The sequence below is a fragment of the Cupriavidus gilardii genome (genome assembly GCF_013314895.1).
Taxonomy (GTDB): Bacteria; Pseudomonadota; Gammaproteobacteria; order Burkholderiales; family Burkholderiaceae; genus Cupriavidus; species Cupriavidus gilardii_C.
This window is the reverse complement of the sequence record NZ_JABTYE010000003.1, coordinates 284,900-335,264: the sequence shown is the minus strand read 5'-3', so window position 1 is coordinate 335,264 and position 50,365 is coordinate 284,900. Positions and strand designations below refer to the sequence as shown.

At 64.9% G+C, this 50,365-nt stretch carries 44 protein-coding genes, 1 tRNA gene and 1 pseudogene (1 of these 46 only partly in view); 23 read left to right on the top strand and 23 right to left on the bottom strand.

The annotated features are described in order from the left end of the window. Positions 1-21: 21 nt before the first annotated feature. The 8 genes from HTY53_RS04860 to fliL form a co-directional block, all read right to left on the bottom strand. On the bottom strand, positions 22-1,353 hold the full coding sequence (locus HTY53_RS04860; RefSeq protein WP_368040908.1) for a metallophosphoesterase: 1,332 nt from the start codon (positions 1,351-1,353) through the stop codon (positions 22-24). A gap of 360 nt (positions 1,354-1,713) precedes the next feature. Beyond that, complete coding sequence (gene fliR, locus HTY53_RS04855) at positions 1,714-2,499, bottom strand: flagellar biosynthetic protein FliR (RefSeq protein ID WP_174105302.1); 786 nt, start codon at positions 2,497-2,499, stop codon at positions 1,714-1,716. A gap of 72 nt (positions 2,500-2,571) precedes the next feature. After that, complete coding sequence (gene fliQ, locus HTY53_RS04850) at positions 2,572-2,841, bottom strand: flagellar biosynthesis protein FliQ (protein ID WP_174105301.1); 270 nt, start codon at positions 2,839-2,841, stop codon at positions 2,572-2,574. 60 nt (positions 2,842-2,901) lie between these two features. Beyond that, a complete protein-coding gene (gene fliP, locus HTY53_RS04845; RefSeq protein WP_174105300.1) occupies positions 2,902-3,690 on the bottom strand; it encodes a flagellar type III secretion system pore protein FliP in 789 nt (262 codons plus the stop codon). Beyond that, positions 3,687-4,238, bottom strand: coding sequence for a flagellar biosynthetic protein FliO (gene fliO / locus HTY53_RS04840; RefSeq protein ID WP_174105299.1), 552 nt, complete (start codon positions 4,236-4,238; stop codon positions 3,687-3,689). The genes fliP and fliO overlap by 4 nt, the downstream gene beginning before the upstream one ends. After that, positions 4,235-4,675, bottom strand: coding sequence for a flagellar motor switch protein FliN (gene fliN, locus HTY53_RS04835; RefSeq protein WP_174105298.1), 441 nt, complete (start codon positions 4,673-4,675; stop codon positions 4,235-4,237). Before fliN ends, fliO begins: the two co-directional genes overlap by 4 nt. Next, the gene (gene fliM, locus HTY53_RS04830; protein WP_174105297.1) at positions 4,668-5,675 is read right to left on the bottom strand and encodes a flagellar motor switch protein FliM; all 1,008 of its coding nucleotides are present in this window, start codon (positions 5,673-5,675) and stop codon (positions 4,668-4,670) included. Before fliM ends, fliN begins: the two co-directional genes overlap by 8 nt. 141 nt (positions 5,676-5,816) lie before the next feature. After that, positions 5,817-6,296 carry a flagellar basal body-associated protein FliL gene (gene fliL / locus HTY53_RS04825; protein ID WP_174105354.1) on the bottom strand — a complete coding sequence of 160 codons (480 nt, stop codon included), beginning with the start codon at positions 6,294-6,296 and terminating at the stop codon, positions 5,817-5,819. Positions 6,297-6,676: 380 nt separating this feature from the next. Here fliL and HTY53_RS04820 point away from each other — a divergent pair, with 380 nt between their 5' ends. Continuing rightward, on the top strand, positions 6,677-7,783 hold the full coding sequence (locus HTY53_RS04820) for an esterase-like activity of phytase family protein (RefSeq protein WP_254599807.1): 1,107 nt from the start codon (positions 6,677-6,679) through the stop codon (positions 7,781-7,783). A 110-nt stretch (positions 7,784-7,893) separates the two neighbouring features. Here HTY53_RS04820 and HTY53_RS04815 read toward each other — a convergent pair whose 3' ends face one another. After that, entirely contained in the window at positions 7,894-8,388 is a 495-nt protein-coding gene (locus HTY53_RS04815) for a hypothetical protein (RefSeq protein ID WP_174105296.1), read from the bottom strand. Between the two features lie 239 nt (positions 8,389-8,627). Here HTY53_RS04815 and acnB point away from each other — a divergent pair, with 239 nt between their 5' ends. Beyond that, positions 8,628-11,219: a bifunctional aconitate hydratase 2/2-methylisocitrate dehydratase gene (gene acnB, locus HTY53_RS04810; RefSeq protein ID WP_174105295.1), complete on the top strand. Its 2,592-nt coding sequence runs from the start codon at positions 8,628-8,630 to the stop codon at positions 11,217-11,219. A 790-nt stretch (positions 11,220-12,009) separates the two neighbouring features. Beyond that, a complete protein-coding gene (locus HTY53_RS04805; RefSeq protein WP_174105294.1) occupies positions 12,010-12,345 on the top strand; it encodes an ImmA/IrrE family metallo-endopeptidase in 336 nt (111 codons plus the stop codon). A gap of 330 nt (positions 12,346-12,675) precedes the next feature. Here HTY53_RS04805 and HTY53_RS04800 read toward each other — a convergent pair whose 3' ends face one another. Beyond that, positions 12,676-13,149 carry a hypothetical protein gene (locus HTY53_RS04800; protein ID WP_254599806.1) on the bottom strand — a complete coding sequence of 158 codons (474 nt, stop codon included), beginning with the start codon at positions 13,147-13,149 and terminating at the stop codon, positions 12,676-12,678. A gap of 137 nt (positions 13,150-13,286) precedes the next feature. After that, entirely contained in the window at positions 13,287-14,165 is an 879-nt protein-coding gene (locus HTY53_RS04795; RefSeq protein WP_254599805.1) for a DUF4747 family protein, read from the bottom strand. 297 nt (positions 14,166-14,462) lie between these two features. Between HTY53_RS04795 and HTY53_RS04790 the strand changes: the two genes are divergently transcribed. From HTY53_RS04790 to HTY53_RS04775, 4 genes are all read left to right on the top strand, one after another. Further along, complete coding sequence (locus HTY53_RS04790; protein WP_174105292.1) at positions 14,463-15,056, top strand: tetratricopeptide repeat protein; 594 nt, start codon at positions 14,463-14,465, stop codon at positions 15,054-15,056. A gap of 54 nt (positions 15,057-15,110) precedes the next feature. Next, the gene (locus tag HTY53_RS04785) at positions 15,111-15,938 is read left to right on the top strand and encodes a hypothetical protein (RefSeq protein ID WP_174105291.1); all 828 of its coding nucleotides are present in this window, start codon (positions 15,111-15,113) and stop codon (positions 15,936-15,938) included. Between the two features lie 189 nt (positions 15,939-16,127). Next, on the top strand, positions 16,128-17,105 hold the full coding sequence (gene argC, locus HTY53_RS04780) for an N-acetyl-gamma-glutamyl-phosphate reductase (RefSeq protein WP_174105290.1): 978 nt from the start codon (positions 16,128-16,130) through the stop codon (positions 17,103-17,105). 210 nt (positions 17,106-17,315) lie between these two features. Next, complete coding sequence (locus tag HTY53_RS04775) at positions 17,316-19,124, top strand: hypothetical protein (protein WP_174105289.1); 1,809 nt, start codon at positions 17,316-17,318, stop codon at positions 19,122-19,124. Positions 19,125-19,869: 745 nt separating this feature from the next. Here the strand turns inward: HTY53_RS04775 and HTY53_RS04770 are convergent. Both HTY53_RS04770 and HTY53_RS04765 read right to left on the bottom strand, forming a co-directional pair. Further along, positions 19,870-20,736: an NmrA family NAD(P)-binding protein gene (locus tag HTY53_RS04770; protein WP_174105288.1), complete on the bottom strand. Its 867-nt coding sequence runs from the start codon at positions 20,734-20,736 to the stop codon at positions 19,870-19,872. 117 nt (positions 20,737-20,853) lie between these two features. Beyond that, complete coding sequence (locus HTY53_RS04765) at positions 20,854-22,098, bottom strand: MFS transporter (protein ID WP_254599817.1); 1,245 nt, start codon at positions 22,096-22,098, stop codon at positions 20,854-20,856. On the opposite strand from HTY53_RS04765, the gene HTY53_RS24725 reads away from it, so the two are divergent. Next, positions 22,009-22,194, top strand: coding sequence for a hypothetical protein (locus tag HTY53_RS24725; protein WP_254599820.1), 186 nt, complete (start codon positions 22,009-22,011; stop codon positions 22,192-22,194). The two genes, HTY53_RS04765 and HTY53_RS24725, sit on opposite strands and share 90 nt — an antisense overlap. A 130-nt stretch (positions 22,195-22,324) precedes the next feature. Here the strand turns inward: HTY53_RS24725 and HTY53_RS04760 are convergent, their stop codons facing one another. The 3 genes from HTY53_RS04760 to HTY53_RS04750 form a co-directional block, all read right to left on the bottom strand. Beyond that, entirely contained in the window at positions 22,325-22,528 is a 204-nt protein-coding gene (locus HTY53_RS04760; protein WP_064574319.1) for a DUF2783 domain-containing protein, read from the bottom strand. 146 nt (positions 22,529-22,674) lie between these two features. Next, positions 22,675-24,420 (bottom strand): FAD-dependent oxidoreductase, encoded by a 1,746-nt coding sequence (locus HTY53_RS04755; protein WP_174105351.1) that lies wholly within the window; start codon positions 24,418-24,420, stop codon positions 22,675-22,677. A gap of 43 nt (positions 24,421-24,463) precedes the next feature. Next, a complete protein-coding gene (locus HTY53_RS04750) occupies positions 24,464-25,423 on the bottom strand; it encodes an MBL fold metallo-hydrolase (protein ID WP_174105286.1) in 960 nt (319 codons plus the stop codon). A gap of 305 nt (positions 25,424-25,728) precedes the next feature. Between HTY53_RS04750 and HTY53_RS04745 the strand changes: the two genes are divergently transcribed. The 5 genes from HTY53_RS04745 to HTY53_RS04725 all read left to right on the top strand — a co-directional run bounded on the left by HTY53_RS04745 (position 25,729) and on the right by HTY53_RS04725 (position 29,794). After that, a complete protein-coding gene (locus tag HTY53_RS04745; RefSeq protein WP_174105285.1) occupies positions 25,729-26,502 on the top strand; it encodes an IclR family transcriptional regulator in 774 nt (257 codons plus the stop codon). 3 nt (positions 26,503-26,505) lie between these two features. Continuing rightward, on the top strand, positions 26,506-27,342 hold the full coding sequence (locus HTY53_RS04740; RefSeq protein ID WP_174105284.1) for an IclR family transcriptional regulator: 837 nt from the start codon (positions 26,506-26,508) through the stop codon (positions 27,340-27,342). A 79-nt stretch (positions 27,343-27,421) separates the two neighbouring features. Further along, the gene (locus HTY53_RS04735; RefSeq protein ID WP_174105283.1) at positions 27,422-27,922 is read left to right on the top strand and encodes a cupin domain-containing protein; all 501 of its coding nucleotides are present in this window, start codon (positions 27,422-27,424) and stop codon (positions 27,920-27,922) included. A gap of 163 nt (positions 27,923-28,085) precedes the next feature. Further along, a complete protein-coding gene (locus tag HTY53_RS04730; RefSeq protein ID WP_174105282.1) occupies positions 28,086-29,210 on the top strand; it encodes an XRE family transcriptional regulator in 1,125 nt (374 codons plus the stop codon). Further along, the gene (locus tag HTY53_RS04725; RefSeq protein WP_174105281.1) at positions 29,207-29,794 is read left to right on the top strand and encodes a hypothetical protein; all 588 of its coding nucleotides are present in this window, start codon (positions 29,207-29,209) and stop codon (positions 29,792-29,794) included. The genes HTY53_RS04730 and HTY53_RS04725 overlap by 4 nt, the downstream gene beginning before the upstream one ends. Before the next feature lie 93 nt (positions 29,795-29,887). Here the strand turns inward: HTY53_RS04725 and HTY53_RS04720 are convergent, their stop codons facing one another. From HTY53_RS04720 to HTY53_RS04710, 3 genes are all read right to left on the bottom strand, one after another. Next, positions 29,888-31,279: a tripartite tricarboxylate transporter permease gene (locus tag HTY53_RS04720; protein WP_174105280.1), complete on the bottom strand. Its 1,392-nt coding sequence runs from the start codon at positions 31,277-31,279 to the stop codon at positions 29,888-29,890. Positions 31,280-31,301: 22 nt separating this feature from the next. Beyond that, a complete protein-coding gene (locus HTY53_RS04715; RefSeq protein WP_174105279.1) occupies positions 31,302-31,820 on the bottom strand; it encodes a hypothetical protein in 519 nt (172 codons plus the stop codon). A gap of 108 nt (positions 31,821-31,928) precedes the next feature. After that, positions 31,929-33,272: a hydroxymethylglutaryl-CoA reductase, degradative gene (locus HTY53_RS04710; protein WP_174105278.1), complete on the bottom strand. Its 1,344-nt coding sequence runs from the start codon at positions 33,270-33,272 to the stop codon at positions 31,929-31,931. Between the two features lie 152 nt (positions 33,273-33,424). On the opposite strand from HTY53_RS04710, the gene HTY53_RS04705 reads away from it, so the two are divergent. Continuing rightward, positions 33,425-34,846 (top strand): PLP-dependent aminotransferase family protein, encoded by a 1,422-nt coding sequence (locus HTY53_RS04705; protein WP_174105277.1) that lies wholly within the window; start codon positions 33,425-33,427, stop codon positions 34,844-34,846. A gap of 145 nt (positions 34,847-34,991) precedes the next feature. Here HTY53_RS04705 and HTY53_RS04700 read toward each other — a convergent pair. Beyond that, positions 34,992-35,068: transfer RNA gene (locus HTY53_RS04700), tRNA-Val, on the bottom strand. A 151-nt stretch (positions 35,069-35,219) separates the two neighbouring features. Between HTY53_RS04700 and xth the strand changes: the two are divergent. The 3 genes and pseudogenes from xth to HTY53_RS04685 all read left to right on the top strand — a co-directional run. Further along, positions 35,220-36,023, top strand: a pseudogene (gene xth, locus HTY53_RS04695) (exodeoxyribonuclease III); the annotation flags it as partial. A 324-nt stretch (positions 36,024-36,347) separates the two neighbouring features. Next, positions 36,348-37,373, top strand: coding sequence for a MerR family transcriptional regulator (locus HTY53_RS04690; protein ID WP_174105276.1), 1,026 nt, complete (start codon positions 36,348-36,350; stop codon positions 37,371-37,373). A 104-nt stretch (positions 37,374-37,477) separates the two neighbouring features. Then, positions 37,478-38,368, top strand: a complete 891-nt coding sequence (locus HTY53_RS04685) for a class I SAM-dependent methyltransferase (RefSeq protein ID WP_174105275.1) — start codon at positions 37,478-37,480, stop codon at positions 38,366-38,368. Positions 38,369-38,387: 19 nt separating this feature from the next. Here HTY53_RS04685 and HTY53_RS04680 read toward each other — a convergent pair whose 3' ends face one another. Both HTY53_RS04680 and HTY53_RS04675 read right to left on the bottom strand, forming a co-directional pair. After that, positions 38,388-39,242: a D-amino acid aminotransferase gene (locus tag HTY53_RS04680; protein ID WP_174105274.1), complete on the bottom strand. Its 855-nt coding sequence runs from the start codon at positions 39,240-39,242 to the stop codon at positions 38,388-38,390. A 374-nt stretch (positions 39,243-39,616) separates the two neighbouring features. After that, positions 39,617-40,639: an alpha/beta hydrolase gene (locus HTY53_RS04675; protein WP_174105349.1), complete on the bottom strand. Its 1,023-nt coding sequence runs from the start codon at positions 40,637-40,639 to the stop codon at positions 39,617-39,619. Positions 40,640-40,848: 209 nt separating this feature from the next. Between HTY53_RS04675 and HTY53_RS04670 the strand changes: the two genes are divergently transcribed. The 5 genes from HTY53_RS04670 (at position 40,849) to HTY53_RS04650 (ending at position 48,859) form a co-directional block, all read left to right on the top strand. Then, positions 40,849-42,855, top strand: coding sequence for an alkaline phosphatase D family protein (locus tag HTY53_RS04670; protein WP_174105273.1), 2,007 nt, complete (start codon positions 40,849-40,851; stop codon positions 42,853-42,855). Positions 42,856-43,001: 146 nt separating this feature from the next. Continuing rightward, positions 43,002-45,869: a M16 family metallopeptidase gene (locus HTY53_RS04665; protein WP_254599804.1), complete on the top strand. Its 2,868-nt coding sequence runs from the start codon at positions 43,002-43,004 to the stop codon at positions 45,867-45,869. A gap of 198 nt (positions 45,870-46,067) precedes the next feature. Then, on the top strand, positions 46,068-46,799 hold the full coding sequence (locus HTY53_RS04660; protein ID WP_174105272.1) for a glutathione peroxidase: 732 nt from the start codon (positions 46,068-46,070) through the stop codon (positions 46,797-46,799). Between the two features lie 150 nt (positions 46,800-46,949). Continuing rightward, positions 46,950-48,350 carry a dihydrolipoyl dehydrogenase gene (locus tag HTY53_RS04655; RefSeq protein ID WP_174105271.1) on the top strand — a complete coding sequence of 467 codons (1,401 nt, stop codon included), beginning with the start codon at positions 46,950-46,952 and terminating at the stop codon, positions 48,348-48,350. 206 nt (positions 48,351-48,556) lie between these two features. Next, entirely contained in the window at positions 48,557-48,859 is a 303-nt protein-coding gene (locus HTY53_RS04650; RefSeq protein ID WP_174105270.1) for an H-NS histone family protein, read from the top strand. A gap of 282 nt (positions 48,860-49,141) precedes the next feature. Here HTY53_RS04650 and HTY53_RS04645 read toward each other — a convergent pair whose 3' ends face one another. After that, positions 49,142-49,471: a DUF2917 domain-containing protein gene (locus tag HTY53_RS04645; RefSeq protein WP_174105269.1), complete on the bottom strand. Its 330-nt coding sequence runs from the start codon at positions 49,469-49,471 to the stop codon at positions 49,142-49,144. A 189-nt stretch (positions 49,472-49,660) separates the two neighbouring features. On the opposite strand from HTY53_RS04645, the gene HTY53_RS04640 reads away from it, so the two are divergent. Then, positions 49,661-50,365 carry the 5' portion of a LysR substrate-binding domain-containing protein gene (locus HTY53_RS04640; protein WP_174105268.1) on the top strand. Its footprint extends 216 nt past the window's final position, so the window shows 705 of its 921 coding nt (coding positions 1-705); the start codon lies at positions 49,661-49,663; its stop codon lies beyond the right edge, outside the window.

The following is a 50,365-nucleotide window of genomic DNA, read 5'->3' as shown; positions in this document are numbered from 1 at the left end:
CGCCCGGCGCGCGCGGAAGGATCAGCGCTGCAGCGGACCGGTGCGATCGCAGGCCAGGCGCCGGCCCGCAAGCGCGCAGCGCGTCAGCAGCCGTCCGTCCATGTCATAGACATTTGCCTGCCATTCGTCGTTGCCGTCAGCGCTGTCGTGTCGTTCCAGCATCGCGAAGCCGAAATGGCCGCCATGGGTCATCCGCGCGATCTGCGTTCCGGGCGCGGGCGCCAGTCCCGCCATCGGCGGCAGCGCTTCGTCCAGCATGTCGCCGGCATTGCCCGAGACCAGCGCCGCCGGATGGCCGGAGGCGAAGTCGACTGCCTGGAAGCTGTGCGCGTGCCCGTGCAATGCGAGCGTGATGCCCGGCGGATACCATGCGGGACCGAACAATGCAGACATGACGGACTGCAGCGCCGGATTGCCGGTCGGCTTGTCGTCGCCCGGTTCGGGAATGAAGGCCAGCACCGGATGGTGGCTGGCGAACCAGGTGTTGCGGATGCCGGGCCGGGCCGCCAGGGCCGCTACCTTGTCGAATTCGCTGGTGTAGGCGGTGCGGCGCGAGTCGTCGGCGCCCAGCGCACGCATGCCGGCGGCCGCGGAGTCGAACACCACCAGCTGCGTGCCGCGGCCTAGATCCACCGCATAGGGCTCGCCGTGATTGGCTCGGCCATCGTTGGCGGCATCGTCGCAGGTCTGCCCCTGCCGCCACGGACGCGGATCGAGAAAGCGATACCAGCCTTGCCCGGCGCGGCGGCATTCCTCGTGGTTGCCGCGCAGCATCACCCACGGGGCGGCAGCCAGCAGCGGCGCGGCGGGAGCGAAGAAGTCTGCGTGCCAGGCGGTCCAGCCATAGCCGGACGGACTGCCGGCGCAAGCGGCAAGCCCTTCGGGGCAAGGGCTTTCGCGATAGTGGTAGTCGCCGACATGAATCACCAGATCGGGTGCCATGGCGGCGGCCCGTGCGGCGATGGTGGCGAATGGCCACGCGCGCGTATCGTTGCACGCCTGCCACGGCGCACCGTGTTTCATCCGGCAGCCGGTGTCGCCGATCACCAGCACACGTTTCGGCGCCTGGCGCGGCAGGGGCAGGACTCGGCCCGCCACGCTCGCTTCGCTGGCCCCTGGCGGCAGCATGGCCTCGCAGACCGCGACGGGAAACGCGGCAGGTGCAGCGTCGGCGCCCGCCACGACCGGCCGGGCCGGTGCGATGCCGGGCGCGGCGCGTAGCGTCATGGTCTGCGCGACGCCGTCGGCCACCAGCGGCGGACACATCGCGACATCGACGGAAGAGGATGCCGCGCGGTCGGGCGATGCAACGATCGCGCGAACCATCGCCCGATGGTCGCCGACCAGTTGCACCCATGCCGCCTCGATGCGGCGCGGTTCGGCGGGATCCGGCGAAGGGGAGGAGTCGGTGACCCCGCACCCCGCAAGCGCAAGCGAAACGGCCAACGCAAGCACAGACGCAAGCACAAGCGGTGCGCGCATCGCCAACTTGCGCAGCGGGAGGCGCCGCGAATTGGCGGCGGCGGGGCGGGATGGGTAACGGTCGAGAAGGAGGAGACGCATGGGCTGATCGATCCTTGGCAAGGGGAACGCCGCCGGCAGGCGGCACGGCCCCAAGCGTAAGGGATTGGCCTCGACGCGGCGTTCGAATGCGGCCGCAGCTTATCGCGATTGGCGCCCGGCCTAAAGCACGGGATCAGCGAAAGCGCGGGATCAGCGCGCCAGCTGGCCCAGTACGCTTTCCAGCGACGACAGGCCGGTCTCGATCAGATGCGACATATATACGTTCATCTGCGGCATCACCAGCATCAGCAGCAGCAGGCCGCCGGCCAGCGTGACCGGGAAGCCGACCGCGAAGATCGACAGCTGCGGCGATGCGCGGTTCAGGATGCCCATCACCAGATTCAGCGTCAGCAGCGCCGCCACCAGCGGCAGCGCGAGCAGCAGACCCGAGGAGAACACCGTGCCACCGGCACGTGCCACGGCGGCCCAGCCTTCGGCCGACAATGGCGTGCCGCCGATCGGCAGCGCCGAGAAGCTGTCGACCAGCGTGGCCAGCATCAGCAGATGGCCATCCATCGCCAGAAACAGCAGCATCGCGACGATGCCGAGAAAGCGTCCCAGAACCATGGTCTGGCCGCCGGCGCCTGGATCGAAGAACGACGCGAACGACAGGCCCATCTGCAGGCCGATGATTTCGCCGGCGTACTCGACCGCGGCGAATACCAGCCGCATCGTGAAGCCGAGCGCGATGCCGACGCCGATCTCGTTGAGGATCAGCAGGAAGCCGTCGAAGGAATAGATCGGCACCACCGGCAGATTGTCGATGGTCGGCGAGATCGCGATCGCGATCAGCGCGGCCAGACCAATCTTGGCCTGCCGCGGAATGGTGTTCTCGCCGAACAGCGGCGCGGTGGCGATCAGCGCAAGCAGCCGGAACAGCGGCCACAAAAAGGCCGCGATCCATTCGTAGAGCTGGGCCGTGGTCACCGATACCATCGTGTCGCCTCCGCGGTCGCTGTGGTTATGCTGTCGTTGTGGTTGACGTTATCCGTGTCCGTGCTGGCCGAATCAGCGCACCAGACCCGGAATGCTTTCGAACACCTCGCGCATGTAGTCGACGAAGGTGTTGATCATCCACGGCCCCACCAGCACCAGCGTGATGAACAGCGCCAGCAGCTTGGGAATGAACGACAGGGTCATTTCGTTGATCTGCGTGGCGGCCTGGAACAGGCTGATCGCCAGGCCGGCCACCAGCGCGACCAGCAGCAGCGGGCCGGCCAGCAGCAGCGTCATCTTCATCGCCTGGGTGGCGATGGTCATTACGGTTTCCGGCGTCATTTGGGCTCCGATGCGCTTGCGAGGTCGGCGAGAAACATCAGGCGTGGAGGGTCTGTGACATCAGGTGAGGAAGCTCTGCGCCAGCGAGCCGAGCAGCAGCTGCCAGCCATCGACCAGCACGAACAGCATCAGCTTGAACGGCAGCGAGATCGTCGCGGGCGGCACCATCATCATGCCCATCGCCATCAGCACGCTGGCCACCACCAGGTCGATGATCAGGAACGGGATGAAGATCGTGAAGCCGATCTGGAACGCTGTCTTCAGCTCGCTGGTGACGAAGGCCGGCACCAGCACGCGCAGCGGCACGTCCTCCGGGCCCTGCATCTCCGGCGTCCTGGCCATCTGCGCAAACAGGGCCAGGTCCTTCTCGCGGGTCTGCTTCAGCATGAAGGCCTTCATCGGCGCGGCGGCGCGCTCGGCGGCCTGCTCCAGGCTGATGCGGTTCTCCGACAGCGGCTTGTAGGCGTCGGTGTAGACGCGGTCCAGCACCGGCGACATCACGAAGAACGTCAGGAACAGCGACAGGCCGATCAGCACCTGGTTCGGCGGCGAGGTGGCGGTGCCGAGCGCGGTGCGCAGCAGACCGAGCACGATCACCACGCGAGTGAAGCCCGTCATCATCAGCAGCGCGGCCGGCAGGAAGGACAGCGAGGTCAGCAGGACCAGCGTCTGGACCGACAGGGACCAGGTCTGGCTGCCGCCCGGACCGGGGCGGCTGACCACGCCTGGCAGGGCCTGCGCGGCGGCGGGGTCGGTGCCGAGCGCGAGCGCGGCGGCCAGCAGCAGGCCGAGCGCCAGCGTCAGCGGCGCTGCGGACCGACGCCGGCTGGCGGCGTACAGGGTGTTCATGACTTCGGGGTCTGTTGCAGGGTTTGTTGCAGGTTCTGCTGCATCGAGCGCAGCAGCTTCTGTGCAAAGGTGGCCTTGTCGCCAAACGGGGCCTGGGGCGACGTGTGGGTGCTGCCCATGCCGCCGCCCATGCCACCGATGCCGGCGATCGCCTCGCCAGGGGAGGCGGAGCCGGCCGGCAGGGTATGCAGCGTGCGGATTTCGCCGGCGCTGACACCGAGCACCAGCCAGGTATCGCCGACCTCGACCAGCAGCAGGCGCTGGCGTGCGCCCAGGCTGGTGCTGCCGACCACCTTCATCAGGCCGCCCTGCACATGCCGCACCAGACCGGCGCGGCGCGCCAGCCAGGCAAGGCCCAGGATCAGCGCGATGATCGCGAACAGGCCGAGACCGGCCTGCGCCAGCGCGCCGGCGCCGGTCGCGCTGGTCACGGCATCGGCTGCGTGCGCGAAGGCGGGCAGGCCGGCGGCCGCAGCGCAGATCCAGCGGGCAGCGTACGACCGCGTGCCCGGCGCGGACCGCCATGCGCGGCCCCGAGCGGGTTTCATTTGTTCAGCTTCCGGATGCGTTCGGACGGCGTGATGATGTCGGTCAGGCGGATGCCGAACTTGTCGTTGACCACCACCACCTCGCCCTGCGCGATCAGATAGCCGTTGACCAGCACGTCCATCGGCTCGCCGGCCAGGCCGTCGAGCTCGACCACCGAACCTTGCGCCAGTTGCAGCAGGCTCTTGATCGGTACCTTGGTGCGGCCCAGTTCGACCGTCAGTTGCACCGGGATATCGAGAATCATCTCGATATCGTTGTGGAAGCCGCTCGACGCTTCGCGCTCCAGCGGCTGGAAAACCGTGGCGGCCGCGGGCGTGGCTGCAGCCGCCGTGGCGGTGGCGGCGGCCGGCGCAGCAGTCGCGCTGGTTTGCTCGGCCAGGGCGCTCGCCCAGTCGTCCATCGGATCGGCCGGCTTGTCCTCTTTGCCGTCAGTCATGGTCGGTTTCCTTGTTGGAATCGCTGTCTTGATGATTGAACATGCGCTGCACACGCAGCGCGTACTGGCCGTTCATCGTGCCGTAGCTGCACTGCATGACCGGCACGCCGTCGACCTTGCCGATCACGTTCTCGGGCAGCTCGATCGGCAGCACGTCGCCGGCGCGCAGCGCCAGCACTTCAGCCACGGTGCTGCGCAAATGGGCGAATTCGGCCACCAGTTCCACTTCCGCGGCGCGCAGCTGTTGCGACAGCTGCTGCAGCCAGCGCTTGTCGACCTCGACTTCATCCTGCAGCGGATTCATCAGCAGATCGCGCACCGGCTCGATCATCGAGTACGGGAAGCAGACATGCATCTGTCCGCCGACCGCGCCCAGTTCGATATGGAAGGCGGTGGTCACCACGACCTCGTTGGGGATCGCGATGTTGGCGAACTTGGTGTGCATCTCCGAGCGAACGTATTCGAACTCGATCGGATGGACCGCCTGCCAGGCGTGGCCGTAGCTGGCCAGCGCCAGATCCAGCATGCGGCGGATGATGCGTTGCTCGGTCTGCGTGAAGTCGCGGCCCTCGACGCGCGTATGGAAGCGTCCATCGCCGCCGAACAGGTTATCGACGACCAGGAACACCAGATTCGGATCGAACACGAACAGCGCGGTACCCCGCAGCGGCTTCATGTGGACCAGATTCAGGTTGGTCGGCACCGGCAGATTGCGCACGAACTCGCCGTACTTCTCGATGCGGATCGAGCCGACCGAGATATCCGCGCCGCGGCGGATGAAGTTGAACAGCGCCGTGCGCAGCTGGCGCGCAAAACGCTCGTTGATGATCTCCAGCGTATGCAGCCGGCCGCGGACGATGCGCTCCTGGGTCGCCAGGTTGTAGGGCCGCACGCCGTCTTCGGCGACCGGTGCGGTGGCCTCGGGCGTGTCGGCTTCGCCGGATACGCCCTTGAGCAGCTCGTCTACTTCGTCCTGCGAAAGGAACTTGTCGTAAGCCATTTAGTGTCCTGCCCCAATGAACGACTGGATTAGAGAAGCGCCGCACGCACGCCGGCCTGGGCGCGCGCGAGGTGCGCATCGGCGGGCGAGAGTCGGGTGGTCGGCTTCATATCGGGTTGGCAAGCGGGGCAGGGCACGGGCTTACTGCACCACGAAGGAAGTGAACAGGACATCCACAATCTGTTGGCTCGGCAGGGCCGGTGCGAACGGCTTTGCCAGCGCCTGCTTGATTTCTTCGGCGAGCTTCTGCTTGCCCTCGACGGTCGACAGCTCCGGCGGCTGCTTGGCCGACAGCAACAGCAGAATGCGGCTGCGTGCCTCCGGCAGGTATTCGGCGATGCGCGACTGCGTCTGCGTGTCGGCTACCTTGACCGACAGGCCGGTGTGCAAGAAGCGGTCGCCGTCCTCGCCCTTCAGGTTGACCGTGAAGGCGTCGAGGGCGACGAAGATCGGCGCCGGAACCACGGGCGCGGCCGGCGCGGCGGGTGCGCGGTTGTTCAGCAGGCTGCCGAGGAAGAAACTTCCCGCGCCCAGCACGGCCGCGACCGCGACACCGGCGAGAATCAGCACCCCGCGCTTGCTGGAGCCGGATGCCTGGGGAGTCGTGAGCGTTTTCGCCATGAGATGCCTGTATCGGAATGCCACGCCATTCTGGGTGAATCGGTGGCGGGCAATGGGCCGAAAAAAAGGGGGAAACCCGCTCAGCTTGGCCGTTTGAGCCGAACGGGAGCGACCGTCGGCGGCGGCGGACGGTCATCACATGGGTTAACGTTGCCGGGCGGCGGAACTTGAGCGGGCTGCGGCCGGACTGTCATCGGCGGGTCATTGCGCGGCGCCAGACTCGCGGGATCTGGTCCCTGGAGAGCCTGCGCATGCGCCGTCCCGCCGTCCGTCCCGCCGATCCTTCCATTGAGCCTGTCGCCGAACCTGGTGTCGAGCGCCCGGGTATCGCGCCCGCCCGCGGTGCCGGGGTCCGGGGCCTGGGGCTCGCCGCACTCGTCATGTCAGCGGCGTTGCTGGCCGCCTGCGGGGGCGATGACGACAACGGCGACAGCCTGCGGCGCTCGGTCGGCGCGGTCCGGCTGATCGGCGAGCAGACGCTGCCCAACGACCTGCAGGTCGGCGGCACCACGGTGGGCGGCCTGTCCGGCGTCGACTACGATCCCGCGGCCCGGCTCTGGTATCTGGTCTCGGACGACCGCTCGGACAAGCAGCCCGCCCGCTTCTATACAGCGCGGCTCAGCTATGACCTGAATCGGCTGGAGCCGGTGCAGATCGCCAGCGTGGTGACGCTGCGGCAGGCCGACGGCAGCGCCTATCCGAACCGCGCGGCCGGCGGCGTCGTGCCCGATCCCGAGGCAATCCGCTTCGATCCCTCCACCAGCAGCTTGTGGTGGACCAGCGAGGGCGATCGCGCGCTCGGCCTCGACCCCTTCGTCGCCCGGGCCCGCACGGATGGCACGCTGACCGGGGCCTTGCCGCTGCCGCCCGCGTTCAGGATGTCGCCGACGCAGGAGTCCGGCTCGCGCAACAACGCAACGTTCGAGGGGCTGTCGCTGTCCGCCGACGGCAAGTCGCTGTGGGTCAGCATGGAAGGGCCGCTGTATCAGGACGGCGCGTTGCCGACGCCCTCGTCCGGCTCGGTGTCGCGGCTGCTGCGCTATGACCGCAACGGCAACGTGCTGGCGCAGTATGTCTATCCGCTGGACCCGATTCCGGCGGCGCCCGCCCCGGGGCGCAGCGCCGACAACGGCGTGACGGAGATCCTGGCGATCGACGACAACCGGCTGCTGACGCTGGAGCGCGCCGGCGTGCAGGGCGCCGACGGCAATTTCACCACCTATGTGCGGCTGTACCAGATCGATATCCGCGGCGCGACGGACGTGCGCAGCCTGGACCGGCTGACCGGCGCCAGCTACGTGCCGGTGCAGAAACGGCTGGTGCAGAACCTCAATACGTTGGGGCTCAAGACCGTCGACAACATCGAGGGCATGGCGTGGGGCCCGAAGCTGCCCAACGGCCGCGACAGCCTGGTGCTGGTCTCGGACAACAACTTCAACGCGAGCCAGATCACGCAGGTGCTGGCGTTCGAGGTGCTGCCCGAGTAAGAAGGGCAGCCGGGGCGCCGATCAACGCGTGTGAGTCGGTTTAACGGGTGACAGCGGGTGACAGCGGGTGGCAGCGGGTGGCAGCGGGTGGCAGCCGCTGTCAGCGTGCCTCAGCGCCCGTAGCCATATCCGTCGTAGCCTCGCCCCTCGTACGGCTGGTCCGGATAGTCGCGCTGGTATGCAGGCGGATAGCCGCGGCGATCGTCGCCGTATTGCCGCTGCCGCGCCGGCCCGTCGGCACGGATGCGCGCGGCACGAATCGGTCCGGCGGCTTCCAGCGGGCCATTGACGATCAGGTCGCCCTGCACGCGCAAGGGACCATGCACGGTCAGCGGGCCGTTGAAGGTCCGCTGCGGCGCGCCGCGCATCGACGGGCCGTCGTCGGTCTCGAACCACTGTCCGGTCACGGGTCCGCGTACCCGCACGCGGCCGTCGACCTCGACCGGCCCCTGCACGGTCACCGGACCGTTGACGACCAGCGTGCCGGCCACCGTCATCGGCCCCGATTCGACCGGCTGCGCCTGGGCCTGAGCGGCCAGCATCGTCGCGCCGCACATGGCCATCAAAGCCAGCCCTCGGCGCAGGGCAAAAATCGCTGTATTCACACCGTTCTCCCATGATTCGGCAGCCTCCGTTGTACCTCGCGCGCGGGCGGCCGTGGCCCGCCGTTTCCCTTTGCTGCCAACGACTTACGGCCGTTACACCCGGTAACGCCGAGGCACTGTTGCGCAGCCGTCAGTCCTAAGTCTTATATAAGATATAAGACGTTTGACCGAGGACCGGCGTTGAGCGTACAATCGCGACCACAACGGTGTTTCTTAACCCTATTACCCCGCAGGCTCCTATGCTCGAAAACTATCGCGCCCATGTCGCCGAACGCGCCGCGCTTGGCATTCCTCCGCTGCCGCTGTCCGCGCAGCAGACCGCCGAACTGATCGAACTGCTGAAGAACCCGCCCGCCGGCGAAGAGCAGACCCTGCTGGAACTGATTACCTACCGCGTGCCCGCCGGCGTGGACGACGCCGCCAAGGTCAAGGCCTCTTACCTGGCCGCCGTCGCCCTGGGCAAGGAAACTTGCGCGCTGATCAGCCGCGCCCGTGCTACCGAACTGCTCGGCACGATGCTGGGCGGCTACAACATCTCGCCGCTGATCGAACTGCTGGACGACGCCGAAGTCGGCACCGTGGCCGCCGACGCGCTGAAGAAGACCCTGCTGATGTTCGACGCCTTCCACGACGTCAAGGAGAAGGCCGACAAGGGCAATGCCAACGCGCGCGCCGTGCTGCAAAGCTGGGCCGACGCCGAATGGTTCACCAGCCGTCCGGAAGTCCCGCAAAGCCTGACCGTGACCGTGTTCAAGGTCCCGGGCGAAACCAATACCGACGACCTGTCGCCGGCCCCGGACGCCACCACCCGCCCCGACATCCCGCTGCACGCGCTGGCGATGCTGAAGAACAAGCGCGAAGGCGCCGCGTTCCAGCCCGAGGAAGACGGCAAGCGCGGCCCGGTCAAGTTCATCGAATCGCTGAAGGAGAAGGGCCACCTGGTCGCCTACGTCGGCGACGTGGTCGGTACCGGCTCGAGCCGCAAGTCCGCCACCAACTCGGTGCTGTGGTTCACCGGCGAAGACATCCCCTTCGTGCCGAACAAGCGCTTTGGCGGCGTGTGCCTGGGCGGCAAGATCGCCCCGATCTTCTACAACACGATGGAAGACGCCGGCGCGCTGCCGATCGAGCTCGACGTGTCGAAGATGGAAATGGGCGACGTGATCGAGCTGCGCCCGTATGAAGGCAAGGCGCTGAAGAACGGCGAAGTCATCGCCGAATTCCAGGTCAAGTCCGAGGTGCTGTTCGACGAAGTGCGCGCCGGCGGCCGCATTCCGCTGATCATCGGCCGCGGCCTGACCGCCAAGGCGCGCGAAGCGCTGGGTCTGGCCCCGTCGACGCTGTTCCGCCTGCCGCAGAACCCGGCGGACACCGGCAAGGGCTACACGCTGGCGCAGAAGATGGTCGGCCGCGCCTGCGGCCTGCCGGAAGGCAAGGGCATCCGCCCGGGCACCTACTGCGAACCGAAGATGACCTCGGTCGGCTCGCAGGACACCACCGGCCCGATGACCCGCGACGAGCTGAAGGACCTGGCCTGCCTGGGCTTCTCGGCCGACCTGGTGATGCAGTCGTTCTGCCACACCGCCGCCTATCCGAAGCCGGTCGACGTCAAGACGCACCACACGCTGCCGCAATTCATCAGCACCCGCGGCGGCATCTCGCTGCGCCCGGGCGACGGCGTCATCCACTCGTGGCTGAACCGCATGCTGCTGCCCGACACCGTCGGCACCGGCGGCGACTCGCACACCCGCTTCCCGATCGGCATCAGCTTCCCGGCCGGCTCGGGCCTGGTGGCGTTTGCCGCTGCCACCGGCGTGATGCCGCTGGACATGCCGGAATCGGTGCTGGTCCGCTTCAAGGGCAAGATGCAGCCGGGCGTCACGCTGCGTGACCTGGTGAACGCGATTCCGCTGTACGCGATCAAGCAGGGTCTGCTGACCGTCGCCAAGCAGGGCAAAAAGAACATCTTCTCGGGCCGCATCCTCGAAATCGAAGGCCTGCCCGACCTGAAGGTCGAGCAAGCGTTCGAACTGTCCGACGCTTCGGCCGAGCGTTCGGCCGCCGGCTGCACGGTGCGCCTGAACAAGGAACCGATCATCGAATACATCAACAGCAACATCACGCTGCTGAAGTGGATGATCGCCGAGGGTTATCAGGACGCCCGCAGCCTGTCGCGCCGGATCAAGGCCATGGAAGCCTGGCTGGCCGATCCGAAGCTGCTCGAGCCGGACGCCGACGCCGAGTACGCCGCCGTGATCGAAATCGATCTGGCCGACGTGCACGAGCCGATCGTCGCCTGCCCGAATGACCCGGACGACGTGAAGACCCTGTCCGACGTCGCCGGCGCCAAGATCGACGAAGTGTTCATCGGCAGCTGCATGACCAACATCGGCCACTTCCGCGCCGCGTCCAAGCTGCTGGAAGGCAAGCGCGACATCCCGGTCAAGCTGTGGGTCGCCCCGCCGACCAAGATGGACCAGAAGCAGCTGACCGAGGAAGGCCACTACGGCGTGTTCGGCACCGCCGGTGCGCGTACCGAAATGCCGGGCTGCTCGCTGTGCATGGGCAACCAGGCCCAGGTGCGCGAAGGCGCGACCGTGATGTCGACCTCGACCCGCAACTTCCCGAACCGCCTGGGCAAGAACACCAACGTATATCTGGGCTCGGCGGAACTGGCCGCCATCTGCTCGCGCCTCGGTCGCATCCCGACCAAGGAGGAGTACATGGCCGACATGGGCGTGCTCAACGCCAATGGCGACAAGATCTACCGCTACATGAACTTCGATCAGATCGAGGATTTCAAGGGGGTGGCGGATACGGTGACGGTTTGATGGCGGGGAGCAAACTGGTCTTTGGGGTTTGAGGGTGTTTTTTTGTTGTGAGTCTTGAGCCTTGAAGACTGGGTTGAACTGCTTTTGAATTTGTTTCTGTTGGGAAAGCCTCGGGGGCGGAAGTCTCCGGGGCTTTTTGTTTTGCTGGGCTTTAAAGCCGCACCCATGGCTGGGTGCCTAGGGAGGTCCTCGCCGGCGCGTCCTGCAGTTGTAAGTTTGCGGATTGGCAACCGACTGAAGAGGGCAGGTGAGGCGCTCGGCCTGTCCATGCGCGACCTCCAAGCGACGGTCGAGAGTTTGGTTTACGCGCAGGCCATCGGCAAAAGCTAGCAAGACAAGATGATGCCAAGTTCCACCGTACTGCTTGCCATGGCCAACGCGCTGCGCGTCACGCCCGAAGTCCTGCTCAGTGAGTGGAAGATCGGGCTGACCGCGTTGACTTCAGAAAGGCGCCCTATACGGGCGCCAAAGAAGAGCGCGCTATTGAGGCCTCCGCCCTTGACCAGCTCGGACGCTATCTGAGGCTAGAAGAGCTGGTATCCGAACACGCCGCGGCTTGGTCCGCACCCTGTGGAGGAGCATTCGCCGTCGGCCAGATCCAAGACGCGGAACTCGAAGCCGACTCGTTACGGCGGCTATAGTGGCGCTCGGCACCGACCCTATCCCCGCAATGATCGAGCTGCTTGAGGACATGGGCAGCGAGGTCATTGCGCTCGATTCGCCCCAATGTGTCTCAGGATCGAAAGCCATCATTCAGTAAGCTGGTCAGCGGGATGTCCCCGCCGTCGTCGTGAGCAAGAAGCACAACGGCGAACGCCAACGCTTTACGCTCGCGCACTTGGTACTTCGATTTGTTGAATTGAGCGATACAGAGCAGGAGAAGGCAGCGGACCGCTTCGCCGGAGCGTTCCTGATACCGAAGGACATGGTGAATCGTTTAGTGGGAAGCCATCGGACGTCCATCGCCATCGGCGAGCCGGTCGAGTTGAAGAAGATATTTCAGGTCAGCGTCGCATCCTTGGCCGTACGCTGTTCACAGCTTGGCCTGCTGTCCAAGGCAGGGGACTGTTCGCTTAGTCTTCCTCTTCACGCTGCCACTGAGTGTAGTCGCGTTGACGCCTTATGAGGCGGCGTTTGTTCGGCGAAGGCGAGTGCTAAGGGATAATCAGTCACCGACTGTTTGCGCTCAGCTGCACCACGCGACCGAATCACGCCTGTTACGCGAGACGGGAGCCGAGGCGGCGCGGTCAAACGTTATTCGTCTATTGAAAAAATCGAAGCATTTTTTAACGAACTCCAGTGCTGTGCGTAGGTGAACAAGGCCAAGGCTTTACCGGGATTCGCCGGTTTAATCTTGGATATCGTAACGATGCTTCCGAAGCATACATGTCCTCCGCTCACCAAGCCACTGCGTCCACGCATGAAGGTTCCTGTCGAGAATTTATTGCATGCTATTTCACTTGCCGGTGCAACCATTATTCGTTGATTCATCCCTTTCCACCAATGTGGTGAGACGGAAAATTGCCATAGCGGTTGCCAAAGCGGTCGCCATTGCATAAACAAAAAGTATGAATCCTACGAAGTGCCCGATTGGTGCCAGCCACTCATGCACGAAGTCGATATTTCCGAAAATGTGAAAAATAAGAGCGCCGATTCCATTGCTCTCGCTTAAACCGAAGTTCAATCCTTTCGCAATGAAAGCAGCCAGCAATGCAGCCAGCTGAACAACGATAAAATGTGCCAAAGAGGCGCTAATCCTGACATATGGGCTAGTGCTACCATTTTTCCGCTGCATGATCACGGCACGAAAACGCTCGTCACCGAACCCGAGCACAATCGCGTATGCGCCAATTGCGAATCCGACCATCGTCGGCAAAGCGGCAATCGCGTCGCTCCACCATTCGAGCCGAACCCAAAGGTGATTCAGCATCGCGGCTAAAACGATAGACGCGTGTAGATACGGAGACGTTAAAACTGCCCTAGCTCCACCGTATGCGCTCCAGTACCGGCCGAATATCCCTCTTACGCCCTGATACGATCTACTCAGATCGTGCAGCATCGTTACCCTCAGTTCTGATGACGGGCTCGGCGGATGCGCGAAATGTAGTCATTTGCCGCACTCAATAGAGCCGTTCGGACTGTTTCGACGTCCGGATCGTAATTCGCCGGCGCCAGCATCGGGTGTTGTTTCGTCGAAAATGTTGAAACCTTCCCGCCCTCTGTCGCTCCACGTGCTTCAACATATCCATTCGCTTGTGCCACTTCAGAAAGCATCCGAGTACTTTCATTCGGCACCAACGACTCGCCCTTCTCGGCGACTAGCACGGTAACCATGGTGGCGGCATTCTGTTCAGTCAGTCGTTCCTTGATATCCTGTTCTAGATCCTCCCAATCGTCAGGATTGGGGGGAGTAATCACGATATGCAGCTTGCGAAGATCTGGTAGCGCAAAAATTCGATCCAACGTGTCGGCGGCTGGTATGACTGTCACGTTTATCTGGCCATACTGCTCTGCAAGACGAGGCTGGTTCAGCAGCTCCCGAAAGTACCGCCCAGCATCCATAGGGCCAAGATGCTCATCAGTTTCGCGACTAATGAAGAACAACCGATGCGAAGGTGCATGAAATAGGAAAGGGAATGCCTCTAGGCCGGGCTTCAAGTGCTCCGGTACATTAAGCTTCGCTAAATCGTGCTCCTCAGCTGGAGCCTGCTGAAGCATATTGAGCCACTTTCCCGAAAGCTTCAAGTCGTAAAACTTGAACACCTCTCCATAGTAGAAGCCGTCTTCTTCGTGTCCATCGAAGGAGCCGAGTATTCCGGCAAATTGGCCACGAATTTTAATAGCGCGCTTGCTTCTGTATGCCTTTTTTAGCAGCTCGACGTATCTATCGGGATTGTGTGGCTCAGGCATGACAATGTTCAAAGCACCGACGATGACCGTTCTCAATTGTTGGACCCCATTTGTTTTTCTCTCTATCGCCCCGGAGCACGCCCGGGAGGTGAAATAGTAACCGAAATCTACCTGTCGATGATGGGGCTTGCTCTCCGGGGTTGTTCGCACTGCGTGGCACAGTCCGAAGGACTGTATTGTCATCTCACATCTGAGATTACGCACGACATGTAGCGAAACCGTACCCTACCGCAGTTGGGTGCAAATATTCCCCGCCGAAAATACAATCCATACGCCTTCTCAGAAGGCGGATAAATACAGAACCAAAAAAAGACAGACCTCGGGGGGTCATCCATGCGTGTTCTTGTTCCTTTGCTGTTGGCCACGACGGTCGGCTTTGCCGGATGCGCGCAAACGCCGGAAGACCAGTTGGCTCCGCGGTCGTCCACGGTGCGCCTGTGCGACGGCAACACCTGTACCGAACAGGATCGACGCGTAGCGACAGCGCAGCTCGCCTCCAACGAAGCCGATCCGCGTATGCAGGCATTGGCCAAGGTGGCCGAGAAGAATCCGGACGCCGCCTACGATTTGGGCCTGCGTTTGCTGCGTGGCGATGGCGTCGAGCGCAACAGCTATCAAGCGCTGGAATGGCTGCGCAAGGCCGGTGACAATGGTCATACGCAAGCGCAATTGGCGCTTGGTCGAATTTATCTGATGGGCTTTGAGGAAATGGGTTCGGACCCTGCCGAAGCCGAGGCTTGGCTGATACGAGCGGCAGCCAAGGGCAGCAAGGAAGCCAAGGATTTGATTCCGCAGGCGCAGGCTGCCAAGAAGGACGAACAGAGCGCGTACCGGGTCCGCGAGGCCTATCGCACGTCGTGGTTTGCCTGGTACAGCAGCTATCCGTATTACTGGGTATGGGGCCCTTCGGGCTGGTATCACCGCTAAGTCTTCCCACCCCGGATTCTTTTCGTCAATTTCCTCGACAGGAACGCCCTAATCATGCCCAAGAATATTTCTTTGCGCGTGGCCGCACTGGCTGCGTCCGTGGTTCTCGCTGGCTGCGCCACCGCCGGCGGCGGCCTCATCAGCACCGGCACCGCGCCTACCGCTGCGACCGGCGCCGCCGGTGGTGCCGCCAGCGTCAATGCCAATGCTTCCCTGGAGCGCTGCGACGCTCCGCTCGGCACGCTGGCCGTGGATGATGGCCGCGGCAAGGAGTGGTTTGCGGGCTTTGGTGCAGCCACCAAGGTCACGACCATCGAGCCGCTGATCCGCCTGGCCGTGCAGCAGTCGAACTGCTTCGTGATCACGTCGATCGGCAACAATCGCACCGAAAGCAAGCTGTCGAACATCACCGACAAGCAGCGCAATTCCGGTGAGTTCCGCGCAGGCTCGCGTCAGCAGAAAGGACAGCGCGTGGCGGCCGACTACTACATGGAGCCGGCCATCATCATCGACAACGACTCCACGGGCCAGCTGGCCGCCGGTGTGGGCAGCCTGTTCGGCGGTGTCGGCGCGCTCGTTGGTGGCGCCATGCAAAGCAAGGCCTCTGTCGTGACGCTGACCATGTTCGACATCCGCTCGGGCGTGCAGGTCTCCATCTCCGAAGGCAATTCCACGGCAACGAACTTTGGCGCGGCGCTGGGCGCCTTTGGCGGCAATACGGCCGGCGGTCTCGGCGGCTTCTCTCGCACGCCGGAAGGCAAGGCCACCGTCGCGGCTTTCATGGACGCGTACAACAACATGGTGATCTCGCTGCGCAACTACAAGGCGCAGGAGGTCAAGGGCGGACTGGGCCGCGGCGGGCGGCTGAAGGTCGGCTCGTAAACTCGCTCGGCGAAATCCCGCGTTTGATGCCATCTGCTGCTCGCCAGATGCCAGTGGAAGGATCAGATGGGGCGCGGGATCGGTCCTTCATTACTGCCGAGGGGACGTTATCCCTGGAGAGTCGGTTAGACTTTACCGGCCCGGGATAAAACCCAACTGGTTCTCTCACTCCAGCAGTAGGACACCACCATGAGCATTCGCGTCGGCATTGTTGGAATCAGCGGTTTTGGCGGCGGCGAGGCGATGCGCCTGATCGCGAGCCATCCGTCCTTCGAGCTGGTCTACGCCGCCGGCGAAGGCAGCGCCGGCAGCCGATTGGTGGACCGCTTCCCCGGTGTGCCCGCCAAGCTTGCCGAGTTGGTGATCGAGAAGTGGGATCCTGAGACGCTGCCGAAGCTCGACGTCCTCTTCGCGTCGCTGCCGACCGGTGCTTCGGCCGAGGCTTTGGCGCGCGTCCCGAAGGACGTCAAGATCGTCGATATTGGCGGCGATCATCGCTACGTCGACGGTTGGGCGTACGGCCTGGCCGACGTCTGGCCGGCTCAAGTCGAGGGGCAGACCCGCGTAGCCAACCCGGGCTGCTTCCCCGCGGCGACGCTGACCGCGCTGGCGCCGCTGCTGGCCGACGGGCTGATCGAGCCGGGCAACATCGTGATCGATGCCAAGACCGGCATCTCCGGCGCCGGCCGGGGCGGGGCGGACAGCAAGTTCGGCTACGCGGAGAGCAACGAAAACGTGGTGCCCTACGGCTTGCTCAAGCACGTCCACATGCCCGAGATTGCCAGGACGATCGAGCGGCTGAGTGGCGGCAGCGCGGCAGGCCTGGTGTTCACGCCCCACCTGGTGCCGATGACCCGCGGTGTGCTCGTCACCATCTACTGCCGCGGCCGCGCCACCACGGACCAGTGCCTGGACGCGGCCCGGCGCTTCTACGCCGGACGCGCATTCGTCCGCGTAAGCGACCAGCCGCCACAGACCAAATGGGCTACCGGCTCGAATCTCGCGTTCGTCAGCTATGCGGCCGATCCCGAGCGCAACCTGGTGATCGCGATGGGCGTGGTCGATAACCTTGGCAAGGGAGCTGCGGGGCAGGCGGTGCAGAATGCGAACCTGATTTGCGGTCTGCCGGAAACGGCGGGGCTGGATGGTGGGCCTGTTTGGCCGTGATGGCTTTGGCGAGTCCGATCGCATAGCCCTATTTGCTGCATCACTTTTACGTCCGGAGCGAAGCGGTGCCATGGCAGATGGCTCGGACTACTAGCCGAGTTGGGTTGCAAGCTCGAAGCTTGCTGTCGATCTCGAGGATAAACAGCCTAGGGCCTCCGTCTATTCGCGCACAATTCCAGTCGGGATTGGGTAGCCCATATCCGCCGTCAGATGGCAAAAGAACTCCGTATCAACATCCCGCCCGCAATGCATGAACAAGCAGGCAAGCGTCTGCGCCAACGGCGCAAGGCGCTCCGGATGAGCGCCGACAACCTCGCTGCGGCACTGGGCGTGTCTTTTCTGACCGTCTACAACTGGGAACGGAAGGGCTTGCCCAACTCCATGGCCGCCTCGCGCATGGAGCGTCTTGAATCCACACTTCAGGTGCCCAAGGGCTGGCTCTTGTCGACCGAGATGTTGGCGGACGACTCACCGACCGACCAGCCTGCCGCCCGTGCGGATAGGATGAAGGCGGCACAGGACACAACGATCGACGCGGCTACCGTTGCGGAGGCGATCGGGTGTGTAGCCACAGGAATCGCATTGGCCCGCTACAAGTATCCGCGAGTGGATGCGGGAGACGTAGACCTGCGCAATGCCGAGATGTTTGCGGCGCGCTACGGTGTGTCTGGGCCGGATGGCGCTCTGCTGGAGGCGATCGGTCAAGCCAATGGCATAACCCGTGAGCGCGTGCGGCAGATTACCGAGGCAATGGCACAGGAATCGGCACGTTTCACGTTTCGGCTTCCGATCTTGGATACCGTGCGAGCTGAACTTGACGCACTCTTGCCGATGCCGGAGGAGCAGCTCAATGAGAGACTGCAAGCCGTCCTCGGGCATGCACTGACTATCGACGATGCAAACCGCTTCTGCGTCGAGATCCTGGGCATAAAGCTCGTTGCATTTCTGGACCTCGGCAGCGGGCCTAATGCGAACCAGTTCGAACGGGTCGTCGTGGCACCTGGTTCGGAAGCGGAATGCCAACGCTGGGTTAAGGACGTCCACTCTCTCGCGCTGGACATGATCCGTGCAGCGGGCGCGGCTCACCTCCCTACGGTGATTGGACAGGGAGTCATTGCCGGTCTACCGATCGAGCACGCGAATGTGGCGGGGGTACTCAAGGTCAACAAGGGCTTTGCGTGGCTATCGCAGGCGGATGGCTGGTTCTGGTTCGGGGAAGGTGTGCCGGCACGCAACCCATTGCTGTCGACCGCTAGGGAGATCGTCACCGCCGCGGGCGGCCGAGCGGACGTCGAGGACATACGCGCCGGCTTGATGAATACGCAAGCAGCATGGGGCCGCCGCGATGATGCCCGGCTTGGACTTGCCGTTGTGCCGCCCGCGCCCATCGTGCGCACGTTGCTCGGCCAAGTGCCGTGGCTCGAGACGGTCCAGTCCAACGACTTTCGGTTGTCTGGCCAAGCGGCGTCATTCTCTGAGGCTGAGGCGATCGTCTTGGGGGAAGTGAAGCGTCTGGGTGGCGTCGCAAGCCGGAGCATGCTCAAAGATGCCTTGGTCGAAACAGGGCATTTGCCGCTCGTTACGCTTAACTTCATTCTGGACACGAGTGCGATCTTTACCCGGGTGACCCGCGGCGTCTTCGGCGTTCGGGGCCTGGACTATCCGATACCCGCACTGCTGTTGGCCATGGAGACCGTCTTAGGCAGAAAGCCGATATTGACAAACAGGGGCAACACGAATCTGTCATTCCCGTTTGAGTTGACTGCCTTCGCCGCACGGCAGGGCGCATGCGTCGCGCCTACGAGCTTGGTGCCAATGCTCGCGGAGGGACCCTACACTGTGGAGGGCACGGATTCGACCATAGACATGGTCCAGCGCGCATCGGGCGCTTTCTCCCTGAACCGCGCAGTTCAATGCATGGTAAAGCTCGGCGTTAGCGTGGGTGAGACGGTAGAGATCAAGATCAACGTGCCACAGAAAGTGGTCTCGATTAGCGCGATCAGCTGCGACCCTCGGTAGGGGACAAATGCAGCCGGACATTCTCATCGGCACGCACTTCAAGCTACTATCGCTGCTCGCTCTTGCCGCTTATAAGGTAAGCGACGCCACCTTTGGGACAATCGTGGCAGCCAGGCAAACGTGTACTCAACTAGGCCGCCTTACAGCAGGAGTTCTTCTCCACCGAGGGCTAGTTTTCCTACGTCCACAGTTATCTCGATCACGAAACATCGTCGGTAGTTCGCCCATGCTGCGCACCGTATTAGCAGCCAATCCCAATTGGCCATGTAGCAGGAGCGCGACTGATCGCCCCGGGGATCGATTGGCGGTGCAGCCAAATGGGCTGCCGGCTCGAGTCGAGCGTTCGTCAGTTGGGCGGCCGATCCTGAGCGCAACCCGGTGATCGCGATGGGCGTGGTCGACATCCTTGGCAAGGGAGCGGCCCGAACAGGCGGTGCAGAATGCGAACCTGATTTGCGGTCTGCCAGAAACTCCTTGTTCACGGATGTTATGATCGACGTTAGATTCGACGATGGCTTGAAGAAGAAGTGAAGCTGGGGGAGCAGCGTTGTGGGGTAGCGCTCCTCACGATAAATAGGGTCAAGTCATAGCCTGGAAATACTCAAAATGGTGGATTGGTTCCCAATAGTCTTTATTGTATTCAAGGTTCTCGTGCTCGGCACGGGCATGTTCTTCGCCATCAAGTGGCATTACGACAAAGGCAGGAAGAAGGACGTAGCCAGGTGACCCTAGCCAGGAGCGTCGCCTACCGATCGGCACCGACCACAAGATTGCCGATATATTCCTCCAGCGCCGTCCCACCCCTCAGCGGTTCCTCCGGCAAATCGAATCCACTGTCCACACTGACCGCAGTCATCCGGGCATAGGAATCGGCCGCAGCATCCGAGAACCCCAATCCCAGGAACGTCTCCTTCCACTTGTCCCGCGGCACCACTTCAAGTTCAACGGGCCGGCCCAGTGCCCGTGAGAAGGCGGTCGCAACGTCCTTGGAAGAATACCGACGCGGCCCTTCCACGTAACGCACGCCGACATCGTCGAGCAGGGACATCAGCCGGGCCGCTGCCGCTTCTCCCAAATCGCGCGGCGCGACCATGGGGATGGGTAGATCGGCAGGAAACATCGTCGGCAATTTGCCTGTGCCGCGCACCGTATCCAGCAGCCAGTCCCAATTGCTCATGTAGTAAGCGGCGCGATTGATCGCCGCGGGAATCGATTGGCGGCGCAGGCCTTCTTCGAGTTCCCACAGCACGCTCAAGTCGCCGATGCGCTCGCCGGGCTGGGCGCCGCCGGTGGATTCGGCGACGACTTTCTCGAGCCCAGAGCCCTCTAGCGCGGCGAGGATGTTGGCCACCGTGTGCCGCTCGATCGCATCGGTGTCCTTGCTCGTATCGGCAGGCGGATTGAGCAGAAACGCCCGGCGTCCTCGCCGAAACGCGGCGCGCAACGACGCCACGTCTTCCACATCGGCCTCGGCGATTTCGGCGCCCTTGTCGCGCCATTTGGCCGCGCGGGCGGCCGAGCGGGTCACGATGGTCACCGCCCGGCCGCGGGCGAGCAGCGCTTCCGCTGTCGCCGATCCAACATGTCCGGTACCGCCCATGATCACGTACATGTGCTTGCCTCCGGCGTCCCCTGATCCGGTGTCAGGAATGGACGCATTAGTCATTGCTGATGTCCGAAACCATACCAAAGACTGGCGCGGTGTTGTACTTCACCCGGGACGCGCGAATTACTGTCGAGCGTCCTTCGGCACGGACTTCCACATTACGATCCCGGCGGCGACCAGCAGCCCCGCCAGCAGATACAGCGCGTTATCCATGCTGCCGGTCTGAACCTTGACCTGCCCGATCACCCACGGGCTGACGATTCCGCTGGTAATGCCCACACTGCTGATAAACGCAAGTCCGGTTGCCGCGGTATGCCCCGGCAAGTAGCTGCGCGGCAGCGACCAGAAGACCGGCAGCGCCGCAAAGATCAGCACTGCCGCCACAGACAGGATCGCCAGCATCGCGCCGAAATGCGGCAGCCGCAGGGTCAGCAGTGCGAGCGCCAATGCCCCGCCACAGCAGCACAGCAGGAAATGGCGATGGCGCTCGCCAGTGCGGTCCGAATTCCGCGCAATGAGGATCAAACCGACGGCGCCCACGGCATTCGGAATCACGCTATACAAGCTGATCGACACCACATCCGTAATGCCGAAATCCCGGATCATCAGCGGCATCCAGAAATTCAGCGTTAGCGAGCCGCAGGTCAGCGCGAAATAGATGAACGCGAAGACGTACAGCTTGGGATTGCGCAGCGCCTCGCGCAGTGCGCCCATCGTATGCGCGGCATGGCTGCCTTGCTGTTCGCCCTCCAGTTGCTGCGCAAGCAATGCCTTTTCCCGGGCGGTGAGCCATGTTGCATCTGCAGGACTATCGACCAGATACCAGGCGGCGATCAAGCCGAGCAGCACGGCGGGCGCGCCTTCGATGGCGAACATCCATTGCCAGCCGAACAGGCCCATCACGCCGGCCATGTCGCGCATGATCCAGCCGGATACCAACCCACCCAATACGCCGGCAATCGCGACACCCGCGAAGAAGATGGCCATCACAGCCGCGCGCCGGTGCGCGGGGAACCAGTAGGTCATGTACAGGACGATGCCCGGGAAAAAGCCGGCCTCGAATACGCCGAGCAGGAAACGCAGCGTGTAGAACTGCGCCGGCGTGGAGACGAAGGCCATTCCCACCGACACGGCGCCCCACAACAGCATGATTCGCGTGAAGGTGCGCCTAGCGCCGAAGCGTGCGAGCAGCATATTGCTTGGCACTTCGCACAGCACATAGCCGACGTAGAACACCGCGGCGCCGAGCCCGTACATCGCATCGCTGAAGCCGAGATCATGCTTCATCTGCAATTGCGCGAAGCCGATATTGATGCGATCGAGGAACGAAACGACGTAGCAGACGAACAGGAAGGGGACGATGCGCATCCAGATCTTGTGGTGCAGCGCGTCTTCTTCGTGTGCGAGGGCGAGCGGGGGCGTCGCGGTGCCCGCGTGGAGTTGGGACATGCTTTGTCTCCGTAAAGCAGGAAGGAGGAAAAGGACGGGCGGAGCGAGCCGCCCTTAACGGGCCGGTGTCTTGCGCACCGTCGGCCCGGAGTGGATTTCGTCGTGTGTCAGCGGATTGCGCGGGGCGCGCCCTGGACTGGCCGAATCAGGCGGAGGCTGTTTCTGCCTCGCGTGCCAATCGCAATGCCGACAGCAGCGTCTCGTGGTCCCCAATATGGTTGGCCAACAGCAGGATCAGTCGGGCGTTAGCGGCCTGGCTTTGGGCGTCGTCCAGATCGCGGTGCATGTCGATCAGGGCTTCGTAGAAGTCGTCGGGACGGGCCAGGTTGGGTTCGGTGGTGAGTGGCATGGTGTCTCCGGGAATTGTGGTCTTGTGCGGTGGGCGAGCATTCGCGGTCATCGTGCGCCGGTTGCCCTCTCCCCCGCCCCTTTCCCGCTGGCGGGAGAGGGGAGAGAACCGCCGCGAGGCAAGGCGAGGTGCCGGCTGCTGGCGCGTCAGGCAGCGACTGCTTCGGCTTGTGCCGGTGCGGCGGCCGTGGCGGCGGCGCGCTGCGGCAGCAACTTGCCTTGAGCGCGAGCGATGGCCTCCATCACCTGCTCCGCGTCTACCACCCTCCAGCGCGCGCACACATGCTGATCTGGCCGGACCAAATACGCGGTCCCCGGCACGGCGTCGTAGCGCTGGGCCACCACGCCGGCGGCGTCGACCAGCACGGCGGTGTCCGTCACCGATGCAGCGGAGCCGTCAGCGGCCGACACGAACAGCAGACGTGGCGCGCCGGCGCGCGCTCGCAATGTCGCGATCTGCTTTGAGGTATGCGTCTCCAGAGAGTCCGGACTGCCGTAGACAAGCAAGCAGAACCGACCATCGAGCTGTGACAGCAGCCAGTCCTGCGCACCGTCGACGAGCACGGGCGCATCGGCACAAGGAGCGCCAGGCACCATGGCGCCCGCAAAGGCGTCGGTATCGGCCGTATTCAACGGAGACGAGGCCAGCACGCTTGGCACCGACAATCGCCCGCTATTGACCAGCGTCCGCGCAAACGGGTGCTTTGCCGCCAGCGTCAGCACGGCATCGCGAAACACACGGCTTACCTGACTCTTGGGCGTAATGAAGTCCGTAGAACGAGTCGAATTGCGGATGTTCTCGTCGGCCGCGTATTCGCGCTCGCTGGCATAGGTGTCGAGCAGCGCGTCGGGCGCCTCGCCGCGCAAGACGTGGGCCAGCTTCCAGGCGAGGTTGTCTGCATCCTGCACCCCGCTATTGGCACCGCGTGCGCCGAAGGGCGACACCCCGTGCGCGGAATCGCCGGCGAACAGCACGTTGCCATGCCGGAAGCTGTCCATGCGCAGGCAGGAAAAGGTGTAAACGCTGACCCATTCGAGCTCGAACTTCGCATCCGGGCCGAGCAGCGCCTGCACGCGGGGGATGACGCGTTCCGGCGATTTCTCCAGCACTGGGTCGGCGTCCCAGCCCAACTGGAAATCGATGCGCCAGACGTTGTCCGGCTGGCGATGCAACAGCACCGACTGATTCGGATGGAAGGGCGGATCGAACCAGAACCAGCGCTCGCTCGGAAAGCCCGCTTCCATTCTGATATCCGCGATCAGGAAGCGGTCCTTGAAGGTGCGGCCCTTGCTGTCGAGACCGAGCAGGTTGCGGATCGGGCTGCGTGCGCCATCGGCCGCGACGACGTAGCGAGCCTGCACCGCATACGGACCGTCCGGCGTTTCCACGGTCAACGCGACGGTGCCATCGGTGCCGCCATCCTCCCGACGCTCGATGCCGACCACCTTGTTCTTCCAGCGGATCTCCAGATTCGGCAATTCGCGCGCGCGCTCGAGCAGGAAGCCCTCGACGTAGTACTGCTGCAGGTTGATGAAGGCCGGCCGGCGATGCCCGCTTTCTGGCAGCAGGTCGAAGGCATAAACCATCTGGTCGCGCAGGAAGACCTTGCCGAGATTCCAGCGCACGCCCTTGTCGACCATTCGATCGCCACAGCCGAGCCGATCGAAGATTTCCAGTGTCCGCTTCGCGAAGCAGATTGCGCGCGAGCCGGTCGACAACGTGCAATCGTCGTCGAGCAGCACCACCGGGATGCCCTGCTTGGCCAGGTCGATCGCAGCGGCCAGGCCAACCGGTCCGGCGCCCACTACCACGACGGGATGCACCACTCCGGCCGCGGACGCCTGCGCGCAAGGTCGGTATTCGAAGGTCAATCGTTGATAGTCGACCGTCATCGTGTTGTCTCCTTCCACCATCTCGAATGCCGATCCCGCTGCGTCAGTCCTGCAGCGCGGCCCACATTTCCTTGTCGCGCTGGGCAGTCCAGATGCGCGGATGGGTGATGCCGGACGCCTCGTCATAGGCGCGGGTCACGTCGAACGGCAAGCAGTGCTCGTAGATGAAGACGTGGCCGAATTTTGGATCCATGCTCTTGCGCGTATGCGCCATCGCGGCCTTCAGATCCATGTTCTGCGCCACCGCCTCCTGGCCCGCGCGGTACAGCGTGGTGACGAAGTCCTTGGTGTAGGCGATGCCTTCGCGCACCTGCTGGGGCGTGGTCAGCGCGGGACCGCGGCCCGGGACCAGTTTTTCCGCGCCGAGCGCCTGCAGCGCGTCCAGCGTCGCCGGCCATTCGGCCAGCTGGGCGTCGCCGCAATAGCAGGCGGCCTCGTATTCGACCAGATCGCCGGAGAACAGCACCTTCTGCGACGGCAGCCAGACCACGGTATCGCCCTTGGTGTGGCCCGAACCGAGATGCGCAATGCGGACTTCGAGCTTGCCGAGGAACAGCGTGATTTCCTTGTCGAACACCAGCGTCGGCCAGGTCAGGCCGGGCACGGTCTCGACGCCGGCGAACAGGCGCGGGAACCGCTCGATTTCCGACTTCATATCGGCCTCGCCGCGCTCGACGATCATTTCGTAGGTGCCGCGGCTGGCGATGATCTGCTGCGCACCCTCGGCGAAATAGGCCGATGCGCCCAGCACGCGCACCGCGTGGTAGTGCGACAGCACCACGTATTTGATGGGCTTGTCGGTGACCGAGCGGATCTTCGCGATCAGGTCCTGCGCCATCGCGGGCGTGGCGGTGGTATCGACGATCAGCACGCCATCGTCGCCGATGATCACGCCCGAATTCGGATCGCCCTCGGCCGTATAGGCGTAGGCGTTCTCGGACAGCTGGGTGAAGGTGACCTTTTTGGCTTCCAGGTCGGCTTGCGATGCGAATGCTTTGGCCATGCTTGCCTCGTCGTGGGTGACGGGGCGCGGCAGCGGGCGGCATTGCGGGTGACAACGCACGAATACTGTCTCGCCCCTTCGTTATTGGATTGGCCGGGCGCGAGGGCGCGCGGCGTTGTCGGGGTAGACGGATGGTAGGAGAGGTTCATTAGTTAGTCAATAACCAAATGATTGGCTAAAACATAAAAAGACCGCGGGCGATCCAGCGGCGCCCGAGCTGCCACAGCCGGCGTGGCCCACTTGCAGGCTGCCGCTGCGGTGCGCATGCGGCGTTGGATTAATATCCAGCCTTTCGGAGGGAGACGATGGGCGAGGACGGGCAGGCGAGACAGGAGAAGACGCAGCGCGGCGTGCAGAGCGTCGACGTGGCCGGCCGCTTCCTGCAGGCGCTGGCGGAAGCGCGCGCACCGCTATCGGCGGCGGAGCTCGCCTCGGCGGTCGGCATCGCACCGGCCCAAGCCCATCCCTACCTCGTATCGCTGACGCGCCAGGGCTGGATCAAGCGCGATCACCTCGATGACCGATTCGAACCTGGGCCGCTGGCGCTGCAACTGGCGCGGATGCGGCTGGAGCTGGATCCCGGTCTGCACGCCGCCGTGCCGCTTGTTGTCGAGCTCACCGCACAGACGGGCTGCAGCGTCGCGGTCAGCGTGCCGGGTCCACAAGGCCCCACCATCGTGCGCTACGAACGCGGCAATGCGCCGTTGCACGTCAATCTGCATGTCGGCACCGTGATGTCGCTGGCGACTACTGCGACCGGCCGCATGTACTGCGCATGCATGCCCGAGGCCCAATGGGTGCCGTTGTTCGACGCACTGCCGGCGCGTCCCAAACGCGCTGCGTTCCTTGCCGAGCTCGACGAGGTGCGCAGCCGCGGTATCGCGCGCAGCATCGATCTCCCGAGTCCCGGCGTCAGCAGCCTGTGCGTGCCGGTGCGCGACGCCGCCGGCGCGCTCCGTCTGCTGCTCACGGCCATCGGCCCGACCGCGACCATCGACACCACCTGGCGCGGCGATCTCGCTCGCGCCCTGCAGACGACGGCGGTGCAGATCGCCGATTCACTGCGCGGAAAGGGCTGAGCCATGACGAACGCCATCGCCACCACCGACGAGACCGCCGGCAGGCCTCAGCGCGGCATTCAAGCGCTCGATGCCAGCGCCCAGCTGATCGGCGCGCTGCTGCGGGCAAGCACTCCGCTCGCGCTGAGCGAAGTAGCGCGCGGCGCCGGCATGGTGCCTGCCAAAGCGTTCCCGCATCTGGTCAGCCTGGTGCGGGCCGGCGTGCTCGAGCGCGATGCCGACGGCCGCTTTCTGCCGGGGCCATTGGCCCTGCAATTGGGGCTGATCGCACTGCAGCGCCTGTCGCCGGTGCGGGAGGCCGAGCCGGAGCTGCGCAGCCTGGCCGCCGATACGGGCCTTAGCGTCGCGATGGCTGTGCTTGGACCGGTTGGCCCGACCGTCGTGCGGCTGGAGGAATCGACGCGGCCGCAGCACGTCAGCCTGCGTGTGGGCACGGTGCTGTCGCTCGTCAATACGGCGATCGGCCGCGTGTTTGCTGCGCATCTGCCCGACGACGTGCTGACCGGACTGCTGCAGCAGGAATCGGTGCGGATGGCCGGTGCGTCGACGAAGGAGTTCGGCGCAGGCAAGGCCGCCTATGCCGCGAGGCTGGCCCGCATTCGCGCGCACGGCATCGACGATGCGCTCGACAGGCCCGTGCCCGGCATTCATACGCTGGCAGCGCCGGTGTTCGACCACACCGGTACGGTGGTGCTGGTGCTGGCGGCGATGGGGACGGCGGGGAGTTTCGACAGCACCCTGCAGGGCGAGGTGGCGAAGCGGCTCGCGGCAGCTGCACGCCGCCTCTCGTGGCGCTTCGGGCGACCGGTCTCGGAGAACAGCGGCGGGAACACGCTTTAGCTCCTGCGCGCCGTGCTTACGCGGGTCGTCGCGCCGGAACTAGACTGCAATCCATTCAACCTTGATGGAGGAGACGACCATGACCACACCCATCCTCAACATCGCGGATGCCCAATTCCTGGACTTCGCCGACCTGTCCCGTCAATACGGTTCCGAACTGCCCGCCGACCGCTATGGCGGCCGCATGGCGCCGATCGGCCACGTGCTTGGCGCGCAGAAACTCGGCTACAACCTGACGGTGATCGACCCTGGCAAGCGCGTGTTCCCTTTCCACAGCCACCGGGCCAACGAGGAAATGTTCTTTATCGTCGAAGGCACCGGCGAAGTGCGCATCGGTGAGGCCCGCCATCCGATCCGCGCCGGCGATGTGATTTCCTGCCCGGCAGGGGGCCCGGAAACGGCGCATCAGATCATCAATACCGGCTCGCAAGTACTGAAGGTGCTGGCCGTCAGCACGATGACCGCACCGGAGCTTTGCCACTATCCCGACTCGGGCAAGTTTGGCGTGCTCGATCACGCCCATGGGTTCGCCTATATCGGTCGGGCGGAGGGGAGTCTGGATTATTGGGAAGGGGAATAAAAGAAAGCTCCGACGCGCGGATTGAACGTCGGACGCAAAGAATGAGAACCGGATCAACGCCGCGCGCAAGTCTTCCCCGTAGCATGCGATGTGACTCCGAGCGGGAACCTCAAAACTTGATGAAACTTGACGCTGCAGCGGGTGATCCCTAGAATGGTCCGCTATGCAAAAGACCCTCTCAAAAGCCGCCGTTATCGACGGCCTGCAAAAAGCCGGGCTGTCTCAGGCGGAGCTTGCACGAAGGCTTGGCGTCAGCCCGCAGGCTGTGACGAACTGGCTTAAGGGACAGGACTTTCCCCGTCCCGACAAGCTGCTGAAATTGTCCATGCTTCTGCGCCTGAATTTCGCGGAGCTTGTCACGCAGTCCGAAGAGGGCGCCCCCATCATTGCATTCAGGAAGCGAGCCAATACCAAGACGACAGAGCGGCATCTTGCCCATGCGCGTGAGATCGGCATGCTACTCAAGGGCGTGGTGCCGTTTTTTCCGCCCGGCCACTCCTTGCGCCCGCGTCTGGATTCTGCGACGACGGACTATGCATCACTCCAGCGAACCGTCGCCGAGGTAAGGACGAAGCTGGGCTTGGGTGATCGCGCAGTCCTCGATTACCACCACCTTATCGGGCAGTTCAAAGAGGCGGGTGCCGTGCTGGTGCCGGTCCTATGGGGAGAGAAGCAGCTGCATGCGAACGCGCTCCATATTGCCCTGCCGGCGGAGCGCGTTACTTTTGTCTTTCTGAATCTCGACACCAAGCTTGAAGATTTCAAGTTCTGGATGGCGCACGAGTTGGCGCATGTCTATACGCCTTACCTCGCGGGGAAGGAGGAAGGGGAGGATTTTGCGGATGCCTTCGCGGGGGCGCTGCTGTTCCCGCAGCCTTGTGCGATCGAGGCGTATGGCGATGCTGTGCGTGCCAAGCGAGAAGCATCAGCGCTGGCTGCTCTGCAAGAGCATGCCAATCAGCACGCCATTTCGCTCTATAGCGTCTTTTGCCAGGCCAGAAACTATCAACGGCACTATGGCCTGCCGCCGATGGCGATCGACGAGGTCAATCTGCACAAGATCCGAAACGCTGCGCCGTCGTCTCTGGTCAGTCATGCGATGTTCGACAAGCCTCCACCATCGGCACGCGAATATATTGCGGCTGCCGAACAGGTATTTCAGTCCGACTTCTTTGTCGCGCTGCGCGCGATGATTCGTGAAAGAGGCATCGAAGCAGGCCTCGTGCAGCAACTTCTGGACATCGGCCTCGTCGACGCAAAAGCCATCTACGCGGAGCTTGTGCGTTGACCTTGCTTCTGCTTGATACGAATGCATATCTGCGGATTGCGAAACGTGTCAAGCCGCTGCTTGGTGTCGCCTTTGGGCAAAAGAGGTATCGGTTGACCATTCTGGAGGATGTCGAACGCGAGTTTGAGCGCAGCCCTCGATTGCAGAGCACCTTTCCGTGGTTCCAGGACGGCACGTTGCAATCGGAGCGCTTGGCAAAGCGCTTTCGTCTGAGTGGTGAAGATCGAGAACAACTGGATGCCGCTGCAAGCGTGCTACGCGGTTGGGTAATCGCGAACGCTGGCCAATACCGAAGTCCACCCTCGCCTGTGGATTGCCGCGTATTGGCTTTCGGTCAGCTCAAGGAAGCGATCGTCGTCACGGATGATCTCGCCATGCACCAACTAGGGGAGGAATTCGGCATTGCGACGATGCATGGCCATGAGCTGCTGCGTCGCATGCTCGCGGCCAAGATGGTAAGCAAAGCCGATGTGCGAGCCATCTACCAAGCGTTGGAAAGGAACGGCGACCTGCCTGCTACATGGATACGTGACAGAGATTCATTGTTCCCCCGGCTGTTCTGCCGAGAGGGCCATGATTCCTGACAGGTCTCCATGCGTTTAATGCCGGTAAAAAAAAACGGCGCGGTATACGCGCCGTTTTTGTCAATGGCGTTTGGCGTGCCTGCGGCCCGAAAGTCATCCCGCCAGCTTGATCAACGCCGGCACCGTTAGCATCGCCGTGTAATACCCCATGAACTGCACGCCGGTGTTGAAGCCCAGCACGCGCGACAGCAGGCCGCCGATCGAGCCCAGCGTCAGGATGACCAGCAGGCCGAGCAATTGGCCTTCCCACACGCTGATCACTAGGATCAGGCCGACGAAGGTCGCGACGATGGCCTCGTGCGAGATGCGGCGCGAGACGAAGAGGGCCGCGCGGCGCGCGTAGTTCATTGCGAAGGGGTACGACACGATCGCGGCCAGCAGCACCGCCAGCAGACCGTAGCCAAGGAATTCCCAGTGGCTCAGCAGGTTGTGCAGATTGTGGGTCTGGCCGTTGGCCGTATCCACGGTGAATACGGGCGGCGCATGGAACAGCGGGGCGGCCGGCCCTGCGGCAACCGGGCTCAGCGGCAGGCCGAAGGCGATCAGCGGAATCAGTGCCTCGGCGATATAGGTCGCTTCGGTGACGCCGTTGCGGGCGCTGAGCACCGTGGTGAGCCGGTGATAGGCGTGCTTGATGCGCGAACCGACCAGCTCGCCCAGCACCACGGTCATCGCCACCGGGCTGAACACGAAGGTCGCGCTCGAGATCGCGGCGGTCGCCACGGTCCAGCGGGTCTGCGTGCCGTCCATCACCTTCAGCGGATTGGGGAAATAGCCGCTCCATCCCTTGACGTCCGGCGCGAGCGTGAAGGTGCGCGCTTGCTTGCGCTGCATGCGCGGACGGTCGACCGGCGACAGCGTCGAGAACAGGTCCGCAATCAGCGGGCCGATCGCGATGCCGAGGAAATAGCTGATGCTGAGCTTGACGCCGAATTTCGCGGTCAAGGTCTGCAGCGCGACGATCACCACCACGAAGGGCACCAGCGTTGCCACCGAGGCCCAGCGGCCGGGCGACGCGTAGGCAATCACCAGCGCCGCCGCCACGAAGATCCATGGCGCCGCCTTGGTGATGGTGGCGCCGAACGGGGCCAGCAGCACGGCGAACAGCACGGCGAGCGGCACCGCGCAGAACGCCGCGACGATGGCGCCGGAAATCATCTTGCGCAGCGCGATATGTGGCACGCCGAGATTGCGCAGATGGTTGGCGTCCTGCATCAGCGGCGTGGCCATGGTGTCGCCGGGGATGCCGAGCAAGGCGGTCGGCACCGCGTGCGTCATATGCTTGGCGACCGCGCCGGCCAGGAAGAAGGTGAACACGCCGGCCGGCGGCACGCCGAGCAGCACGACGAGCAGCGTCAGCGGCGCGAGCGTGGTGGTCTCGTCGGTGCCGGACACCAGGCCGATTGCCGCGAAGACGATGGCGCCGGCCAGGCCCATGCCCAGCGCGACGAGGATCTGCGTAAGCAGGGGAGTGGATTCGATCATGATGCGCTCCAGGCGTTGCGGGTCAGGCCGCGTTGGGTCGTGCCGGGGCGGAGGCCGCGGCGGCCTCCGGTATCGCGGCTTCGGCCTTGCTGGCGGCCATGGCACGGCGCTCGCGCGCGGCGAACAGTTCGTAGAGCTGGAGTTCGCGCAGTTCCTGCACTGTGGCAGCGGGGAGATCGGCCATTGTGCCGAGCCCGCCCGATTTTTCGGCGAGGCGGTCCAGCGCCTGTTCGCGTGCGGCGCCCGCGGTGTCGCTGGCGGGATCGGACAAGGTGTCCTCGGTGACCACGCGCTTGGGCTTGAACAGACAGGCGCAGATGAAGCCGGCGAGCACGCAGCCAGCCAGTCCGGCCAGCATCGCGTAGGCCCGGGCTAGCTCAGGCGTGCGAACCAGTTCGGTCAGGATGCGGCTGGCGATCGCAAAGGCGGCGAGGCTCAGGGCGCCGCCGATGACGATGGCGCAGGCCAGATGGCGTGGGTTGGCTGTGTCGCCCCAGACTTCGACCAGCGGGCTGCCGGTGGGCTTGGATTGTGGTTGCATGGTTGTCTCCTGTGGCGCCTCGGTTTTCGTTGGGCGCTATTTTGGTTATTGGCGATCGGCGAAGTAGAGCGGCCGTCGTCCCGCATGCCGAGCCGCTGCTATCCGTCCCTATCCTCGCCGCAACTGCGCCAGCAGTTCGATCGCGCGATCGGTACGCACGTCCTTTTCCTCGGCCATGCGTCGCGCGACCTGTTCGACCTCCTGACCGACCGCGCCGGCAACGAGTGCGATATTGCGGGCGTGCAGCGCCATATGGCCGCGCTGGATGCCTTCCGTGGCCAGCGCGCGCAACGCGCCGAGATTCTGCGCCAGGCCCACCGCGGCCGCGATCTCGCCGAGTTCCTGCGCGCTTTGTACGCCGAGAATCTTCAGCGCGAGCCGTGCCAGCGGATGCGTCTTGGTCGCACCGCCGACCAGTCCCACCGGCATCGGCAACTCGATCGTGCCGACCAGCGCGCCGCTGGCATCCTTCTCCCAGTGGGTCAGCGAGGTGTAGCGGCCCGCCCGGCAGGCATAGGCATGCGCGCCGGCCTCGACCGCGCGCCAGTCGTTGCCGGTCGCGACGATGACCGGGTCGATGCCGTTCATGATGCCTTTGTTGTGTGTCGCCGCGCGGTAGGGGTCGATCGCCGCGAAGGTGTACGCGTCGAGCACGCCTTCGATGATCGCCTCGCCGCTGCGCTCGCCGGTGGCCAACGCCTCGGGCGTCAGCCGCACGCGCGCACGGGCAAGCCGCAGGTCGGCCAGGTTCGACAGGATGCGCAGCCGGACCGCCGCGCCGGTGATGCGCTCGACCACCGGCGATACCGCTTCGGCCATCGTATTGACCGTATTGGCGCCCATCGCGTCGCGCACGTCGACGATCAGATGCATCACCACCATGGCCCCGCGCGGCGTGTCGGGGAACACATGGACCTCGATGTCGCGGCAGCCGCCACCAAGTCCGATCAACACCTTGTCGCGCGCGTTCGCCACGGCGAGGATCTCGTCGCGATGGCGCAGCAGCGCCTGCCGGGCGCCATAGGGATCGGCGACGCCGACCACCTGCACCTGCGCGCGCATCAGCGGGCCGGAGCTCGACGTCTCGAAGCCGCCGCAGCCGCGCGCGAGCTTGGCCATATACGAGGCGGCGGCGACTACGGAAGGTTCTTCGACCGCCATCGGCACCAGCACGTCCTTGCCATTGATCTGGAAATAGCCGGCCACGCCGAAGGGCAGCTCGAAGGTGCCGATCACGTTCTCGATCATGCCGTCGGCGCGGGCCGCGCCAAGCGCGCCGGGCTCGGCCAGCAGGGCGTGCTCGTCTTCGTCGAGACCGGCCGCGTCGGCGATGGCGGCCAGACGCTGGGCCGGTGTCATCTCGCGGAAGCGCGGCAGGCGCGAATCGACGGGTTGGCGACGGGGCTCGGCCGCGGCGGCAGTGGCATCGGACGAGGGGAGGGAAGCGAGCATCGATGTCTCCGTTCTCTAGGTTCTCTGGTATGGAATGGAGACAGTCTAGGGTGACTGTACCAGTCAATAGGGGTACAGTTTGCGGGGACAGTGGCCTTTCGCCCGGTTTTGCGTTGCCTTTCCGTCCCGTCCGCCCTCTTTTGCGCCGTCCCATGACCTCGACCGCTCCCGGTACCGCCCGCCGATCTCCCTCGCTCGCCGCGACGCAGGCCGATTCGATCGCCCGCCAGATCGCCGAAGGCGGGTATCGCACCGGCGATCGCCTGCCTTCGCTGCGCGAACTGGCGCAACTGCACGGCTACAGCAAGAACACGATCGTCGCGGCCTTCGAGCTGCTGGTCGCGCGCGGGCTGGTCGAGCCGCGGCGCGGCTCGGGCTTCTTCGTTCGGGAGGTGGCAGCCCGGCCCGCGCCCGAGGAGGATGCCGGCACGCTGGGCCGCGCGATGGACATCGTCTGGCTGATGCGCGAGCAGTTGAAGAGCCGGCCCGATGTGCTGGCGGTCGGCGATGGTTTCCCGCCGGTGTCATGGCTGGCAGAGGCGAGGCTGGACCGCTATCACCACAAGGTCGTGCGCACCGGTCTGGGGGCGCTGTTCCGTTATGGCAATCGCTTCGGCTTCGGCCCGCTGCGCGACCATCTGGTGCGCAAGCTCGGCGATGTCGGCATCGGCGCGCAGGCCAGGCAGATCGTGCTGACGCACGGCGCCAACGAGGCGCTGGATCTGGTGATCCGCTATTTCGTGCCGGCCGGCGGTACGGTGCTGGTCGACGATCCCGGCTATTACCCGCTGTTCGGCAAGCTCAAGCTTGCCGGCGCCCGCATCGTCGGCGTGCCGCGGCTCGCGGATGGGCCCGACATTGACGCGCTCGAGCAGATCCTGACCCGTGAACGGCCGCGGCTGTTCTTCACCCAATCGGTCGGCCACAATCCCACCGGCTCGGATCTTTCCGCGGCCAAGGCCTATCGCGTGCTGCAACTGGCCGAGCGCTTCAATCTGCTGGTGGTCGAGAACGATGCGCTGGCGGACTTCAAGCCGACCACGCTGCCGCGGCTTTCGGCACTGGACCAGCTGCAGCGGACGATCTATATCGGCAGCTTCTCCAAGTCCTTCTCGGCGGCGCTGCGGGTCGGCTATATCGCCTGCAACGACGCGCTCGCCAGCGACCTCGCCGACCTGAAGGCGCTGATTCATGTCAGCAGTTCGGAATATTGCGAGCGTACGGTCGACGTGATCCTCAGCGAAGGCCATTACCAGCGCTATCTCGCAAAACTGCGGGCGCGGCTGGCCGACGCCACGGAGCAGGCGTTGGCGCTGTTCGACCACGTCGGCGCCGACGTCTGGGTGCGGCCGCCGCAGAGCCTGTACCTGTGGGCGGCGTTTCCCCAGGCGCCGGACTCGCTGGCGCTGGCCGAGGCATTGCTGGCGCAGAAGGTGATGATCGCCCCGGGGCGGGTCTTTCGCGTCGATCCGGAGGCGCGGTCGCCCTGGGCGCGGTTCAATGTGGGAGCGGTGCTGGATCCGCGCTTCGAGGCGGCGGTGCGGCGGGTGCTGGGGCGGCGCGGACGCAGCTAGGCCCGGACATATCGCGATACGGGACCAGCGGAGTCGGAACTACGAGGGGCTTGGCGGAAACCGGAATGCAGAACGCGATCGCGGCGGGCAAGGTCGTCGCCGGCACCGGATGGCTATCGCCTCCGGTACCGTCGTCGATTTGCGTTGGTAGGCTCGATTGGACTCGAACCAACGACCCCCACCATGTCAAGGTGGTGCTCTAACCAGCTGAGCTACGAGCCTGTGGAAGGCGCGGATTATAGAGAAGCTTTTGCGGACGCACAAGCCCGTCGGGCAAAAAATGCGGAGCGGCGTTTTCCGCTGTGGGACACCGCCCGATTGCCGCGGTCGCTCGCCTCTCCTAAAAAGGGAACATCGGCAAGCCCATCCGCCCATCGCCATGCTGAAGATCGCCACGTTCAATATCAACGGCATTCGCGCCCGCCTGCCGGCATTGCTGGAATGGCTGGAGCGCGAGGCGCCCGACGTCGTCTGCCTGCAGGAATTGAAGACCGCCGATGCCGGCTTTCCGATCGATGCGATCCGTGCCGCCGGGTATGGCGCGATCTGGCATGGCGAAAAGTCGTGGAACGGCGTGGCGATCCTGTCGCGCGGGACCGAGCCGATCGAAAGCCGGCGCGGACTGCCGGGCGACGATGGCGACAAGCAGAGCCGCTACATCGAGGCGGCAGTACACGGCGTGCTGGTCGGCTGTCTGTATCTGCCCAACGGCAATCCGCAGCCGGGGCCGAAATTCGAATACAAGCTGGCCTGGTTCGAACGGCTGCTGAAGTATGCGGCCACGCTTTATGACAGCGGCCATCCGGTCGTGCTGGCCGGCGACTACAACGTGGTGCCGACCGACGACGACATCTACAACCCGCGTTCCTGGCTCAAGGACGCCTTGTTGCAGCCCGAAAGCCGCGCCTGCTACCGGCGGCTGCTGGAGCAGGGATGGGTCGATGCCTTGCGCGCCAGGTATCCCGACGAGCGGATCTACACCTTCTGGGACTACTTCCGGCAGCACTGGCAGACCAATTCGGGACTGCGCATCGACCATCTGTTGCTGAACGCGACGCTGGCACCGGCGCTTCGCGAGGCCGGTGTCGATCGCTGGGTCCGCGGCATGGAGCAGGCGAGCGATCATGCGCCGGCGTGGGTCACGCTGGAGTTCGGAGGCGGCGGGGCCAGGCGCAGGGCGTCGTCGACGGCGGCGGGGAAAACGGTGGCAAAGGCGCCGGCGAAAAAGAGCACCGCGAGAAAAGCTGCGGCGGTCGCCAAGGCGGTAATTGCCAGGACTGCCACCGATGGCGGCAAGGCCACCGCTGCAAAGAAGGCTCCCGTTGCGAAGAAAGCCACCGCCGCAAAGAAGACTGCTGCGAAGAAGACCGCTGCGAAGAAAACCGCTGCGAAGAAAACCGCCGCTGCCAGGCCAGGCGCGACTAAGCGACAATGACGCCCGTCGCGGCCAAGGGGCCGCGCAAATGTCGATCGTCGATTCCTCTCTCGCTCTCGCTCCGCCATGCTGCTGAAAGTCGGCGCGCTCGCCAGGCAAACCGGCCTGACCGTCCGCGCCCTGCATCACTACGACCGCATCGGCCTGCTCAAGCCCTCGGGTCGCTCGGCCGCGGGCTATCGCCTCTACAACCGCGACGACGTCGCGCGGCTGCATGCGATTCAGGTCCTGCGGCAGTCCGGCCTGACGCTGGCCGCCATTGGGGAACTGCTGGCCGGCGATGGCCTGCCGCGGGACCGCATCGTCACGCAGCAGATCGAGGCGCTCGACCGGGAGATTGCACGGGCGACAGCACTGCGCGGCCGTCTGGTGATGCTGCAGACCGTGCTGGCCGCGGGCGGCGAGCCCGAGATCGAGCACTGGCTGGCGGCGCTGCGCCAGATGCGCGCCTATCGCGAGTACTTCAGCGAGGCGGAGCTCGAAACGATCTTCCGCGAGTGGATGGCTACCGAGGCGGAATGGCAGCCGCTGCTGAACGAGGTTCGCGAGGCGATGGGCCAGCAATGGCCGGCGCACGCCATCGGCACGCAAGCGCTGGCCGCACGCTGGATGCATCTGGCGATGCGCTGGATGCAGGGCGACATGGAGCGGGCGGTCCGGTGGGGCGAGATGATCAAGCTGGCCGCGCAGCAGGGCTTCGGCGGTATCGACGCCGCGATGGTGCGCTATATGGAGGCTGCCGTCGAACTGCGCATGGCGGCGTGGCAGCGGCATCTGTCGCCGGACGAACTGGCGCGCCTGGACAAGCGGCTCGAACCCGAATGGCAGGCGTTGGCGCAGCGAGCCCGCGCGCTGATCGCGGCCGGAACCGGCCCCGCCGCAGCCGAGAGCCGCGCGCTGCTGCGCGATTGGGATGCACTGGTCGACCGCATGGTCGATCACGATGCGGGCCTGCGCAGCAAGCTGCTGAAGGCCTATCGCGACGAGCCGTTGCTGCAGATCGGGCACATGGTGGATGCAGAAGTGCGCGAATTCGTCGATGCGGTGCGCGCGCGTGCCGTTAAGCGGCAGGGCGGCGGCACGGATGATTGAGTCATGCCATGACATGACCGGACCCGGCAGGCGTCGCGTCGGCGCTTGACCCTGACGTGCACGTCAGGGTCTATGCTGCCCGGCTTTCGCAGCAGGAGACCGTCATGTCCCAAACCGAAACCACCGCGCTGGCCAAAGGCCGGCCCAGCACGACCGCGCTGATGATGGCCATCGCACGCGCCGTTCACCAGTTGCTCGACGAGCCGATCGTGCTGGCCGACCCGGTCGCTCTGCCGATCCTCGGCCCCGACCTCGAACGCGCCGTGCGCGACGACCCTTTTCGCTATAACGATCCGATGGCGCGACCGATGCGCGCCGCGGTGGTCGCGCGCGCAATGGTCGCCGATGCCGTGCTGGCCGAGGCGGCGCAGGCCGGCGTGCGTCAATGCGTGGTGCTCGGCGCGGGCCTCGACACGTTGGCGTGGCGCGTGCCCGCCGCGGCCGACGGCATGCGGGTCTTCGAGGTCGATCATCCGGCTACCCAGGCATGGAAGCACGATCTGATGCGGCAGGCGAGCCTGGTCATGCCCGAAGGGGCGAAGGCGGTGCCGGCCGACCTTCAGCATGCGTCGTTGCAAGACGCCCTGGAAACAGCCGGATTTCGCAGCGACCAGCCGGCGTGCTTTGTCTGGCTCGGCGTGACGCCGTATCTGACCGCCGCCGCGATCGACAGCACGCTGCGCTATGTCGCTGGCCGGCCCGCCGGCACGCGTATCGTGTTCGACTACCGCGTCGACGCCGGCGTGCTGCCACCGTTCGAGCGCGTGATGGCCGCGCATATGGCAGAACAGGTCGCCGCGCTGGGCGAGCCGTGGCTGTCCGAGTTCGTGCCCGAGCAACTGGTGCAAGGGCTGACCGCCATGGGATTTGCCGACGTGACCGATCTCGACGCGCCGACACTGAACGCCCGCTACTTCGCTCGGCGCAAGGATGGCCTGCAAACCGCGGGCGGCGGCCTGCGCGTGCTGTGCGCCCGCGTGGGCGAGGCCCGATAGCGGCCGTTTGTAGCGGACCTCAGGCCGTCTTGGCCTCCTGATAAGCCGCGTACAGGCGCTTGAACACCGGTCCGGGCTCGCCATTGCCGATCGTCTTGCCGTCGATCGCCACCACCGGAAGGATCTCCTTGCTGGCCGACGACAGCAGCACCTCGTCGGCGGCGAACACCTCCTCGCGCGGGATCGGCCGGGACACCAGCGGCATCTCGAAGCGGCTGCACAGCTCTTCGATCAGGCCATAGCGGATGCCTTCGAGGATCAGATTGTCTTTGGGCGGCGCCGCGACGACGCCATCCTTGACCACCCAGACGTTGGACGCGGAGGCCTCGGTCAGCATGCCGTCGCGGAACTGGATGGCCTCGGTCACGCCTTGCTCGGCGGCGTTCTGCGCGGCCAGCACATTGCCGAGCAGCGAGGTCGACTTGATCTGGCAGTGCAGCCAGCGCTTGTCCTCCATCGTGACGCAGGCAACGCCGCGCTCGATGGCGGCGGCCGGCGGCAGCGACATCGGATTGGTCATGATGAAGACGGTCGGCGTGACCTCCTTCGGGAAGGCATGCATGCGCTTGGCAACGCCACGCGTGACCTGGATGTAGATCATCTGGTCCGGCATCGGATTGGCCTGCATCACGCGCGCGATCAGCGCCATCCATTGGCCCTCGTCATGCGGATTCGGAATGCCGATCGCGCCGAGGCTGCGTGCGAGTCGCGCCAGATGCTGTGCCGCGCGGAACGGCTTGCCGGCATAGACCGGGATCACCTCGTAGACGCCGTCGCCAAAAATAAATCCGCGGTCGAGCACGGGGATGCGCGCCTCGGACAGTGGCGTCAATTCGCCGTTCAGATAAACGATGGCGTCGGAGCTGGAAGTCATGGGGAGCAGGGGCAATGGAACGAGGATGCGGCATTGTTCCACAGCGGCCGGAGCGAGGTCATGCCGATTCTGCATAACGCTGCTCGCGCCGCCGGGGCGCACCGGGATCGCGGAGAAAGCAAGCACGGCCTTGCTTGTAGGACGAATCCTTGCCGTAATCAGCCGCGCACCTACGGCGCCGGCCGTTCCGCTGCGGAATACTCGCGGGAAAACGACTGACAGCGTGGCGCCGTGCTCACCTTCGTGCTGCTGACCCTCGCCGCGATCGGGCTGATCGCGATCGTGATCTACCTGTCCAAATGACCGGCAGGCCGTCGACCAGTGCCTTGCGGCAGCGCACGGGCGGCGCCCGGCTCGCGCCCACGGTGCGCGCCTCAGCTGGCGCCGTCGGTGCGCAGCGGTGCGGCGGCGACCGGCAGGGCGGGAGGCTCCTGCCCGCCGCCCACGTCGCTGGCGGCAGCGTGCTCGGGCGTAGGCGCGGGCGTCTCGTCGAGGCGATTGCCGTGCGCGTCGAGATCGGGCCGGCGCGCGAACAGCAACGCGAAGTCGCTCAGTGCCTGCCACGTACTCTGGTGCGCAATGATGTCCGAATGATTGCTGCCGGGAATGGTCTCGACGGCGACCGGCCCCGGCCACGCCGCCATCAGACGCTCGGAGCATTCATGCGGCACGACATCGTCGACCTCGGCGAGCAGCACCTTGGTGCGCTGTACCACCTTCTTGCAGTGCGAAATCGAATCGAAGTGATGACGCATCAGCTGGCGCAGCGGCACCAGCGGGAAGCGCTTGCGCACGAGCTCGAGCAGCGAATCGTAGGGCGTGATCAATTGCAGGCTCTCGAAGTCCTGCAGATCGGCCAGCTGGATCGCAACCCCGGTGCCCAGGCTGCGCCCGACCACATGGACCCGCGTGCCCGGCAGCACGCGGCGCAGATGCAGCAGGAACTGGCTGGCGTCGGCCACCGCGGCCGCCTCCGACGGAATGCCGTCGGAATGGCCAAGGCCGCGATAGTCGAAGGTGGCGAAGCCGACTTCGGCCGGCAGCCAATGTAGAAATTGCATGGTCTCGAGGACGTCTTCCCCGCGACCTGGCAAATAGAACAACAGATCGGTGACGGCACAGTGCGCATCGCCGCGATACACGTAGCCGCGCAGCATCCCGCCCGGGATGGTGTGCGAATAGGCGGTGATCCCCTCCGGCAATTCGCGCGGCGGGCGCCGTCGTGCGTCGAACAGCAGGCGGCCCTGATTGATGCCGAGGTAGGTCCAGTAGCTGAGGAAGCCGGCGGCCGTCAGGACGGCGGCGGCGCCGATGGTCTTGTAGGGCAGGTGCGTCAGGGCCTGCCGCAACAAGTGTCGGTTTGTGCTTCGGTGCGCGTTGCGTTTCGGTTCATCCATGAGGCGCACCTTATACGAATTCGGCCCCGCACGGCAAATCGATGCCAAATGCGGGCGGATAGCGGCAATTGCCGGCAGTACCTGAATGGGGCGGACATCGGCGTCGCGGCGCCGCAACCGCATCGGCGGTGCACCCTCGCGGTCGGCAGATCGATTTCCTATGCTGCCTGTGTCCCCTCACCTGTCCCTGTCCTGACAAGGAGAACAACATGGATCGTCGCCAGTTCTTGAAATGGGGAAGCTTCATCACCGTCTCGGTCGCCACCACTGGGTTGGCCGGCTGCGGCGGTGGCGATGACAATCCCGATCCGCCCGAACCCGACCTGTTCGACTTCCGCCACGGTGTCGCTTCGGGCGACCCCCGCCCCGACAGCGTCGTGCTGTGGACGCGTGTCGAAGGCGACAACGGCAAGCGGCACGTCAATGTGCGCCTGCAGGTGTCGACCCAGGAGGACTTCTCCACGCTGATCGTCAACGACCATCTGCGCGCCTTGCCCGATTGGGACTACACGCTGCGCACCAAGGTCACCGGCCTGACGCCCGCCACGACCTACTACTACCGCTTCCGCGTCGGCAGCCGCTTCAGCCCGGTCGGTCGAACCCGCACCGCGCCCGCGGCCGGTACGCCGCTGTCGCAGCTGAAGTTCGCCTTTGTCAGCTGCCAGGACTGGAGCATCAACCACTGGGCCGGCATGGAGGAGCTGGCACAGCAGGACCTCGATTTCATCGTGCACACCGGCGACTACATCTACGAGGCGGTGGCGGACGGCGCGCCGGTCAATCTGGTCGAAAGCCGCCATACGCCGCTGTCGCTGCCCAATGGCACGACGCTGCCCAGCGGCTTCCGCTACGCCACCACGCTCGAGGACTACCGCTACCTGTACAAGGCCTATCGCAGCGACGCGCGGCTGCAGGCGCTGCATGCGCGCTTCCCGATGATCGCGATCTGGGACGACCACGAGTTCTCCGACGACTGCTGGCAGGACCGCCAGAGCTATGATGCCGACGACGATCAGACGCCCCAGACCGCGCGGCGGCGCGCAGCCAACCAGGCGTGGTTCGAGTTCCTGCCGGCCGATGTCACGCTGGACCTGAACAACCCCTCGTTCCAGAACATCCAGATCTATCGGTCCTTCACCTTCGGCAATCTGGCGACGCTGCTGATGACGGACGAGCGGCTGTATCGCGCCGACCATCTGATCTCCGAAGCCAACGCCGGCGGCGATGTCGGCAGCCGCTTCTTCATCCGGCGCGACGCGCTCAAGGCAGCGGAGGACGCGAAGATCGCGGCGGCGGGGGGTGCGCTGACGCAGGTATCGATGCTTGGCGACGCGCAGCGCGCATGGTGGCAGGACCGTATCGGCGGTGCCGCGACGACGTGGAAGCTGTGGGGCAACCAGGTCTCGCTGCTGCGCATGCAGGTCGATCTGACCGAGGCCATCGCGGAACTGATGGTGCTGCGGCTGATCGCGAGCAACACGGCGCTGACGCCGTTGCGCGACCAGATGGAGGAGGCGTTGGAGGCGGACCTGCGCGCGGCGGTCTCATCGGGCACCTATCCGAACAACGTCGCCTACGCCAACCTGCGGCAACTGCTGTCGGCGCAGGCCGGCATCGATAGCGCCAACTTCGACGCAAATATCAAGCCCACGCTCGACAGCCGCCTGCCGCCGGCGTCGCTGCTGGCCACCTATGTGCTCAACGCGGACCAGTGGGATGGCTATGACGCGGAACGCAAGAATCTGATGGCCTTCCTGAAGACGAACAACGTTCGCAATGTGGTGGCGCTGACCGGCGACATCCACGCATTCTTTGCCGGCGTGGTGATGGACGACTTCGATGCGGCGACACCGACGCCGGTGATGGTCGATCTGGTCGGGGCAGGGCTGTCGAGCAATACGCTGATGAGCACGTACAAGAGCGTGGTCGATAACGACCCCCGCTTTGCCGAGATCAAGGCGCTGATCTACGAGGAGGTCAGCGGCGCGGTGGTCAACACCTTGAATCGCACGTTGGAGCATTTCAATCCGTGGATGCGTTACGCGGAGACCAATGTCATCGGCTATTCGGTCGTCACGCTGACGCCGGACAGGCTCAATTGCGCCTTCCATATCATGAAGGGACTGGTCGACGGCAATGCGCCGCCGCAGCCGGCGACGGCCAGGGTCACCACGGTGGAGGTGCCGGCGGGCTCGGCGGTGGTGAACGTGGTCTGAGGCGGTTCCGGCGCGGCTGTCCCGCAGCCGCGCCCGGACATGGGGTTTGGTACGATCAGTGACGGCGCGCACCCGATGCGGTGCGCGCCGGGAAGGGGCACCCGAAGGCGCGTCCACCTGTCTGTCTGATCCACCACGGAGATCCCATGCCTCGCAGCGCTGCCGGCCCGGTCCTGTCCGCCCTCCCGGCCTTCCCCATTGCCATCCTTTGCACCGTCCTGATTGCCGCGTTGTGCGGTCCTGGTCCGGCCCACGCCGCACGCTCGTCGATTGAATCACCGGCCGCAACGGCCGGCGAAACGGTGCAGGGCATCCCCACACCGGTCGCCAGCGCCGAAGGCATCACGGAATACCGCCTGCCCAACGGACTGCGGGTGCTGCTCGCCCCGGATGCGGCGCAGCCGACCACCACGATCAATATCACCTACCTTGTCGGCAGCCGGCACGAAAGCTACGGCGAGACCGGCATGGCGCACCTGCTCGAGCATCTGCTGTTCAAGGGGACGCCGAGTGTGCCGGATGGCGCGATCGGGCGGCAGATGGCGAGCCGCGGGATGCAGTTCAACGGCACCACCGCGCACGATCGCACCAACTATTTCGCCACCTTCGCGGCCAGCGAGGAAAACCTCGACTGGCTGCTGCGGATGGAAGCGGACCGCATGGTCAACAGCACGATCTCGCGCAGCGCGCTGGACAGCGAGATGACGGTGGTGCGCAATGAGCTGGAACGCGGCGAGAACAGCCCGACCGGCGTGCTGCTGCGGCAGCTGGCCGCCAGCGCCTATCACTGGCACAACTACGGCAAGGCGCCGATCGGCGCCCGCAGCGATATCGAGAACGTCGGCATCGATGCGCTGCAGGCCTTCTATCGCCGCTATTACCAGCCCGACAACGCGGTACTGGTGATCACCGGGCAATTCGACCCGGCCCGCACGCTGGCGAGCGTGACGCGGTATTTCGGCGCGATTCCCAAGCCGGCACGCGTGCTGGCTGAGCAGTACACCGTGGAGCCGCCGCAGGAAGGGCCGCGCGAGATCCTGCTGCAGCGGCCCGGCGACATCCAGGTGGTGGCCGCGCAATACCACATCGGCCCCGGCGCGCATCCGGACACCGCGGCGATGACGCTGCTGGTCGATATCCTGACTGCCATACCGGGCGGGCGCCTCTATCGCGGACTGGTCGAGCAGAAGAAGGCGGCGTCGCAGACGGGCTTTCTGCGGGCGTTGAAGCAGCCGGGCAGCGTGGTCTTCCTCGCGCAGGTCGGCAAGGCGCAGCCCCTGGAGCCGGCGCGCACCGGACTGCTGGAACTGGTCGAAGGCATCGGCGCGCAGCCGGTCACGCAGGAGGAGCTCGACCGGGCGCAGCGCCGCTCGCGCAACGCCTACGAGCGCATGCTGAACGATCCGGCCAGCTACGGCGTGGCATTGTCGGAGGCGATCGCCAAGGGCGATTGGCGGCTGATGCTGATTGCCCGCGATCAGATCGAGCGCGTGACCGTCGACGACGTCAACCGCGTGGCGCGCCACTATCTGCAGCGCGCCAATCGCACGCTGGGTCAATTCATTCCGGTCGACGTGCCGAACTACGTCGCGATTCCGCCGGCGCCAGACATCGCCGCACTGACGCGCGGCTATCAGGGCAAGCCGGGCGCCGCGCCGGTGGCGCCCTTTGTGCCCACGCCGGCAAATATCGAGGCGCATACGGTGCGCGCCACGCTGCCCAACGGCATGACCATCGCGATGTTGCCCAAGCCCGTGCGCGGTCAGCGCGTGCACGGCCAACTGGTGCTGCGCATGGGCGATGTCGACAGCCTGCGCGGCCTGAACGCGGTCGGCACGCTGACCGCCGGCATGCTGATGCGCGGCGCCGGCGGGCGCGATCGCCAGCAGCTGGTCGATGCGTTTGAAGCGCTGCGGACGACGGTCGGCGTCTCCGGCGACGCCGAACGGGTGACCATCAGCTTCCAGGCGCCGCGCGAGCATCTGCCGCAGGTGCTGACGCTGCTGCGCGATGTGCTGCGCGAACCCAGCCTGCCGGCGGCCGAGTTCGAGGTGCTGCGCACCACCGCGATCGCCGGCATCCAGAGCCAGGTACGGCAGCCCGAAGCGCTCGCCCCGGTCGTGCTCGGCCGGCACGGCAACCCTTATCCGAAGGGCGACCCGCGCTATGTGCCGACGCTGGAGGAATCGATCGCCGAGCTGCGGGCTGTCCAGCTCGAACAGGTGCGCGACTTCCATCGGCGCTTCTACGGCACCAGCCATGCGCAGTTTGCGCTGGTCGGCGACTTCGATGCACAGGGCGCGCGCCAGCAGGTAGAGACGCTGTTCGGCGACTGGAGCGCGCCGATGCCCTTCGCCCGCGTCGAACGCGACTTCCTGCCGTTGCAGCCGGTGAGCCTGGCCGTGCCGACGCCGCACAAGGCCAATGCCAGCTTTATCGCCGCGCTGCCGATCGGCATGACGATGGATCACCCCGACTATGCGGCGCTGGCGATCGCCAACCGGATCTTTGGCGGCAGTTCGATGAAGAGCCGGCTGGCCGACCGCCTGCGCCAACAGGACGGCATCAGTTACGGCGCTTCGAGCTACCTGCGGATCGGCGCGCTCGATACCGCCGGCCGCTTCGGCATCCAGGCCTCCTTTGCCCCGCAGAACCTGCCGCGGCTCAAGGCTGGCGTGCAGCGGGAGCTGCGGCGCTTTCTGCGGGAGGGCGTGACCGAGGAAGAACTGGCCGAGGCCAAGAGCGGATTGCAGCAACAGGGGCTGGTCACCCGCAGCCGAGACGAGGTGCTGGTGTCGATGCTGGCCTATCAACTGTTCGTCGGCCAGACCATGGCGTTTACGGAGGAGATGGAGCGCCGCATCGACCAGGCCACGGTCGAGCAGGTCAACGCGGCGATCCGGCGGTATCTGGACCCGGACCGCTTTGTCGAGGTCTATGCTGGGGCCTGGCCCGATGCCGGGGCGCCTGGCGACCCCGGCAAAGTGGCTGCCTCGCCTGATGGCGGCCTATAGCGCCACCATAGCTTTACCTAATGACAATGGTTTAAACGATAAATTGTACAAATAAAGGGGGCATCGCCAGAATGGGGCCTTCGCTGCGACACACATGCGACACGTATGCGACAAACAGGCGACAAACAGGCGACATACAGCGCACGCAGCGCAAAGAATTCACCCCGGAAACTCACCACCGAACCAGGAGCGATCCCAATGCTGCAATCCCGTGAAGGCCAACGCATCCCCAATGTCACATTCCGCGTACGCGAGAACAACGATTGGAAAAATCTGACCACCGCCGAGCTGTTCGACAACAAGACCGTCGTGGTCTTCTCGCTGCCCGGCGCGTTCACCCCGACCTGTTCGTCGACCCATCTGCCGCGCTACAACGAGCTGGCGCCTGTTTTTGCCCAGCATGGCGTCGACGCGATCCTCTGCGTCTCGGTCAATGACACCTTCGTGATGAACGAGTGGGCCAAGGATCAGGAGTCCGAGAACATCGTGATGATCCCCGACGGCAACGGCGAATTCACCGACGGCATGGGCATGCTGGTGGACAAGACCGACCTCGGCTTCGGCAAGCGCAGCTGGCGCTATTCGATGCTGGTCAAGAACGGCGTGGTCGACAAGATGTTCATCGAGCCGGAAGAGCCGGGCGACCCGTTCAAGGTCTCCGACGCCGACACGATGCTCGCCTACGTCGCCCCGAACGCCAAGACGCCTGACCAGGTCGTGGTGTTCTCGAAGGAAGGCTGCCCATTCTGCGCCAAGGCCAAGCAGCTGCTGTCCGACCACGGCTACCAGTACATCGACGTGCCGCTGGAACACAAGATCCGCGGCAAGGTGCTCGGCGCGGTGTCCGGCACGATGACCGCCCCGCAGGTGTTCATCAACGGCAAGCTGATCGGCGGGGCCGAGCAGGTCGAGCAGTATCTGGCCGCCTGATCTCCCGCAGCGCCTTTTTTCTCCCATCCCACTGATTGTTCCGTGGCGCGGTCCGGCAGTCGCCGGACCCGAAGGCGGCGTGCCGCCCTCGGGTCCGTGGATTGAACCGCCCCGAATAAACCCATCGTCTCTCCGAACAGGAATTTCGCCATGCAAACCATCGTCACCGACATCGCCGTGATCGGCGCCGGCACCGCTGGCCTGGCCGCCTATCGCGCCGCCAGGGCCGCCGGCAAGCGCGCCGTGATCATCGAAGGCGGGGAATACGGCACCACCTGCGCGCGCGTCGGCTGCATGCCGTCGAAGCTGCTGATCGCGGCGGCCGAGGCCGCGCACGAGCTGCGCCATACCGCGCCGTTCGGCGTCCATGTCGATGGACCGATCCGCATCGACGGCCGCGAGGTGATGGACCGCGTGCGGCGCGAGCGCGACCGCTTCGTCGGCTTCGTGGTTCGCGGCGTCGACAATATTCCCGAGCAGGACCGTCTGCGCGGCTATGCCCGCTTCATCGACAACACGGTGCTGCAGGTCGGCAACGACGCCGACGGCACCGTGGTTCGCGCCAGCCGGGTGGTGATCGCCACCGGTTCGAGCCCTGCCGTGCCGCAGCCGTTTCGCGTGTTCGGCGACCGGCTGGTCGTCAACGACGACATCTTCAACTGGCAGGATCTGCCGCGGCGCGTGGCGGTGTTCGGCCCCGGCGTGATCGGTCTCGAACTGGGCCAGGCGCTGTCGCGGCTTGGCGTCCATGTGCGCGTGTTCGGCGTGCGCGGCGGCGTCGGCCCGCTGACCGACCCGGCGATCCGCGCCTATGCCGCTCAAGCCTTCCAGCAGGAGTTCTATCTGGATCCCGATGCCAAGGTCACGGACATGGCGCGCGAAGGCGACGAGGCGGTGATCTCGTTCATCGACCGCGACGGCAATGCGGTGACCGAACGCTTCGACTATGTGCTGGCCGCTACCGGCCGCCAGCCCAATGTGCGCAATCTTGGCCTGGAAAACACCGGGCTGGAGCTGGACGCCCGCGGCGTGCCGGTGTTCGACCCGGCCACGCTGCAATGCGGCTCGGCGCCGGTCTTCATCGCCGGCGACGCCAACGATGTTCTGCCGCTGCTGCACGAGGCCGCCGACGAGGGCAAGAGCGCCGGCGAGAATGCCGCCGCCTGGCCGCAGGTTTCGCCGGTGCCGCGCCGTGCGCCGATCGCCGTGGTGTTCTCCGACCCGCAACTGGCCATGGTCGGCCAGCGCCACGCCGATCTGCCGGCCGACAGCTTCGTCACCGGCGAAGTCAGCTTCGAGGACCAGGGGCGCAGCCGCGTGATGCTGAAAAACCGCGGACTGATGCATGTCTATGCGGACAAGGCGAGCGGGCGTTTCGTCGGCGCCGAATGGATCGGACCGCGTGCCGAACATATCGCGCATCTGCTGGCATGGGCGTATCAGCAGCAATTGATGATCGACCAGATGCTGGCGATGCCGTTCTATCACCCGGTGATCGAAGAGGGTTTGCGCACCGCGTTGCGCGACGCACAAGCCCGGCTGCGCGCCTGAACGGGGTTAAATGCCGCGATGGCGGCATTCCTTGTCATTGCCTTATGCGGGTTGCCGCGCATCCGCGCCTCGACATTGCAGTGGGGCGGATTATTATGTAATTGCCGAATATTGTGATTCTGTCTTATTGGATTACATTTTTTATGGTGACTCACAGATAACCGTGAGCTAGCATAACGGCACCCTACAACTGGCAAGGAATGACGATGGCGACTTACAAACAATTACTGGCAGAAAAGGAAAAACTCGAAGCACAACTGGAGGAAGCCAGGCAAACCGAAGTGGCGGCCGTGGTCGCGCAGATCCAGCAACTGATGGAGGATTACGGTTTGACTGCCGAAGATCTGGTGCCGCGTCGCCGCGGCCGTCCGCGCAAATCGGCGGGCCGCTCGGGTACGCCGGCGCCGGCCAAATATCGCGATCCGAAGACCGGCAAGACCTGGTCGGGCCGCGGCCGCGCACCGGCATGGCTGGGCAAGAATCGCGATCGCTTCCTGATCGCCGAGTAAGGCTGTGCTCCATTGCGCTGTGCCCAATAGGATCCGGCGAACCGTATTGCGTCGAATCGCAATATCCGGCGCCACGGCTGTTCTGCCAGGGAACACGATTTGCCGCCGATCCGCGCGATTCTGTGCGATAGCCGATAGCCGATAGCCGATCGACGGGCGGCAGCGTAGTCATCAGTCTTTCGCGGGATTTCCCGCATTTCGTACGGGTTCCGCCAGGTCTGCCTGCAAGAAGACATTGCGACAAGACATTGGACAAGACAATGCGCCAGACATTGACGGCACTCAATTAAGTCTCTTCTTAAAATCGAGCCGATCCACCGTATTGCGACGGGTCAACGCAATACGGGCCGGCCGCCGCCGAATTGCCGAAACGATGACGGTAACGGCGCGCCCGGCATCGAAACGCTCGCCGCACGCCAATACGATATCCCGCGCCGCTTCGGAGCGGTCTTCCGATTCGCACGTCAGCCATACCGCGCCCTGCAGGCAAAGCACGGTGTATCCTTGGCCGATCGTCAGGCGAAGCGGGACGGCGCCAACCTGGCCAATTCGGTCAAATCGGCCAATCCCGTCGATTCCTTCCATCCCGTCGGGTTCAGCGAATGCATGCATGACAGTCTCCTGGCGTGCCCCGCATCGAATTGGCACGCCTTGTCATTGTGGTCACGCGCAAGATCGCCTGGCCGGATGTTTCGTCATCCCCGGTATTCCGGCGGATCATGGCGCGGCCATTGAAAGCGCCATTGCGACGATGTCCGCCCCTGTTCGAAAATATCCGCCCATGTCGCGCATCACCGAGCCATGACCAATATCAGCCCGGCCGTCTCGCAAGCCCTGCGGGCGATGTCGCTCGACGCGCTGCGCGGCTTCGACAGCGCGGCGCGCCATTTGAGCTTTACCGCCGCGGCCGATGAGCTATGCCTGACGCAGTCGGCCATCAGCAAGCAGATCAAAAGCCTGGAGGACGCGCTGGGCGTGCCGCTGTTCCTGCGCGGCGCCAAGGGGCTGTCGCTGACGCCCGAGGGACGTCTGCTGCAGCAGGCCGCCAGAGCGGCGATCGAGCAGTTGGCGGGCACGGTCGAACGCCTGATCGCGCCGGAGCGCAGCGCGATTTCGGTCACCACCACGCCATCCTTCGCTTCGCTGTGGCTGGTGCCGCGGCTGGCACGGTTTCAGGCCGACGCGCCCGATATCGACGTGCGCGTCGATGCGTCGGAGGCGATCGCCAATCTGGACAGGGATGGCTTCGATATTGCGATCCGGCTCAGCCCGCCTGGGCAAGCCGCTGCCGCGCTGGTGCGCGAACGGCTGATTCTGGTCGCCGCGCCGAAGGTTGCCGCGCGCATTCATCGAGCCAGCGATATTCGAGCCGCAACGCTGCTGGTCTATCACGATCCCAATGCGCGCTTTGGCTGGATGTCGTGGGGCGAGTGGTATCGCCGCCTGGGGCTGACGGCTGCGGCCAGTCAGCCCTGCCTGTATTTCTCGCGCTACGAGCACGTCGTC

What these genes read in the sequence shown, in the direction of transcription:
- HTY53_RS04760 (WP_064574319.1), bottom strand. Translation starts at nt 22,528, where the DNA reads ATGCCACTCACCACCGAACCCAACCTGGCCCGTCCCGACGACTTCTAC.
- fliL (WP_174105354.1), bottom strand. Translation starts at nt 6,296, where the DNA reads ATGGCGAAAACGCTCACGACTCCCCAGGCATCCGGCTCCAGCAAGCGC.
- fliP (WP_174105300.1), bottom strand. Translation starts at nt 3,690, where the DNA reads ATGAACACCCTGTACGCCGCCAGCCGGCGTCGGTCCGCAGCGCCGCTG.
- fliN (WP_174105298.1), bottom strand. Translation starts at nt 4,675, where the DNA reads ATGACTGACGGCAAAGAGGACAAGCCGGCCGATCCGATGGACGACTGG.
- fliO (WP_174105299.1), bottom strand. Translation starts at nt 4,238, where the DNA reads ATGAAACCCGCTCGGGGCCGCGCATGGCGGTCCGCGCCGGGCACGCGG.
- HTY53_RS04655 (WP_174105271.1), top strand. Translation starts at nt 46,950, where the DNA reads ATGCAAACCATCGTCACCGACATCGCCGTGATCGGCGCCGGCACCGCT.
- HTY53_RS04675 (WP_174105349.1), bottom strand. Translation starts at nt 40,639, where the DNA reads ATGGATGAACCGAAACGCAACGCGCACCGAAGCACAAACCGACACTTG.
- acnB (WP_174105295.1), top strand. Translation starts at nt 8,628, where the DNA reads ATGCTCGAAAACTATCGCGCCCATGTCGCCGAACGCGCCGCGCTTGGC.
- fliR (WP_174105302.1), bottom strand. Translation starts at nt 2,499, where the DNA reads ATGGTATCGGTGACCACGGCCCAGCTCTACGAATGGATCGCGGCCTTT.
- HTY53_RS04680 (WP_174105274.1), bottom strand. Translation starts at nt 39,242, where the DNA reads ATGACTTCCAGCTCCGACGCCATCGTTTATCTGAACGGCGAATTGACG.
- HTY53_RS04740 (WP_174105284.1), top strand. Translation starts at nt 26,506, where the DNA reads ATGACGAACGCCATCGCCACCACCGACGAGACCGCCGGCAGGCCTCAG.
- HTY53_RS04710 (WP_174105278.1), bottom strand. Translation starts at nt 33,272, where the DNA reads ATGCTCGCTTCCCTCCCCTCGTCCGATGCCACTGCCGCCGCGGCCGAG.
- HTY53_RS04775 (WP_174105289.1), top strand. Translation starts at nt 17,316, where the DNA reads ATGGCAAAAGAACTCCGTATCAACATCCCGCCCGCAATGCATGAACAA.
- HTY53_RS04820 (WP_254599807.1), top strand. Translation starts at nt 6,677, where the DNA reads ATGTCAGCGGCGTTGCTGGCCGCCTGCGGGGGCGATGACGACAACGGC.
- HTY53_RS04790 (WP_174105292.1), top strand. Translation starts at nt 14,463, where the DNA reads ATGCGTGTTCTTGTTCCTTTGCTGTTGGCCACGACGGTCGGCTTTGCC.
- HTY53_RS04715 (WP_174105279.1), bottom strand. Translation starts at nt 31,820, where the DNA reads ATGCAACCACAATCCAAGCCCACCGGCAGCCCGCTGGTCGAAGTCTGG.
- HTY53_RS24725 (WP_254599820.1), top strand. Translation starts at nt 22,009, where the DNA reads ATGCTTCATCTGCAATTGCGCGAAGCCGATATTGATGCGATCGAGGAA.
- HTY53_RS04665 (WP_254599804.1), top strand. Translation starts at nt 43,002, where the DNA reads ATGCCTCGCAGCGCTGCCGGCCCGGTCCTGTCCGCCCTCCCGGCCTTC.
- HTY53_RS04730 (WP_174105282.1), top strand. Translation starts at nt 28,086, where the DNA reads ATGCAAAAGACCCTCTCAAAAGCCGCCGTTATCGACGGCCTGCAAAAA.
- HTY53_RS04720 (WP_174105280.1), bottom strand. Translation starts at nt 31,279, where the DNA reads ATGATCGAATCCACTCCCCTGCTTACGCAGATCCTCGTCGCGCTGGGC.
- HTY53_RS04660 (WP_174105272.1), top strand. Translation starts at nt 46,068, where the DNA reads ATGCTGCAATCCCGTGAAGGCCAACGCATCCCCAATGTCACATTCCGC.
- HTY53_RS04735 (WP_174105283.1), top strand. Translation starts at nt 27,422, where the DNA reads ATGACCACACCCATCCTCAACATCGCGGATGCCCAATTCCTGGACTTC.
- HTY53_RS04685 (WP_174105275.1), top strand. Translation starts at nt 37,478, where the DNA reads ATGTCCCAAACCGAAACCACCGCGCTGGCCAAAGGCCGGCCCAGCACG.
- HTY53_RS04755 (WP_174105351.1), bottom strand. Translation starts at nt 24,420, where the DNA reads ATGACGGTCGACTATCAACGATTGACCTTCGAATACCGACCTTGCGCG.
- HTY53_RS04800 (WP_254599806.1), bottom strand. Translation starts at nt 13,149, where the DNA reads ATGCTGAATCACCTTTGGGTTCGGCTCGAATGGTGGAGCGACGCGATT.
- fliM (WP_174105297.1), bottom strand. Translation starts at nt 5,675, where the DNA reads ATGGCTTACGACAAGTTCCTTTCGCAGGACGAAGTAGACGAGCTGCTC.
- HTY53_RS04650 (WP_174105270.1), top strand. Translation starts at nt 48,557, where the DNA reads ATGGCGACTTACAAACAATTACTGGCAGAAAAGGAAAAACTCGAAGCA.
- HTY53_RS04745 (WP_174105285.1), top strand. Translation starts at nt 25,729, where the DNA reads ATGGGCGAGGACGGGCAGGCGAGACAGGAGAAGACGCAGCGCGGCGTG.
- HTY53_RS04785 (WP_174105291.1), top strand. Translation starts at nt 15,111, where the DNA reads ATGCCCAAGAATATTTCTTTGCGCGTGGCCGCACTGGCTGCGTCCGTG.
- HTY53_RS04770 (WP_174105288.1), bottom strand. Translation starts at nt 20,736, where the DNA reads ATGTACGTGATCATGGGCGGTACCGGACATGTTGGATCGGCGACAGCG.
- fliQ (WP_174105301.1), bottom strand. Translation starts at nt 2,841, where the DNA reads ATGACGCCGGAAACCGTAATGACCATCGCCACCCAGGCGATGAAGATG.
- HTY53_RS04705 (WP_174105277.1), top strand. Translation starts at nt 33,425, where the DNA reads ATGACCTCGACCGCTCCCGGTACCGCCCGCCGATCTCCCTCGCTCGCC.
- HTY53_RS04750 (WP_174105286.1), bottom strand. Translation starts at nt 25,423, where the DNA reads ATGGCCAAAGCATTCGCATCGCAAGCCGACCTGGAAGCCAAAAAGGTC.
- HTY53_RS04765 (WP_254599817.1), bottom strand. Translation starts at nt 22,098, where the DNA reads ATGCGCATCGTCCCCTTCCTGTTCGTCTGCTACGTCGTTTCGTTCCTC.
- HTY53_RS04690 (WP_174105276.1), top strand. Translation starts at nt 36,348, where the DNA reads ATGCTGCTGAAAGTCGGCGCGCTCGCCAGGCAAACCGGCCTGACCGTC.
- argC (WP_174105290.1), top strand. Translation starts at nt 16,128, where the DNA reads ATGAGCATTCGCGTCGGCATTGTTGGAATCAGCGGTTTTGGCGGCGGC.
- HTY53_RS04670 (WP_174105273.1), top strand. Translation starts at nt 40,849, where the DNA reads ATGGATCGTCGCCAGTTCTTGAAATGGGGAAGCTTCATCACCGTCTCG.
- HTY53_RS04645 (WP_174105269.1), bottom strand. Translation starts at nt 49,471, where the DNA reads ATGCATGCATTCGCTGAACCCGACGGGATGGAAGGAATCGACGGGATT.